The organism is Streptomyces sp. NPDC101132 (genome assembly GCF_044759225.1).
Lineage (GTDB): Bacteria > Actinomycetota > Actinomycetes > Streptomycetales > Streptomycetaceae > Streptomyces.
Genome location: NZ_JBIVYX010000014.1, coordinates 112,834 through 169,618, shown reverse-complemented (window position 1 = coordinate 169,618; position 56,785 = coordinate 112,834). Strand labels below are relative to the sequence as shown.

Below are 56,785 nucleotides of genomic sequence, written 5' to 3'. Positions count from 1 at the left end.
CTCGCCCTCGGTGACGGACGCGAGGACGACGCGCAGGCTCTCGCCGAGGTCGTAGGAGGCCGGGCAGACGAGGTTTCCGACGTTCTCCACGAACAGCAGCCGGGTGCCCTCGGGCAGCCAGCCGTCGAGGTGGCGGCCGAGCATCGCGGCCTCCAGGTGGCACAGCCCGTCGGTGAGGACCTGCTTGACCGGTACGCCCGAGCGCGCCAGCCGGACCGCGTCGTTCTCGGTGGCGAGGTCGGCGGTGAGGGCGGCGGCCGGTACGCCCCGGGTGCGGGCCAGGCCGAGTTCGCGTTCGAGCAGTTCCGTCTTGCCGCTGCCGGGGCTGGACAGCAGGTTCACGACCGTGGTGCCGGCTTCGGCCAGCCGGGCGCGCAGGGCCTCCGCGACCCCGTCGTTCTTGGCGAGCACCGCCTGCTTCAGGTCGACCGTGCGGCACATGGTTCAGCGCTCCTCGGGGATGGGTTCGCGGTGGTGCGCGGCGGCCGGTGAGTCGTCCCAGGTCACGTGCGCGATCTGGAGTTCGCGGCCGGAGCGCAGCTCGGTGCCGGCCGCCGAGCCGCAGCCGGGGCAGCACAGGTCGGGCGGCATGCCGACGGCCCAGTCGGCCGAGCAGGAACGGCAGCCGGCGCGGGCCGGCACGGTGTCGGTGACCAGCGTCGCGCCGGCCAGCACCGTGTCGGCACAGGCGAGTTCGAAGCAGAAGGCCAGGGCGTCGGGTACGACGCCGGCCAGCTCCCCCACCTGGAGGCGGACCTCGCTGACGGCGCGTGCGCCGCCGGCTTCCGCCGCCTCCGCCACCTGGGCCACCACGGCCATGGCGATCGACATCTCGTGCATGGGACTCCGTCCTGCCGCGGCTCATTACACCGGCCGGACGGGGGCGGGGCGTTCGGGCGCGCCGTCGGGCGGCGCCGCCCGTACGCCGTCCGGCTCAGAGCCGGCGCATGTGCAGGTAGCGCCTGATGTCCGGGAGGCACAGGGCCAGGAGGGCCGCGCCCACGAGCAGCGCGGCGCCGGCGGCGGTCTTCGTCACGGTGGTTCTCCTTCAGCGGTCGGGGAGTTCGGCGGAGCGGGTGGTGGCGGCCGCGGCCGCCGCCGGGCGGTGCGCCGGGCCGGGGTCGTCGGCGGGGTCCGGGGCGGTGTCCTCGTGGAGCAGCTCCAGGACCAGCCGGGCGGCTTCCGGGACCGCGGCGGCGACCGGGGCGCTGAGCCCGATGCCCTCGTCGAGGCAGGCGGGTTCGCAGCCCACGACGAGGATGCGGCGGGGCGGGCTGGTGCCGGTGCCGGCGCAGAGGGTGCCCAGCAGGGCGAGGACGGTGTCCGGGGACATCTGGTGGCCGTCGAGCACGCCGGCGGGCCGGTCCGGCTCCACGGGGGCGCCCTCGCCCGGGGCGTCGGGCTCGATGACGTACAGGGTTCCGGGGGGTCCGCCGCGTGCGGTGGCGTCGACCAGGACCAGGGTGTCGTAGCCGTCGAGGAGCTGGTACGCGAGGTGGACGCCGCGGACGCCGAAGTCGGTCGCCTCGGTGCCCTCGGGCAGGGCCGTGCCGGCGAGCCGGCGCACGGCCTCCACGCCGAAGCCGTCGTCCCCGAGGAAGACGTTGCCGATGCCGGCGACGAGGGTACGGCCGGTCACCGGTCGGCCTCCCCGGGCGGGCGGGGCTCGTCGGCGGTGCCGGGCTCCTCGGGCAGGGGGCTGACCTCGTCGGGCTGGAAGTACAGGAACCGGCCCTGCTCCCGGCGGATGTCGGCGCCGGGGTCGCCCTCGACGGTGACCGCGAGGTGCACTCCCCCGTCCACGTCGTGCAGCACCTCCTCGACCAGGGCGGTCCGGCCCTGGAGGAACAGGTCCTGGGCGTCGGTGCGCCGCAGTCCCGGCCGCAGGCGCACGCGGCTGCCGCGGCCGACGGGTACGCCGTCCACCGCGACCCGCTCGGGCGGCGGGCCGGCGGGGTCGGCTCCGGCCGGGTCCCACCAGGGGGTGTCCGGCCGGAACAGGCCGGCTCCGGCGTCCCCGCCGGGGTCCGGGGCGGCTCGGGATCCGGCGAACTCCTCGGGCCTGCCGGGGTGTTCCTCGCCGGTGATCTCCCGGAGGGAGCGGACCGCGCCGTGCAGCCGGTCCAGCACCTCCGGGGGCAGCGATTCGGCGAGGTCGACGACGGCAGCGGCCCGCGCGTCGGTCCCGCGGGCCTCCCGCTTCTCCTGGTCGGTGAGGGCCGCGGTGCGCAGCGCGAGGATCTCGTCGATCTCCAGCGCGTCGTACATCGCGCCGGCGCTCTCGGGCGCGATGGCCGGGTGGTCCTCCAGGATGATCGGGGAGGACAGCACCACGTCCGTGCGTCCGGGCTCCCCGGCGAGCACCGGCCAGGTGTGCCGGTTCTCGCAGGCGGCGGTCTCCGCGCGGGCCCACTCCGGTGGCTCGGTCAGGGAGAGGAAGGAGCCCGCGCCCAGGCCGAGCAGCAGGTGCGCGGCGACCAGGGACCGGGGCAGTGCGGCGTCGCGGCCGGCCGCCCCGGAGGCCCCGTCCGGGGTCCAGGGGCTGGTGTTCTCGACGACCGCGGTGAGCCGGTACGCCCGGTAGGGGACGTCGAGTTCGGCCGCGCGCAGCCGTACGGTGCCCTCGACGGGCGCGGCGCGGCGGACCAGCCGTCCGACGGTGCGGCCGTCGCCGTCGAGGACGGCCTCGGTCTCCTCGCGGGCCGGCCGGCCGAAGTGCCGTACCTGCCCGTCGCCGAGGAGGTCGCGGACCGGCACCGTGAACTCCACGCGTTCCTCGGCGCCCTCGTCCCAGGGGACGAGCACCCGGTCCGGCAGGTGCAGTTCCCCGGTGTCCGCGAACCCGCCGCCGGGCAGGGCCCGTTGGACGGTGCGGCGCAGCGGGTGCAGGAAGCGCAGCTCGACGGCGAGCACGGTGTCGCCGCGCGGTTCCATGAGGAGCTCGGTCCGGAAGGCGGAGTGCTCGCCGTGGGCCGGGCCCCAGGCCGGCGGCACGAGCACGCCGAACTGCCAGCGCAGCCGGTTCTTGGCCGCCGAGGCGCGGTACGGGTAGAGCACGTAGCCCTCGAAGAGGACGGCGTCGGCGACCTGCCGGGCGTGTGCGAAGCCCGCCGTGCCGGGGGCGCCGGTGGGGGCCGCGGGGGCCGGGGTGAGGGTCACGTGGTCCGCCCCTCGCCGGAGCGGGTCAGCAGGGCGGCCGGGCCGCCGGGACGGGTCGCGGCTCCGGGCACCTGGGGGGTGCGTCCGGACCCGGCGGCGTCCAGCAGGGCCCGTACGGTCGACTCCCAGGAGGCCAGCGCGTGCCGGGACCGGTAGGCGAGCAGGGCGTCCATGGTGTCCCGGGAGAGCCGCAGCCAGCCGCAGCCGGGGAAGTGCTGCTCGACCATCTCCCGCCAGACCGCGACCGGCAGCCGGAAGGGGGCCTCGCGGTCCCAGGGCACCGGCGCCACCTGGAACCCGCCCGCGCCGGTGAAGGCGGTGCCGGAGAACAGCAGGAGCAGCGGGGCCTCGCCGTCGCGGAGCGCCCCGAAGTAGCGGGTGGCCGCGATGTCCATGTCGTACGTGCAGGGCACCGGCAGGTCGACCTCGGTCTCGCCGGTGAACCCGGGCACCATCACGGCGACCTGGGCGAACTGGATGGGCTGGAGGCTGGTGCCCCAGCGGGAGCGCTCGCCGAACAGGTCGGTGAGCCCCTCCGCCTCGGCGGGACCGTAGCTGCGCCGGGCCGGTTCGATGCGCAGCTGGCAGCGGAGGGCGAGGGCGTGCACCCGGGTCTCCGGGGCCGCGGTGACGCGCAGCCGGAAGACCAGGGTGGGGCCCGCGGCGTAGGGGTCGGCGCGGACCCCGGTGCAGGCGAAGGAGAGGTCGGTCACGGGGCTCCCGTCCCGGTGGGCGAGGTGGTGGCCGCCGCCACGGGCCGGGCCCGGCGCTCCACCTCGGCGGAGAACTCGCGCAGCGCGGCGCGCGCTTCGGCGCCGCCGTCGAAGCCCTGCCACAACAGGCGCATGCGGCCCACGAGTTCGTAGCAGATGTCGACGGGCACCAGGTGGCAGCTGGTGCGGCCGCCGTCGCGGCGCAGCAGCAGGGCCTCCACGTCGGGCCGCAGCAGGGCGGCCAGCGGGGTGGCGTCGTGCAGCGCCTGCCAGGCGTCGGGGTCGAGTTCGCTCTCGGTGGCGCCGGCCGGGCTCGGGTAGAGGGCGACCGGCCGGTCGAGGGCGGCGTTGTGGAAGAAGAAGGCGGTGCCGACCGGGATGCGGAGCCGCTCCCAGGCGCCGTCGTCGAGCCGGTGTCCGGGGTCGGACAGGTAGCGGTCGGGTACGGTCCGGTACCGGCCGGTGGCGGCGCCGGGCCGGTCGAAGAGCACCGCGCAGGGCCGGCACGCGCACACCAGGGCGCGCCGTTCGGTCTCCACGAGGTGGCGGTGGCCGTCCCCGGACACCGGGGTGCCGCAGAGTTCGCACACCTCGGGGCGCGGGGGGCGGGGGCCGGTGAACCGGCCCAGCCCGCGCGCCGGGCGCGGGCCGGCCGGGCGCGGGCCGGCCGGGTGCGAGCCGGCCGGGTGCGGGGCCGCGGCTCGGGCCGGCGGCGCGGCGGTCACCGCACCCTCGCCGGGGCCGTGGGCCGGGTGCCGATCTGGAGGAGCACCGGCTGGGGCGCGCGGCGGTCCGCGGGCTCCAGTTCCACCGCCGTGACCTCGGGTACGAGGGCCCCGACCGCGTCCTCCAGGGCCCGCCGCAGGGCCTCCGTGCCGGAGCTGCCGCAGCCGCAGCCGCCGCTGCCGGTCTGGCGTACCCAGAGCACTCCCCCGGCCTCGTCGTGCGCGACCAGTTCGACGGGTTCGGGTGCCGCGGCCAGCACCCGGTCGATCCGGGTCCTGGCGTCCTCGGGGTGCAGGCCGTGCAGCGCGAGCAGACCGCCCACCAGTTCGTCCCCGGCGAGCCCGGCGAGCCGGGCGGGGTCGAGACCGGCCACGACGCGGGCGAGTCCGGCGCCGTAGAACTCCATGAGGACCCGGACGAGGTCCTCGGCCGCGGCGAGGGACGCCGGGTCACCCGCGGCGGCGAACCCGTCGAGGATCTCCTCGATCCGCCGCCCGGCCTCACGCGCGCCGGCCGGCGCGCCCGCGGCGGTCATCCGCCCAGTCCGCTCAGGCCGGTGGGCACGTGCATCTGCTTGACCGTCTTCCCGCCGCCGACGTACATGTGCACGCCGCACGGCAGGCAGGGGTCGAAGCTGCGCACGGCGCGCATGATGTCGATGCCCTTGAAGTTCTCCGGCGGATTCTCCTCGAAGATCGGGGTGTTCTGCACGGCGTCCTCGTACGGGCCCGGTGTGCCGTACGTGTCACGGGTGCTGGCGTTCCACGGAGTGGGCGGGTACGGGTGGTAGTTGGCGATCTTCCCGTCCCGGATGACCATGTGGTGCGAGAGGACGCCGCGGACCGCCTCGGTGAAGCCGCAGCCGATGGACTCGTCCGGCACCTCGAACTTCTCCCAGGTCTGGCTGCGTCCGGCGCGCACCTCGGCGAGGCCCTTCTCGGCGCAGTGCAGGGCGATGGCGGCGGCGTACGCCTGGAAGTAGGTGCGGGCGCGGTTGCGCTCCAGCGCGTTGCTCCACTTCGGGATGCGCCACTCGAAGGTGGTCTCGGGCTTGGTCATCGTGCGGGGCAGGTTGATGACGACGCTGTGCCCGGTGGCCTTGACGTACCCGACGTCGACGAGGCCGGAGAGGGCGGTGGACCATAGCCGGGCGATGGGGCCGCCGCCGGTGTCCAGGGGCAGGTGGTCCTTGCCGTCGAACCAGCGGGGCGACATCACCCAGCTGTACTTGTCGTCGAAGTTCCGCTTCTGCGGGGCGGGGAGGGTGTGCTGGTTCCACGGGTGGCGCGGGTCGACGGGGTTGCCCAGCGGGTCGTGGGTGACGAACTGCTCCCGGCCGGCCCAGTCGTCGTAGTACGAGCTGCCGAGCAGGATGCGGATGCCGAGGTTGATCTCGGTGAGGTCGTTGGTGACCAGCTTGCCGTCCACGACGACGCCCGGGGTGACGAACATCTTCCGTCCCCAGTCGGTCATGTTGGCGTACGTGAAGTCGCAGTGCTCCGGGTCGTTGAGGGCGCCCCAGCAGCCCAGCAGGACGCGCCGCCGGCCGACCTCCTCGTACCCGGGCAGGGCCTCGTAGAAGAAGTCGAACAGGTCGTCGTGGAGCGGCACGACCCGCTTCATGAACTCGACGTACCGCATCAGGCGGCTCATGTAGTCCGTGAAGAGCTGCACGGACGCGATGGTGCCGACGCCGCCCGGGTAGAGCGTGGAGGGGTGCACGTGGCGGCCCTCCATCAGGCAGAACATCTCGCGGGTGTAGCGGCTGACCTGCAGCGCCTCGCGGTAGAACTCGCCCTCGATGGGGTTGAGGGAGCGCATGATGTCGGCGATGGTGCGGTAGCCGTGCTCGCCGGCGTGCGGGGCCTCCGTGCGCTCGGCCAGCTCCAGGACGCCGGGGTTGGTCTCGCGGACCATCTTCTCGCAGTAGTCGACCCCGACCAGGTTCTCCTGGAAGATGTTGTGGTCGAACATGTACTCCGCGGACTCGCCGAGGTTGATGATCCACTCGCCGAGGTGGGGCGGCTTGACGCCGTACGCCATGTTCTGCGCGTACACCGAGCAGGTCGCGTGGTTGTCACCGCAGATCCCGCAGATGCGACTGGTGATGAAGTGCGCGTCGCGGGGGTCCTTGCCGCGCATGAAGACGCTGTAGCCGCGGAAGACCGACGAGGTGCTGTAGCACTCGGCGACGCGCTTCTGCTTGAAGTCGATCTTCGTGTGGATGCCGAGGCTGCCCACGATCCGGGTGATCGGGTCCCAGGCCATCTCGACGAGGCCGCTGCCGTCACCGGCCGCCTTGGTGTTCGGTGTCATCGTGTGTGCCGTGAGCCTTCCGGGGTGCGGGAGCGGGGTGGTGGGGGCGTGGTTGCGGGTGCGTGTGACACGGCCGTGGTGGCACGGGCGTGGTCACACTGGCGTGGTCACACGGCCGTGGTCGCGGCGTGCGGGGGTCAGCGCGGCGGGCGGTAGCCCGTGGTGAGCTTCTTGCCGGTGTGGCGCCACTTGGGCTCCTTGTCGGCGGTGTGCAGGGTGATCGAGCGGAGCCTGCGGACGACCGCCCCGTACGCGCTGCTCGCCGTGACGGAGACCCTGGCGCCGGGCGGCTCGTCCATGAACGGCATGAACTTGTCGGGGAATCCGGGCATCGTGCAGGCGATGCAGATGCCGCCGACGTTCGGGCAGCCGCCGACGCCGTTGATCCAGCCGCGCTTGGGGACGTTGCACTTGACGACCGGTCCCCAGCAGCCCAGCTTGACCAGGCACTTGGGCGAGTCGTAGGTGTGCGCGAACTGGCCCTGCTCGTAGTAGCCGGCGCGGTCGCAGCCCTCGTGCACCGTGGCGCCGAACAGCCAGGTGGGGCGCAGCTTGTCGTCGAGCGGGATCATCGGCGCCGACCCGGCGGCCTGGTAGAGCAGGTACGTGAGCGTCTCGGAGAAGTTGTCCGGCTGGATGGGGCAGCCGGGGACGCACACGATGGGGATGCCGGCGTGGGACTTCCAGTCCCAGCCGAGGTAGTCGGGCACGCCCATGGCGCCCGTCGGGTTCCCCTCCATGGCGTGGATGCCGCCGTACGTGGCGCAGGTGCCGATGGCGACGACGGCGAGGGCCTTGGGCGCGAGCCGGTCGATCCACTCGCTGGTGGTGATGGGCTGGCCGGTCGCGGGGTCGTCACCGAAGCCGCACCAGTAGCCCTCCCGCTTGACCTTCTCGTTGGGGATCGAGCCCTCCACGACCAGCACGAAGGGGTCGATCTCGCCGCGCTCGCCCTTGAAGAACCACTCGATGAAGGTGTCGGCGCCGCCGACGGGGCCGCACTCGAAGTCGATCAGCGGCCAGTGCACCTGGACCTTCGGCAGCCCGGGGAGGGCGCCGGTGACGATCTCCTCGATGGTGGGCTGCATGGCCGCCGTGAGGGCGACGGAGTCGCCGTCGCAGCTCAGGCCGGCGTTGATCCAGAGGATGTGGACCGTGGGGTCCTCCACCTGGGTGGTCGTCGGGCTCGCGTCCATGCGGGTTTCCTCCTCGGGGAGGGGTGGGGGGACGGGCCGCCCGGGGCGGCCTCACCTTTCTTGGTAACAGCCGGTGGGGGCGGCTGCCGTGTCATGTGCGGCCAGTCCGGTGACGGCCCCGGGTCCCGGCCGCGGTGTCCGCCTCCGGTTGCGCGGCGGGGTGCGCGGCCGGTCCGGTGCCGGGCGGGAGGGTGAGGTGCGGCGGGGTGCCGGCCGGGTGTTCCTTGCGTACGAAGGCCCGGCGCAGGGCGTGGTAGGGCGCGGCCGGGTCGTCGAAGACGGCCCGCATCCGGGCCAGCTCGTCGGCGCGGTGGGCGGCGAGCGGCCGGAGGGCCTCGTCGCGCTCGCGCCGGCCCTTCTTGGCGGCGATCCGGGCCTGGGTGCCGGGCACGGCGGACAGCCGGACGGCGAGGCGCCGGGTGCGTGCGGCGAACTCCTGCGGGGAGCAGGGGATCGTACGGTCGACCAGGCCGAGGCGGCGTGCCGCGTCGGCGCCCACGGGCAGGGCCTCGGCCATCAGGCGGGCGGCGGTGGCGGCGCCGACGCGGCGGGGCAGGGTGTACGTCCAGAACTCGGAGCCGTACAGGCCCATCAGCCGGTAGTGGGGGTTGAGCACGGCGCCCGAGCGGCACCAGACCTCGTCGGCGGCCAGGGCCAGCATGGCGCCGCCGGCGGCCGCGTTGCCGCCGAGGGCGGCGACGACGATGCGGTCAGTGGTGGTCAGGACGGCCTCGACGAGGTCGTCGATGGCGTTGATGTTGGCCCAGGACTCGGCGGCCGGGTCGGCGGCGGCCTCGATCACGCCGAGGTGGATGCCGTTGGAGAAGAAGTCGCGGCCGCCGCCGAGGACGAGGACGGAGGTGGGGCGGGCGCAGGCGGCCCGGTAGGCGTCGAGGAGCCGGCGGCACTGGCCGGTGCTCATGGCGCCGCCCGGGAAGGCGAAGTCCAGGAAGCCGGTGGCGCCCTCTTCGCGGTAGGTGATGTCGCTCCAGGTGCGCGGGCCTTCGGCGGCGTCGAAGGGGGCGGGGAGTTCGGGGAGCGGGGGCAGCAGGGGGCCGAGCGCGAGGGTGGCGGGCAGCTTGACCGGGGCGGGCGCGCCGGGGGTGCGGGGGGCGCGGAGTTCCGGGATCCAGACGGCGCCGTCGGAGGTGGCCCGGCAGACGGCGCCGTTGCGGGTGGCGAGGAGGGCGCCGGGGCGGCCGCGCAGGGCGTCCTCGGGGTGGCCGCCGTGCAGGTACCAGGGGGCGCCGAGGAGTTCGTCGAGGACACCGGGCCGGGAGTCGGCGGCCCGCAGGCGGCGCAGGACCAGCTCGGTGGGGTCCGCGTGCCAGTCGATGCGGCGGTCTGCCTGGCGTACGGGCGGACGGACCGGGCCGGGGGTCTGGGGCTCCGGTACGTGCGTGCCGGCGGCGAACCGTGCCACGGCCAGCAGCACCGCCTCCAGGGCGGCGTCCGCGACCTCGCCGCGGTAGAGGTCGCTCTTGCCGAGGGGCGGGAGGGGGCAGGAGGCGGTGGCCCAGATGTCACCGGCGTCCATCTCGGCGTTCGCCTGGAGCACGGTGACGCCCCAGGTGGCGGCACCGTCGTGGAGGGCGTGGTCGAGGGAGGAGGCGCCCCGGTCGCCGGGCGGCCCGGGGTGCACGATCAGGCAGGTGCGGGCGGACCAGACCTCTTCCGGAAGCGCGGTGCGCAGCATCGGGGCGAGCACCAGGTCGGGGTCGTGGCGGTCGACGGCCGCGGTGAGGTCCGTACCGGGGAGGGCCAGCTCGACGGCCACCCGGTGGCCGCGGTCGCGGAGTTCGGCGTGGACCCGCTGGGTGAGGCTGTTGAAGGCACTGGCGACGAGCAGGATGTGCACGTGGTCTCCCGGCTGCGGCCGCGGGCTCCGGCCGGAGGGGCGGAACGTGGGGCGGCCCGGTCCGGGCGCCCTGCGTGACCGGGTCATGACCGGCCGCCAGCGATGATCCGGCCCCCCGCCCACCGCCCCGGCGGCGCCGGGCGGCCGCGTCACCCGAAAGCGGTCCCCGGTGGGGCCGGTCGGCGGCGGCGCGGGGTGCGCGGGGGCGCGCCGGCGCCACCGGTCCGCGCACCCGGCACCGCTGCGCGGGGCGGGTGCCGCGGGGCACGGCCGGTGCCACGGGGTACGGCCGGTGCCGCGGGGTACGGCGGGTGCCACGGGGTACGGCGGGTGCCGCAGGGTACGGCGGGTGCGGCTCCGCGAGGCGGGAGGACCGGTCGGCCGGGAACGTGGGGTGGGGCGGGGCCGCCGCACCCGCTGGTCAGTGACGGGGACGGGCCGGGGCCGCGATCGGGGGCAGGGGCCCGGCATGGTTCTTCAGCATCCTGCCGAGCAGTCCGGCGACGGGGTCGGCGGGCGTTTCGCGCGCCTCGCCGAGCACGCCTCGAACTTCACCAGCTCGGCGCTGTTCTCCGGGCTGTGCCTGGTCCTCGTGGCGTCGTTCGTGGTCGTGCACCTGCTGGGGCTGGCCGTCGGGTGGCAGCACCTGGTCGGGGACGCGATCGGCGCGGTGTCGCTGTTGCTGCCGGCACTGCTCAAGAACAGCGAACGCCGCGCCGAACGCGCCATCCAGCGCAAGCTCGACGCCATCGCGGCCGCCCTGCTGGAGCAGCAGGAGGGCCGCCCAGGCCAAGCTCATGGGGATCTGGACGACGCGATCCGGATGGAGGAGCGCCTGTAGCGCCTCTCCCGTCCCCGGGGGGCGAGTTTCCCGAGGGCCGGGGCCGGCGCCCCCGGGGCCCTGGGGCGGTGGGCCCGGAGCGGCGCGGTCAGGCGAGGCGGTAGGTCGTGACGACCGCCGCGTGGTCCGAGGGCCAGTCGTTGGCCGCCACGTCCGGCCAGGGCGTGTTGCGGCCGGTGACCAGGGTGGCCGAGTCCAGGACGGTCAGGCGGGCGCCCGCGTGCAGCACGTAGTCGATGCGGTCCTGCGGTTCGGGGCGGCCGCTGCCGTCCTCGTGCTGCGGGTGGACGGGCGACCAGGTGGTGCCGGGGGCCGTCACCGGGTCGGGGTGCGCCTCCCGGTAGGAATCGCGGAGGCCGGCGCGCTCGACGGCGCGGGAGACGGGCCAGTCCACCGGCCCCCGGCCCTCGTGCGGCGCGGCCGTCCCCGCGGTCCAGTCCAGGTGCGAGGGGGCGTTGAAGTCGCCGGTGAGGAGCACCGGGGTGTGGTCGGCCGCGGCCAGGTCGGGGGCCATGGCGGCGAGGACCTCCTCGATCTGCCCGACCCGGCCCGACTCCTCCTCGCGCCGGACCAGTGCCGCCTCGGGGAGGCCGTCGAAGCAGGCGTCGTAGGGGCCGTAGGGCGCGTGGTTGAGGTGGGCCGTCCACAACACCAGCTCGTGGGGGGGTGCCGTCGGGGTGCTCGTCGAGCCGGATGCGGGCGCCGGCCGCTCCGTAGAAGCCGACGCCGGGGTCGCCGAGGGCGGCGGTGACCGGGTGGCGGCTGAGGACCGCGAGGTTCTCGCCGGCCGCGTGGTGGAACCAGCCGAGCGCCTCGGCGAGTTCGGGCGCGGCGTGCACGGCGGTCTCCTGGAGGCCCACGGCGTCGACGTCGGCCTCCAGGAGTACGGTCAGCTGCTTGTCGCGGTGGCCGTCGACGGGGGCGCCGCCGAGCCACAGGTTCCAGCTCATGACCCGGACCCGGTCGAGCGGCGGTGCGTCCGCCGGCACGACGGGGATCCGGACGGTGAGGTCGGCGGTGGCGCCGTCGGCGTCGACGGCCGTGACGGTGGCGACGGCCGTCTCCGGGCCCGCCGTTCCGGGAGCGGGCGTGCCGGTGAGGGTGCCGTCGGCGTGCACCGTGAGCCACTCGGGGCGCGCGGCGGCGGCGAAGGTCACGGGGCGGGCGGCGGCCCGGACCAGACCCGTGACCGTGGCCCGGAACGCCCGGCCGGCCCGGGCCCGGCGCGTGGTCAGGGCCGGTACGAGGAACCGCGGGCCGGGGGCGTCGGCGACCAGGGCGCGCAGCCGTGCGGGGGTGGCCTCTTCCAGGGAGGCCAGCACGGTGCGCCCGGGGGCCGGGGCGATCGGCGCCACGGAGGGCACGGCGAGCACCTGGCAGCCGGCCGCCTCCGCGGAGGCGACTCCGGTGGGGGTGTCCTCGACGGCCACGCAGGCGGCGGGCGCCACGCGCAGGGCGCGGCAGGCCGCGAGGTAGGGGTCGGGGTTCGGCTTGGTGAGGGCGGTGTCGTCGGCGGTGACGGTGACCGTGAACCCGCCGTGACCGGCCTGCTCGAGGGCGGCCACGACGGTCTCCGCGACCTCGCGCGGCGAGGCTGTGACGAGGGCGGTGGGGACGCCCTCGTCCCGCAGCGCGCCGAGCAGGGCCAGCGCGCCGGGCCGGGGGACGACCCGGGTGCGGACGCGTTCGGCGAACGCCCGGTGCAGCTCGGCGGCGATCGGGGCGGCCGGGACGTCGCCGCAGCGCCGGGCGAGGAAGCGGGCCGTGTGCTCGACCGGGCGACCGAGGACGTCCGGCTGGTCGGCGGCGGCCAGGGTGTGGCCGAGCGCCGCTGCCGCGTCCGCCACGGTGTCCCACCAGAGCTGCTCGGTGTCGACGAGCGTGCCGTCCATGTCGAAGAGGACGGCTTGCAGGCGGGTCGGTGCGGGGGCCTGGGGCGGCGGCGTCACGGGGTTCTCTTTCGGCGGGTGCGGGCGGGCCGGGCGGACGGTTCGGTCCGGTCAGGACGCGCGGGGCGCGACGAGGACCGGGCGGTCGGGCAGGGAGAGGCGGACGGGGGCGCCGTCCGGGAGGGCGGCCGCCTCGTGGGGGGGGCAGGTCGGCCTTGACCAGGGTGCCGTCGGCGAGGGCGACCGTGACCCGCACCGTGGCGCCGAGGAACGAGGTGCCCACGACCCGGGCGTCGCCCGCCGTGCCGGGGGCCACCCGGACGGCCTCGGGCCGGACGAGTACGTCGACCTCGGCTCCGTCCGCTCCGCCGACCGCGGGCGGCGTGCCGTCGACCGGCAGGCGGCCGCCGAGCACCTCGACGGTGCCTTCGGCGGCGCGCAGCCGGCCCGGGAGCCGGCTCATGGTGCCGACGAACTCGGCGACGAAGGCGGTGGCGGGGCGGGCGTACAGCTCGGCCGGGGTGGCGATCTGCTCCAGCCGGCCGGCGCGCATGACAGCCACCCGGTCGGCCATGGACAGCGCTTCCTCCTGGTCGTGGGTGATGAACAGGGTGGTGATGCCCAGCTCCTGCTGGAGGCGGCGGATCTCCTCGCGGAGCGTCAGGCGCACCTTGGCGTCGAGCGCGGAGAGCGGCTCGTCGAGGAGGAGCACGCGGGGGCGCAGGGCGAGGGCGCGGGCCAGGGCGACGCGCTGCTGCTGGCCGCCGGAGAGCTGGTGGGGGTAGCGGTCCCCCTGGTCGGCGAGGCCGACCAGGTCGAGGAGTTCGGCGGCCCGGGCGCGCCGCTCGGCGGTGCGGACCTTGCGCATCCGGAGTCCGAAGGCCACGTTGTCGAGGGCGTTCAGGTGGGGGAAGAGGCTGTACGACTGGAAGACCATGCCGGCGTCGCGGCGGTGGGCCGGTACGGCGGTGACGTCCCGGCCGTCCACGAGGATCTCGCCGGAGTCGGGGTGCTCGAAGCCGGCCAGCATGCGCAGGGCGGTGGTCTTGCCGCAGCCGGAGGGGCCGAGCAGGGCGAGGAGCTCGCCGGGGCGGACGGTCAGGTCGAGCCCGTCGAGGGCGGTGGTGGTGCCGAAGGTGCGGCGCAGGGCGCGCAGTTCGACCGTGGCGGCGGTGGCCTTGGTCGTCTCGGGTGCGGTGAGGGTCATGGCGGGTGTCATTTCCGGTCGGTGGTCGAGGAGGGGGTGCGGCCGCCGAGGCCGGCCAGGCCCAGCAGCAGGAGCCAGGTGACCAGCAGGCTCATGACGGAGACGGCCACCGACATCTGGGCGTCCGAGCCGCTGGTGTTGACGATCCAGACGGCGAACGGCCGGAATCCGAGGAGCTGGGCGGTGGTGAACTCGCCGAGGACCAGGGCCAGGGTGAGGAATGCGGCGTTGAGCAGGGCGCCGCGCAGGTTCGGCAGGACGGCGCGGAGCAGGGCGTGCGGCAGGCTCGCGCCGCAGCTGCGGGCCGCTTCCACCAGGGTGCGCACGTCGACGGCGCGCAGGCCCGCGTCCAGGGCCCGGTACACGAAGGGCAGGGCCATCACGGCGTAGGCGAGGACCAGGACGAGGGGGAAGTCCGGGTTCTGGACGGCGACGAAGGTCTGGAACAGGGGCGTGCGGGAGAGGTGCTCGGGGCCCCACTTGAGCACCGTGCCGATGCCGGCCACGAAGGCGATGGGCGGTACGACGAGCGGCAGTGAGCAGATCACCTCGACGACGGGCCGCAGCCTCGACCCGGTCAGCCGGAGGGCCACCGTGGCCGGGACCATCAGCAGCAGGACCACCGCGATGGTGGCCGCGGCCAGTCCGAGGGAGAGCAGCAGGCTGGGCAGGAAGCCCTCGGTGCCGAGGATCCGGGCGTAGGCGTCGAGGTCGAGCCCCCGGCCCGGGACGTCGACGGTGAAGACCACCGAGGCGGCGAGCGGGATCAGGAAGTACAGGGCGGCGGCGGTCAGGACGAGGGCCCGCCAGGGCGTGGGGCGGGGGGTCAGGCGAGTCATCGGGCGCTCCGTCGTTGCAGGGGGAGGTGGACCGCCATGACCAGGCCGGCGACGAGGACCATGTCGAGGCTGAGGGCCAGGGCGACGTTCTCCTGGCCGATGAGCACGTTGCCGGAGATCGCGTCGGCGATCTGGAGCGTGACGAGGGGGACGGAGCTGCCGACCATCGCGGCGGCCGTGGCGTACGCGGCGAAGGCGCTGCCGAAGAGCAGGACGAGGCCGCCGAGGAGCGAGGGGGCGAGGACGGGCAGGGCGACGTGCTGCCAGTACTGGCGCCGGGTGGCGCCGTTGTTCTGGGCCGCCTCCCGCCACTGGGTGCGCAGGCCGTCCAGTGCGGGGGTGATGGTCAGCACCATCAGGGGGACCAGGAAGTACAGGTAGACGAGGACGAGGCCCCAGAAGCTGTACAGGCTCCAGCCGGTGTCGGCCAGGCCCAGTTGCCTGGTCAGGACGCCGGAGTTGCCGAGGGTGGCGACGAAGGCGAAGGCCAGGGGTACGCCGCCGAAGTTGGCGAGGACGCCGGAGGCGGTCAGGACCGCCTCGCGCAGGGCCCGTATCCGGGAGGTGACGACCGCCTGGGCGAGCAGGAGGCCGAGCACCGCGGCGAGGACGGCGGAGGTGGCGGAGAGCTTCACGCTGCCGAGGAGGGCGGTGAGGTAGGCGCCCTGCCAGGAGGCGGTGAGGTTGCCGAGGCCGTACGCGGCGGTGCCGGTGGCCGGGTCGTTCACGGTGAAGGCGCCGTCGAGCATCGCGAGGGCCGGCAGGCCGAAGGCGACGGCGGTGAAGAGGAGCAGGGGGACGACGGCGAGGGCGCCGCCGCGGCGGGCCCGCCGCCCGGTCCGGGCGGCGGGGGCGGCCGCGGCCGCGTCCACGGGGGACCCGGCGGCGGTGCGCGCGGTGGTGGTGTCGGTGGTCATGTCCGTGGCCATGGGGCGTGGTCGGGGATCGTCCGGTTCCGTTGCGGTGGGGTCGGCGGGCCGGGTCAGCCGGCGACGGCCTTGCCCCAGTTCTGGGCGAGGGTGCCCTTGGCCTTGGTCTGCTGGGCCTCGGTGGGGAAGGTCGGGGTGCCGGTGACCTTCGGGAGCTTGGCGGCGGCGGCCTGGTCGAGGGTGCCGGCCTGCTCCATGAGGGGCATCAGGACGGGGCGGGCGTAGCCCTTGAGCCACAGGTTCTGGCCCTCGGCGCTGTAGAGGTACTCCTGCCACAGGCGGGCGGCCGCCGGGTGGGGGGCGTCCTTGTTGATGGCCTGGGCGTAGTACTGCGCGTACTTGCCGTCCTCGGGGACGGCGACCTGCCAGTCGACGCCCTTGCCCTTGAACTGCTCGGCGTAGCCGGCGTTGAGGTAGTCCCAGTCGATGCTGATGGGCGTCTCGCCCTTCTCGACGGTGGCGGGGGTGGACTCGACGGGCGTGTAGTTGCCGTTCTGCTTCAGCTTCCCGAAGAAGTCGATGCCGGGCTGGATGTCGTCCAGGGAGCCGCCGTTGGCGAGGGCGGCCGCGTAGACGCCTCCGAAGGCGGAGCCGGACTTGGTCGGGTTGCCGTTCAGGGCCACCTGGCCCTTGTACTCGGGCTTGAGCAGGTCCTTGAAGGTGGTGGGGCAGTTCTTGACGCGCTTGGCGTCGCAGCCGATGGAGACGTAGCCGCCGTAGTCGTTGACCCAGCCGGCGTTGTCGTCCTTCTGGCCCGACGGGATGTCGTGGTACGCGGCGACCTCGTAGCGGGCGAACAGGCCCTGCCGGGCGCCGCTGACCGCGAAGGAGGTGCCGAGGTCGAGGACGTCGGGGGCGCGGTCCTGGCCCTTGCGGCTGGTCACGGCGTTGATCTCGTCCTGGCTGCTGCCGTCGGGGTTCTCGACCTCGACCTTGATGCCGTACTTCTGCGTGAAGCCGTCGATGAGGGCGCCGTAGTTGGCCCAGTCGCGGGGCAGGGCCATCGCGTGCAGCACGCCCTCCTTCTTCGCGGCCTTGACGAGGGCGTCCATCCCGCCGAAGTCGGCGGCGGAGGTCGCGGTGGCCGCGTCCTTGCCGTTCGAGGTGGCGGCGGCCTTCTCGGGGGCGGCACCGCAGGCGGTGAGGGTGAGGGCGGCGACGGCGGCGAGGCAACCGGCGAGGGCGGCACTTCTCGGCAGGGACACGGTCTCTCCTGGGAGGCGGCGCGAGGGGGCGCACGAGGGTGAGGGGTGGCACGGCGAACCCGGGATGCCGGGCCCGTCGAGGCCAACTTGTCTGAACAAGTTGGCCTCAGTAGGCCCGGCAGTCATGACGTTCCGGTGAACGCGAGGCGTCGAGATCAGGCCAATGTGCTGGACACTCGTCCTTCGTTCCGGTTCCGATGGCGCAGCGCATAGGCTGTAGGTGACACGCACTTGGCGCACAGTCAGCGTTCACTCTCGAACCTCGTTCGCGAGTCCGCCGACGAGATTCACTCACGAGGACGGGGGCACAGCCGATGACGGCCCGGCACGAGGAGATCGCCGAGGAACTGCGCCGGGCGATCGACCGCGAGGAGTACGCGGTGGGGGCGCTGCTGCCCGCCGAGACGGACCTCGCGGCGCGCTTCGGCGTCTCCCGGGGCACGGTCCGCCAGGCCGTCCTCGCCCTGACCGCGGAGGGCCTGATCGGCTCCCGGCAGGGCGCCCGCCGCGTGGTGCTGGCCAGCCGCCGCAGCCAGAGCTTCGCCGAGCTGCGCAGCTTCGCCGAGTGGGCCGCCGCCATGGGCCGTACGGCGACCGGACTGGTGGTGGAGTCGGCGTACCGGCCGGCCACCGAGCGGGACGCCATGCGGCTGCAGGTGCCGGCCGGGGAGCCCGTGCTGCACGTGCTGCGCGTGCGCGGGCTGGACGGCGAACCGGTGCTGCTGGAGCGCACCGTGTACGCCGGCTGGATCGCCCCCGCCGTGGAGCGCATCGAGCCGGACTGCCCGTCGGTGACGCGGCGTCTGCTGGACGACACCGGCCTGGTGTTCGCGTACGGGGAGCACCTCATCGACGCGGTGGCGGCCGGCGCCCGGGACGCCGAACTCCTGGACGTACGGCGCACCGGCCCGCTGCTGCGGGTGCGCCGGATGACCACGACGCGGGACGGGCGTCCGGTCGAGTGGTCCGACGACCGGTACCGCTCGGACGCGGTGAGCTTCAGCGTGCGCAACTCCGTCGGCAGCAACGCCCTGGCCCGGCGCACCGGACCGGCGCTGACCGCGGGGTGAGCCCGCGGCCCCGCGCGGGGCGGGCGGGGCAGGGCGGGGCGGGTGGCGGTCGTACCGGGCGTCGGCGGCGGTGCGGGCGCGCCCGGGGGGCGGCTGTCAGCGGCCGGTGTCACGCTGGGGCGGTACCGGACACGTGGAAGGGAAGACCCCGTGATCACTACCGATTTCGTCCCCGGTTCCCCCTGCTGGATCGACCTCGGCGCGCCCGACGTGCCCGCCGCGGCCGCGTTCTACGGCGCCGTGCTGGGCTGGGACTACGAGCCCATGGAGACCGGCGGGGAGGGCGCCGGGGACGAGGACATGGAGGGCGGGATGTTCCGGAAGGACGGGAAGATCGTCGCCGGCCTCGGAAAGCTCACCGAGGAGGGTGCGCGCTCAGCCTGGATGATCTACTACTCGGTCGCCGACGCGGACGCCACGACCCGCGCGGTCGAGCAGGGCGGCGGCACCGTGCGGGTGGCGCCGCGCGACCTCGGCGAGTGGGGCCGGATGGCCCAGTACAGCGACCCGCTGGGCGGCCAGTTCGCCGCCTGGCAGCCGGGGTCGGACACCGGCATCGAGCTGGTCGACGAGCCGGGCTCGCTCTCCTGGACCGAGCTGTACACCACCGACGCCGCGGGTGCCAAGGAGTTCTACGGCAGCGTCTTCGGCTGGACGTACAGCGACATGGCCCTGCCGGGCGGCGGGGGTGCGTACTCCCTGATCACCCCGGCCGGGCTGCCCGAGGAGCGGATGCAGGGCGGCCTGATGGAGATGCCCGGGGAGCACCTGACGCTGGCGGACGGGAAGCCGTACTGGCACCCGGTCTTCGCGGTCGAGGACTGCGACGCCGCGGTCGCCGTCGTCAAGGAGCGGGGCGGCACCCTCCAGATGGGCCCGGAGGACGCGGAGGGAGTGGGCCGGCTGGCCGTCTGCGTCGACCCGGCGGGCGCGGACTTCGTGCTGCTGACGCCGACGGAGCCGCCGACCCAGGGCTGAACCACGAGCGCCCCGCGCCGAGCGCGGGGGCTGCGGGTCGCGTGCCGGGTGCCCCAGGGGCCGCGGGGCGGGCGGCTCGGGGCCCCGCGGCTCTGTCCGGGTGCCCGGTGGCTCAGGGCTGCGGGCCGGGCGGTGGGCGGTGTCCGTGTCTCAGGGGGTGCCGGCGGTCGGTCGGATGCTGCGTCTGGCGAGTTCGTACGCCGGGAGCATCCGCCGGTGGTCGGCGGTGTCCAGTCCGCCGACGTGCAGGACCACCGCGCCGCGCGGGGTGATCAGGGCGAGCGCGCTCTCCCGCTTGGACCCGCCCAGGAATTCGCTCGTGACGGTGTACGTCACCTCGGCGACGGGTCGGCCACCCGCGGTGCTCTCGGTGTACGCGGCCCCGTGGGCGTTCCGGTCCCCCGCCACGAACGCCTCCAGCGCCCGGCGAGGGGACGCCGCGCCGGCGTCCCCCGTGTAGACGCGCAGGAACCCGACGGCTCCGGCGGGCTTGGCGTCGATTTCGCAGACGGCGGTGTACGGGCCCTGGGTCAGGTCCCCGAGCAGCGAGTCGGCAGGGGCCGGGGCGATGGCCTCGGGCTCCCAGGAGGCCGCGAAGTCGAAGGTCACCGGCAGCACGCACGCCGAGCCGGCGCCACCGACGGTGCCGCCCCTCGCGGCCACGTCGCCGGCGGCCCCACCCGCGGCGCCGCCGGTGGCCTTCCGGCCGGGCGTGGCGCCCGGCTGCCCGCCCGCGGAGGGTGCGGAGGCCGCCGGAGACGCGGCCCCGGTCCTTCCGGCGGCGCCCCCGCCGCCGTCCGGCGCACAGCCCGCCAGCGCCACGCACGCCACCAGCGCCGGCACCACGCCCGGCATCGCCCTGCCTGCCATCAGACCCCCCTGATTCCGCACAACCGTGCGAGCCTACCCGGCGGTCGCCGTCTTCCGGCGCGGGGACATCGGGCGGGGGGGGGTGGGGGGCGGGGATCAGGCTCCGATGCCCAGCAGGGCGATCCTCAGCATCCGGGCCTGCTCGACGTCGGGCAGCGGGGCGGGCTCTTCCCCGCGGCCCTCGTGCGTCGCGGGCACGGGGCGCAGCCCGCCGACCCCCTCCGCGGCCCACCCGGCGTCCGTCGCGGGCAAGGACAGGACCAGCCGCCGCCCGTCCGGCAGCGCGGTCTCCAGCGTCGAAACGTCCCTCGGTTCCACGGCTCCCTCTCCCCGGTCGTGCCAAGGCAACGGCAGCGCTGCTCACCCAAGAGGACGGATACGCGGCCCTGAACGTTCCCGCCGCCGGCGGCCGGCCCGGAGCCGCGCCTTCCGCACGTTGACCGGATTTCGCGCTGACCCCGGCGGCGGGGCCGCCCACCATGGCCGACACCGCAGCGGGGCGATCTTCGGCCCCTCCCCCCACGGTTGGAGAGCCATGTCCGGATCCGTCCTCCAGTACGCCGCCTGCCCCGAGGGCACCTGGGACGTCGCCGCCGCCCTGCCGCACCCCGCGCTCCGGCCCGGAGTACGGCTCTACCGCGGGGTGCGGTTCGGGACCGGGCAGCCGCGCCGCCGGCTGGAGATACCCGTCCCGTGGGTCAGTCTGGTCCTCGGCTTCGGCTCGCCGCTGCGGCTCGTCGGGGACGCGCGGCGGCCCGGGGCGGACCCGTCCGGCGTGCGGCTCGTCTCTGCGGTCGCCGGGCTCCAGACCGGTCCCGTCGTCGGGGAGCACGACGGCCGGGTCGCCGCGGTGGAGGTGCTGCTCGCGCCCTGGACGGCGTACCGGCTGTTCGGCGTACCCCTGCACGCCCTCGCCGACCGGCACCTGCCCGCCGCGGAGTTGCTCGGGGCGCGCGCCGACCGGCTGGCCGAGGCCCTGGCCGAACAGTACGACTGGACCAGCCGGTTCATGCTGGTGGACCGCGCGCTGACGCGGTGGCTGACGACGGGCCCGGTCCCCGAGCCCCGGGTGGCCTGGGCGTGGCGGCAGCTGGCCCGCAGCGGGGGGCGGCTCCCGGTGGCCGAGCTCGCGGCCCGCACGGGGTGGAGCGTGCGGCAGTTGGAGAACCGGCTCAAGGAACAGGCGGGCCTGACGCCGAAGTCGATCGGCCGGATGTTCCGGCTGGGGCGTGCCCTCCGGCTGCTCGCGGACGGTTCGTCCACGGCCGTCGCCGCCGCGGAGAGCGGCTACTGCGACCAGTCCCACCTCCACCTGGACTTCCGGCGGATGACGGGAGCCACGCCCCGGGAGTTCTTCGCGGCCCGGGCGGCCGGCGGCTCCCTGCCGCCCGCCGGTCCCCCGGTGTCCGACCGCGGCACCGGCACGGTCACGAGCGCGCCGGCACCGGACCTCGCGGCGGGCCGGCCACGGGGCCGGCGGCGGCCGGCGTGAGCGGGGGTTCCGCCGGCGTGAGCGGGGGCGGGCCCGCGTGAGCGGGGGCGGCCGGCGTAAGCGGGGGCGGCCCGCGTGAGCGGCAGCGGCCCGCGGGGTGGGCGCTCGGCCGGCGGGCGGTCCGCGTGGGCCGTCGGCCACCGGGCGGTGCCGGGTTGGCGCTCGGCCGCCGGGCGGTCCTTGGGGTGGCTAGGCCACCCGCCCGACCTCGGGGGCGCGCTCGGCCACCCGCCCGACCTCGGGGTGGCTCGGCCGCCGGGCGGGCCGTGGGCCGCCGGGCCGCCGGCGGGTCCGCGGACTCCCGTCCGGCCGTCGTCGCCGCCGGGCTGCGCATTCTTCCAATACCGCGGCCGGGGCGCCCCGGAATGATCGCGTCACACGAGGCGCCACCAGGGCGCCGGGTCCGCGAAGGAGTCACAGGCACATGTTCCGTACTTCCCGCAGCGCCGGTACGTCGTCCACCGCCCGCCGGCTGCGCAACGCCCTGGCCGTGACCGGCACGGCCGCCGCCGCCGTGGTGCTGATGGCCCCCTCGGCCGGGGCCGCCGGGAGCGTGGGCGGCGCCGGCAGCGCCACCTGGTACGCCAACGGCGACAAGCTCGTGGTCTGCGACCACGCCTCGGACGGCAAGTCGGTCGTCGCCGAGGCCTACGTGAACGGCCGCTGGCAGTACAAGTGGCACACGGCCGGGGCGGGCAAGTGCACCGACCGCTCCTACGGCGACCTGCCCGAGGGCTACGGCTTCGACTTCCGGGTCTGCCTCGGCGACGGCAGCTCCAACGCCATCTACTGGGAGACCTGCGGCGGCTGGGCGCACGCCGTCGCATGACGGTCGTGCGGCCGGTGCCCCGCGGGGAAGGGCACCGGCCGCACGGCACCCCCGGACACGCCTCAGGGGCGGGAGCGCAGCGCGAGGGCGAGGGCCAGCACGGCCGCCCCGCAGGCGGCCGCGGCGGCGAAGCCGGCGGACATCGCCTCGGGCAGGCTCCCGTACCCGGAGGAGGCACTGACCAGCAGCGCCACGCACAGCGAACCGCCCAGCACCTGGCAGGCGTTGAGCACGCTGCCGGTGGACCCGGTCTCCTCCGCCTTCAGCCCCGAGGTGGCCAGGACCGTGGCGGGCACGGCGCAGAAGGCCAGGCCGGCACCCAGCAGGACGAGGGCGGGCAGCACGGTGGTCGCGTACGGGTCTTCGGGGCCCAACCGGGTCAGCCAGAGGTTCTCCAGGAGCAGGGCCGCGGCACCGATGGCCATCACCCGCTTGGCACCCAGGGCCCGCTCCTCCCGCACCGCGAAGCCGACCAGCGCGACCGTGGTCAGCGGCACCGGGAGCAGCGCGAACGCGGCGGCCAGCGGCGACCAGCCGCGGTCCTGCTGGAAGAACTGGCTCAGGAAGAAGTAGGCGCCGACGACCGCGCCGGGCACGGCCAGCATGCTCGCGTACGCCAGCGCCCGGTTCCGGTCGCGGAACAGGCCCAGCCGTACGATCGGCTGCGCCGTGTGCCGCTGCACCCCCACGAACACCGCCAGCAGCGCGACGCCGGAGGCCAGCGGGCCGGCCACCTGCAGGCTGGTCCAGGGGCGTACGACGGCCTGCGACAGCCCGTACACCAGCGAGGCGGCGCCCAGCGCGGACAGCACGGCGCCGCCGGCGTCGAAGCGGCCCGGGATCCGGACCGACTCGGCCAGCACCCGGGGGGCGAGCAGCGCCAGGGCCAGCCCGAGCGGCACGTTCAGCAGCACGACCCAGCGCCAGGAGCCGACCGAGGTGAGGGCACCGGCCAGCAGCAGGCCGCCGGCGGTCGAGGCCGCGCCCGCGGCGGTGCAGACGGCGATCGCGTTCGTGCGGGCCCGGCCCAGGGCGAAGGTGTCGAGCATCAGTACGAAGCCGTTCGCCGCGACCAGCGCGGCGCCGGCCCCCTCGGCGGCCCGGGCGGCGATCAGCAGCTCGCCGGTGGGCGCGAGCGCCCGCAGCGCGCCGGCGACGGTGAAGACGGCCAGGCCGCAGACGAAGACGCGGCGCCGGCCGAGGACCTCGCCGGCCCGGCCGCCGAGCAGCAGCAGCCCGCCGAAGGCCAGCAGGTAGGCGCCGACGACCCAGGAGGCCGAGAGGGCGGTCAGGTGGAGTTCGGCCCGGATGCCCGGCAGGGCCGCGTTCACCAGCGGGTCGTCGAGGTGGATCGTGGCGTTGGCGCCGGCGATGACCGCGAGCGCGGGGCCGGGACGCGACCGGCGGGGGCGGGGCGCCGTCCCGGGGCGCCGGACGAGGGCCCCGTGCCGGGCCGGTGCGGTGGCCGCGGGCGGCGCGGCTTCGGATAACGGCGCGGACATGTGCTGCTTTCCGGGAGACACGGCAGGACGTACTGCGTGCCAGCCTGCCGGAACGCGCTTGAGGGCCGCTCGACCCCGGCGGTCGGCGGCGGCGGCCGGCGGTCGGCGGCGGCGGCCGGCGGCCGGCCGGTCCTGTGGTGCCGCGGCGTCGTCGGGTGGTGCGGCGTCGTGGGTGGTGCGGCGTCGTGGGGTGGGGCGGCCCGGTGCGGCCCGGACGGTGCAGTGGGGTGGTGCGGGCGGTGGGGCCGCGTCGCGCTCCGGGCCGTAGGGCCGCGTACGCGGGGGGGGGGGGGGGGGGGGGGGGGGGCGCCCCCCCCCCCCGCCACCTGCTGCGTCCCGGTGGCGTCGGCGGCGAGGGTCGGTGGTCCGGTTCGCCGCCGGAGTGGTGGTGCGGATGCGGTGCTCCGGAGGGCGGCCGCTCAGCGGAGGAGCTTCTCCTTGGCCGCCTGGAACTCGGCTTCGGACAGGTCTCCGCGCGCCTTGATCTCGGAAAGCTTGGCGAGCTGCTCCGCGGTGCTGCTGCCCTTGGTGCCCGCGGTCTCGCGTATGTAGGAGTCCATCTGCTCCTGCTGGGCCTTCATCTGGGCGACCGAGCGCTCACCCATGCTCTTGCCGCGGGCGAGGATGTACACGAAGACCCCGAGGAAGGGCAGGATGATCACGAAGATGATCCAGCCGGCCTTGCCCCAGCCACCGAGCTCGTGGTCGCTGAAGATGTCGCCGATGATGCGGAACAACAGGAAGAACCACAGGACCCATAGGAAGATCCACATCGTGGTCCAGAAGGCACCCAGCAAGGGGTAGTCGTAGGCCAGCGGCACGTAGCGGTCCATCGCTGTCTCCTGTCCTAGCGGATGGTGCGGCTCCGACTGTCGCCCGCGCGGCTGCTTCCCGCATCACCCGGCGCGGGTGATCTCAGGACCGCGCGGCGGCCGGGTCCGGGGCGGCCGTGACGCGCCCGTCGGCGACCGCGGCGGCGAGGTCCTCGTAGTCGCGCTGGTTCTGCTCGGCGTACGCCTCGGCGTAGTCGGCGAGGGCGCGGTCGAAGGTGTCGGCGGAGCCGAGGTACGCGGCGATGGCGACCGGGTCGCCGGCCCGGGCGTGGGCACGGGCGAGGGCGGCCCCGCAGACGCGGGCGAACAGCCGCATGCCGGCCGGGACCATGACGTCGGTGTTGGGCCCGCCCTTCCAGTCGTGGAGCTGGCGCACGTAGAAGTCGCGGCGGCGGCCGTCGATGCCGGTGACCCGGTCCCAGCCGAGGAAGATGTCGCCGGCGGCCTGCATGAGCCGCTGGCCCTCGACGACGCGCTGCCCCTGGTTGTCCTGGGGGACCGGGCCGGCGTACGGGGCGAGGACGGACTCGCCGGCCTCCTTCGCCTGGAGGATCAGCGGGTCCTCGTCGTCCCGGCCGAGCATGAGCAGGATCCAGCAGCGGGTGCCGACGCTGCCGACGCCGACGACCTTGCGGGCGATGTCGACGAGGCGGAACCGGCCCAGCAGCTCGCGGCGTTCGGCGGTCAGCGTGCTGCCGTACGCGCCGAGGAGGGCGCGCAGGGCCGGCGCGGGGCCGCTGTCGCCGCCGGCGCGGCCGCTCCCGGCGCCCCCGCCGTCGGCCAGGAGGTCGCGGAGCGGGGTGACGAGCGGCGGGTCGGCGACGAACCGGCGCTCGCCGTCGACGACCCGGGTGAGCTTGGCGAACGCCCGCAGGTGGTCCTTGCCGCGGGCCTTGGTCAGCGCCTCGTCGGTACGGCGGCGCATGGTCCGGCCGCCCTCCGCGGCGACCAGCGCGCGCAGGTCCTCGGCGTCGTCGTGGGCGTACCAGACGTCGAGGACCCGCATGCCGCTGAAGGCGCGCATCCGCAGGCGGTACGAGCGGACGGCCTCGCGGACGACGGCACGGCGGTCCACCTCGTCGTAGCCGTTGTCGCGGCCGGCCACGGCGAAGCCGGCCGCCAGACGCTTCACGTCCCACTCGAAGGGGCCCGGGCAGGTCTCGTCGAAGTCGTTGATGTCGAAGACGAGGTTCCGCTCCGGGGAGGCGAAGAGGCCGAAGTTCAGGGCGTGGGCGTCGCCGCACAGCTGGGTGGTGAGGCCGGTGTGGGGCGCGCGGCCGAGGTCGGCGGCCATGATCGCCGCCGCGCCGCGGTAGAAGCGGAACGGGGACTCCAGCATGCGGCCGTACCGGATGGGGACCAGGTCGGGAACGCGGGAGGCGGCCTGGGCCTCCAGGACGGCCACGGGGTCGGGACGGTCGGGGGCGGGCTCGTGACCGCCCTGGTCCGCCCGCCGGACGCGGGCGCGGGCGGCCTTGCCCGTGGCGGCGCGTTCGTCGGGCGTCGGCCAGTGGGGCGTGCGGTGCGGCTTCGTGACCACGGTGGCGCCTCCTCCCCGCGGGGCGACCGGTACGCCCCGCCGGTCCGCCCGGCCGGTCGTGTCCCCGGCGGGCGGAACGGTCCGGGGAACCAGTGTGGGCGCGGGTGCCGCGGTGCTGCCTCACCCGCCAGGAGTGATGCGGGGTGGTGCGCGGCGCGTTGGTGCCTGCGGCCTCAGAGGATGCGGAGCTCCCTGGCCCGCTCGACGGCGTCGCGGCGGCGGGAGACGCCGAGCTTGTGGAAGATGCTGCGGAGGTGCGTCTTCACGGTGTTGACGGACAGGCCGAGTTCGGCGGCGATCTCGTCCGTGGACATGAGCCGGGCGACGTGGGCGAGCACCTGCCGCTCGCGCGCGCTCAGCTCCTCGACGAGCACGGGCCACACCGGTGCCCTGCCGCTTCCGGCCACCGAAGCGGACGGATCGGGGCGCCGGGGCGCGGGGCGGGGAGGTCCGGGGTGCCGGGGTGCGGGCTGCGGGGGTGCGGGCTGCGGGGGTGCGGGCTGCGGGGGTGCGGGCTGCGGGGCCGCCGCGCGTCGGCCGGGCGCGGGCCGCCCGGACGCCGCCGCGTCCGCCCCTCCCCCGGCCGCCGGGCCGGGGTTGGGCCGTGCACCGTTCTCCGCCGCCGCGGCGGCGGACGGGGGCGACGGGTACGTCGGGGGCGACGGGAGCGACGGGGGCGTGGGAGGTGGTTGCGGGGAGGGCGGCCGGTCGGCGGACGTCCGGACACCGGCCGCAGACCCGCCGGGCCGGGGGCCCTCGGCCGGTCCCGGTTCCTCGGCGGTGGCGGGGCCGCTCCCGGCGACGGGCTCCGAAGGGAGGGTGGCACGCTCCGCGGCCGGGTCGCCCTGGGCCAGGGCGAGGGCAGTGCGGGCTGCGGACCGGCGAGCCGCCAGCCAGGTGGGGGCGTCCGGGCAGGGGGCTTCGAGGGCAGCGGCTGCGGAGCGCCAGCGCGACCCGGCCACGTCCACCGCCGCGGCCACCAGCGCGCGTTCCGCGGCGAGCAGCGGGTCCGTGTGGGTGTCGGGAAGGGCGTCGGCCCGGGCGAGGTGTTCTTCGGCCGACCGGAGCTGCGAGCGCTCGACGGCCACGGCGGCCAGGGCCAGGTGCCCGGCGCCGGAGCGGAGGTCCCGCGGCACGTCGACGGACAGGCCGGCGTGCTCGTGGGCCGCGGTCAGCGCGCCCGCGGCGGCCTCGACGAGGGCGAGGAGACCCAGGGCCCGGTGCCGGACGCCGTGGGCGGCCCCACCGGAGCATGCGCGTACCGCCTCCTCCAGTGCGGGGCGGGCGGCCTGCGGCCCGTCGGCCCAGAACCGGGCGCGGGCGGCCCCGTAGGCGAGGAGGGCCCGGACCTCGGGGTGTTCCGCGAGGACGTCGCGCGGGATCCCGTCAGGGTCTGCGGCCGGGTGCTCGGTGCGGTGGTCCGGGGAGTTCCCGTACGGGTCTGCGGCGTGGTGCTCGATGTGGGGATCCGGGGAGTTCCCGTCCCCGGCCCCGGCCCCGGCCAGGTACTCGGTCAGCGGATCCAGCGGGATTCCATACCGCTCCCCGAGCGGATACCCGGTCTCGGGATGCAGGGACTTCCCGTACGCAGACCCGGCCGGGCGCTCGGTGAGGGAGTCCGGCGGGATCCCGAAGGCGGCCCCGGCCCGGTGCTCGGTCAGGGGATCCGCCGAAATTCCGTACAGGGCCCCGACCGAGCGCTCCGTGTGGGGGTCCGGGGAGTTCTCGTACGAGGCCCCGGCCCGGTGCTCGATGAGGGAGTCCGGCGGGAGCCCGTATGGGGCCCCGCCCCGGTGCCCGGCCAGAGGATCCGGCGGGATTCCGTACCGGGCCCCGACCGGGTCCGCGGTGCGGGGATCCGAGGAGGTCCCGTACCCGGCCGCGGCGGGGTAATCGGTCCGGAGATCGGGGAAGTTCTCGTCCGCGGACCCGGCCGGGTACTCGGTGAGGGGATCCAAGGCGCTCCCGTGCGCGGACCCGGCGGGGTGCTCGGTGAGGGGATCCGGGGAGGTCCCGTGCGCTGACCCGGCGGGGTGCTCGGCGAGCGGGTACGGGGAGGTCCCGTGCGCTGACCCGGCCCGATGGTTGGTGACGGGATCCGGCGGGGCGTCGTACCGGTCCCCGGCCGGGTGGGCGGTCTGGGGATGCGGGGACGTCGCGTCCGCGGCACCGGCCGGGCGCTCGGTGAGGGGGCGCGGCGGGATCCCGTACGGGGCAGCGGGGTTCTGGTCGGCGGTCTCGGGTGGATCGGAGAGCAGGCGCAGCAGCGCCAGCGTGAGCCGTGTGGCGGGCTCCGCGTCCGCCGGGTCGCCCGGCCGGGCCTCGGCACGGGCCAGCCAGGCACGGCAGCCCGCCCGGTCCCCCGCTCCGAGGCTGCGGGCCGCCGCCACGAGCGCGGCCGCCGTGCCCTCGGTGTCGGCCGGCATGGCGGCGAAGAGGTCCGCGGGGCTGTCCGTGGCGTCGGGCTCCAGCAGCCGGCCCACCAGCAGGCCGCGGACGGCCAGGGAAGCCGCGGCCGGCCAGTCCCCGGCCGCCACCGCGTGCTCCAGCGCCTCGGTCACCCGCCCGCGTCCGGCGAGCCATCCGGCGGCCCGCCGGTACAGGTCGGGCAGGGCGTCGGGGCGGCTGTCGCGCAGCCGGGTCCGCAGCACACCCGCGAAGAGGGGGTGGAACCGGTACCAGCCGGTGTCGCCGATCGGCTCGACGAACGCATGGGCGCGCGCCAGCGCGTCCAGGACGCGGGCGGAGTCCCTGCGGCGGGTCAGCAGGTCGGCCAGGTCGGGGTGGACCTGCCCGAAGATGCCCGTGCACAGGAGCAGTTCACGCGTCGCTTCCGGCTGGGCGTCGAGCACCTCCGCCAGGAGGTAGTCGGCGACGGCGTGCTCGGCGGCGCGGTGCGAGGCGGTGAACGCGGCCGCGTCGTCGTATCCGGCCATGGCCAGGGCGCACAACCGCAGCCCGGCCGCCCAGCCTTCCGTACGGCGTACGAGGGCGACCGCGACCTCCCGGGCCGCCTCCCGGACCTGCTCCGGGCCCATCCCCCGGCCCGCCTGCAAGCCTGGCCTCAGGCCTGCCTCGCGGCCCGGCTCCGGCTCCAACTGAGGGTTCGCCTCCCGGCCCCGCTCCAAGTCAATCCCCCGGCCCGGCTTCGCTCCCGCCCCCGGGTCCGGGTTCAGGTCCGCCTCGCGGCCCGGTGTCAGGGACGCCTCCCGGCCCGGCTTCCGGCCCGGCTCCCAGTCCGCCCCCGGGCCCGCCCTGCGGTCCGCCCCCGGGCGCGACCCGCGGTCTGGCTCCGGGTGCGGGTTCGGGTTCTGGCCTGGGGCCGGGGTCGCTTCGCGGGACGGCGTCAGGGGCGGCTGGCGGTGGGGTTCAGCCGGTTCGGCCTGCTGTCCGGGGGTGCGGGTGGCGAGGAGTTCCATCGCCTCCGCGGGGGTGAAGGCCAGGTCGCGGCCCGGTATTTCGTGGACGCGGCGTTCGGCGCGGTAGCGGGCCAGTGGCAGGGGCGGCGGCGCCCGGCCGATCAGGACCAGCCGCAGGTCCGGGCCGCTGTGTTCGACCAGGAAGCGGAGCCCCTCCGCCAGGTCGGGGGCGGCCGGCCGGTCGATGCCGTCGAGGACCAGGACCGCGGGCGCGGGCTGCCCGTCGAAGGAGGCCGCGAGGCGTACCAGCAACGAGTGGTCGACGCCCTCGGCGCTGAGGGGCCCGCCGATGTCGGGCCGGAGCGCGACCCCGGCGCGGCGCAGGGCACCGAGGACGTACGCCCAGAGCGTGCCCGGGCGGTCGCACGCGTCGAGGGAGACCCAGGCGACCGGTCCCGGCGGCTCACCGGAGAGCGCCCACGACGCGGCCAGCGCCGTCTTTCCCGCGCCCGCGGGGCCGGTGACCACGGTCAGCGGCCCGCGGGTGCCCTCGGTCAGGGCGTCGTGGAGGCGGCGCCGCGACACCAGCCCGCCGGGGTGGGCCGGCACCGTCAGCTTCGCCGTCAGCAGCGGGTCGTCCACCGGTTCCCGCCCGGCGGCCGGGCGGTGCCCCGCCGCCCTGGGCCCCCGGCCCGCGCGCCCGGGCTGCCCGGTGCCGGGCCGGTCGCGGACGGGCGCCGGGTGCGCGGCGGCGTGTGCGCCCGTACCGGGGGCGGTGTGCGGCGCATCGGCGGGGACGGGCGGCAGGAGCACGGGCGGTACCCGCACCGGCCGGGCGTACCCGGGCGTCGTGTAGCCGGAAACCGGGCCCACGTACACCGGCACCGGCTCGATCGGCAGGCGGTCGTGGCCGTCGGGGCGGGAAGGAGTCACGGACAGCACCCCTCCTGGTGGGCGACGTCGGCGTCGTGCCCGGCGCCCCCGGGCCGCCGTGGCGGGCGGTCGGTGAGGGGACACCCGTACGGGGTGACCCGTCCGGGTGAGCCGGATCCCTCTCATGATCGTGCGCACCCCCGGTACCCGCCACACGGGGCGGTCGAAGCGGGCCGGCCTCCCTCGCCCGCTCCGGGTGGTGCGCGCGCCGCTCCGGCGTCGTCCCATGGAGTGGAGGGCTCCGTCCGCCACGCCCGGAGGGGCGGACCGCGGCCCACCCGAGGGAGGTCGATCGCGTGGACGACCGTCGGACGGACGGCACCGGCGGGCCCGACGCCGCCGCGGACGCGCCGGCCCGCCGGCACCACCACCCCCGTCATCAGCACTGGTGGTGGCGGCCCCCCGACACGCACGCCGACTACACGGGAGCGGTCTACGGCTCCGTCCTCGCCGCGTCGGTGGTGGTCGGCGGCGGTACGTACGGGAACTTCCCCCGCGTGAACCTGGCGCTGCTGGTGCTGCTGACCGCCTTCGTCTTCTGGGCCGCACACGTCTTCGCCCACGTCTTCGGGGCCAGCCTGGCGGCCCGGCAGCGGCTGAGCCGGCGGGAGGTGCTCCGGGTCGGTGCCGGGGAGCGGCCGGTCATCGACGCGGCCCTCCCGCCGGCGCTGGCACTGCTGGTCAGTCCCCTGCTGGGGATGGACGAGCAGGGCTCGGTGTGGCTGGCGCTCGGCGTCGCGATCGCCGGGCAGGTGGGCTGGGCCACCGCGGGCGCCGTGCGGGCCGGGGCCCCGCGGAAGCTGGTCGCCCTGTGCGCGCTGGTGAACCTGCTGCTGGGCCTGGTCATCGTGGCGGCCAAGGCCGCCCTCACGCACTGACGGGCGCGCCGGGGTGCAGGCCGGGCCCGGAAGGGCTCGGCCCGGAGGGGGTCGGCCGGGCCCGGAAGGGCTCGGCCGGCACCCCCGTACGCCCCGTACGGGCTAGTCCTTCGGCAGGTCCCTGACGAACACCAGGCCGTCGGTCACGGCCAGGTGGGACGGGTCCATCGGGAAGTACCCGAACCAGGGGGAGGTCCGGGGAGCCGGCGGGTGCTGCGCGAGGGCGTCGGAGAGCGCGCCGGGGTCGACGAGGCAGCGTTCCTCGCCGAGCGCGTACAGGAGGCCCTCCAGGGAGTCCGGGGGCGGGGTGTCGACGCCGTGGTGCCGGATCGTGCCCACCGCGGTGGCCAGGAAGGCGTACTCCTCCCCCAGCCGCGCCCCCACCAGGGCGCCGGCGCTCCACCAGGCCAGCGGGGTCCCGCCCAGCCGCATCGTGCTCTGCGGGCGCTGGAGGTGGGCGTTGTGGGCGTGGACGAGTACCGGGCCGCGTTCGGCGAGGGCGAGGAGGTTGCGGGCCATCATCTGGTCCCGCACGCCCACCAGGCGGGTCAGGCGGCCGGTCGAGGTGTCGGCCAGCCAGTGGTGGTAGCGCAGCAGGCCCGTCGCGGTGCGCGCGTACAGCCGGGCCCGGTCCCAGTCCTCCCGCGAGGTGACCGGGAGCAGCTCCGGGGTCCGTTCTTCGAGCAGGGCGGCCAGGTCGTCGGCGATCAGCCGCAGTTCACCGGCCTCGGCGGTCCGGCCCACGGACCGGGCGGGGTCCATCATCGCGGCGGGTTCGGTCCACCGGTCGTCGGCCCCGAGCAGGCGGTCGAGGTCCTGCGCGGTACAGGGCAGCAGGCCGGCGTCCACGTGGGCGGCGAGGTGGCCGTGCAGAGCGGTGAGCGCCTGCCGCGGGCTCGCGGCGGCGGTCATCTCCAGCGGGCCGTCGAAGCCGGCGAAGCGCACCTGGTCGGCGGCCGGCCGGCCCTCGTTGTGGGCGCGCATCCAGCGCACGAGTTCACGGTTGGCCGGTGAGGTGCCCCAGCCGTGGCTGATGCCCCGCGCCACGACCTCGTCGAGGGTGCCCGCGCCCGAGGTCACGTGGTCGTCCACGGCGAGGCCCGCGAGGCAGTCGCTCTCGATCGCGATGGTGCGGTAGCCCTCCTCCTCGACGAGCTGCCGGAAGAGGTCGTTGCGCACGTGGAGGAGGAGTTCCTCGCCGTGGGTGGGCTCGCCCAGGGCGAGCACGCGGGGCCGCCTGCCGCCCAGCAGGCGCAGGACGGCGGAGGCCTCGACGGGACGGGCGGTGTACTGGCTTCTGGTCGTCATTCCCTCAACGCTATCGTTGAAGATCCAGTTGAAACTTCGCTCCTCGTGCTTCCCCAAGTCCCCTGAAAAGCAGGGGGTTATCCTCGGCGGCATGGGAGCCAACCTTCAAACCGGGGGACACCTGAGGCCGGTCGACCTGGCGCGCGGGCACGGGCTGTCCGCCCAGGCCGTGAGGAACTACGAGGAGGACGGGATCCTCCCGGCCGCCCGGCGTACGGAGAGCGGTCACCGCCGCTACACGCCCCTGCACGCGCGGGCTCTGGACGCGTTCCTCGCCCTGGTTCCCGGGCACGGCCACCGGACGGCGGCGGACGTGATGCGGGCCGTGAACCGGGGTGCCGCGGACGAGGCGTTCCGGCTCATCGACGAGAGCCACGCCCAGTTGCTGGCCGACCGGCGCACGCTGCGCGCCGTGCAGGACGCGCTCCGCGGCCTGTCGCCGGGCGCGGCGGATCGGGCCGGGGCTGCGGATCGGGCCGCGCAGGCCCCGGCGTCGCCGGGCGCGGCCGCGGTGGAGCCCCCCGCGGCCGAGCCCGGCACGGCCGCCGGCACCTTCATCGGGCCGCTGGCGGCGGAACTCGGACTCCGGCCGGCGACGCTGCGCACGTGGGAACGGGCCGGCCTGGTGCGCCCGCGCCGCGACCGGCAGACCGGGTACCGCGTCTACGGCGCCGCGGACGTGCGGGACGCCCGGCTCACCCACCAGCTCCGGCGGGGCGGGTACCTGCTGGAGCAGATCGCCCCGCTGATCGAGCAGGTGCGGGCGGCCGGCGGACTGGAACCACTGGAGGCCACCCTGACCGGCTGGCACGACAGGCTGTCCGCCCGGGCGCGGGCGATGCTGGCCGGGGCCGCCGCGCTGGAGGCGTACCTCCGCGAGCGCGGCTGAGGCCGCGGCCCGCGGGTGCGGTTCCCCCGTACGCCGTCGGGGGCCCGCCCGTACCTCCGCGGCGGCCGCTACGGGCATCCGGACCCGGCTCCCCCGGTGACAGCCTCCCCCCTGTGACAGCCTCCCCGTCCCACCGCGGTGGCGCGCGGTCCGGCGGAACCGGGGCGCGCCCCCTGGTCCCCTTCCCCGCGGCCGCGGCCGGGGCCGCTCGCCGGGCCGGTTGTCAGTGGCGTGCGTCACAGTGGAGGGGTGTGCGCCCTCCTCCACGAACGGGGTGATCTCGTGAGCTACGCGATCCGGGCCGAGGCGCTGGCCAAGCAGTTCAAGGAGACCCGCGCCCTCGCCGGTGTGGACCTCGAGGTCCCGACGGGCACGGTGCTGGGCCTGCTGGGGCCCAACGGCGCGGGGAAGACGACGGCGGTCCGCATCTTCGCGACCCTGCTGCGTCCGGACGGCGGGTACGCCGAGGTCGGCGGGTACGACGTGGTGCGCGAGGCCGGCATGGTGCGCTCGCTCATCGGGCTGACCGGGCAGTACGCGGCGGTGGACGAGAACATGACGGGCACCGAGAACCTCCTCATGATCGGCCGGCTGCTCGGGATGTCCCGGGCCGACGCCCGGGCCCGGGCCGCCGACCTGCTCGACCGGTTCCACCTGGGCGAAGCGGCGGGGCGGGCCGCCAAGACCTACTCGGGCGGCATGCGGCGGCGTCTCGACCTGGCCGCCAGCCTGGTCGGCCGGCCGCGGGTGCTGTTCCTGGACGAACCGACGACCGGACTGGACCCGCACAGCCGCAGCGAGGTCTGGGACATGCTGCGGGTCCTGGTCGCCGAGGGCATGACGACGCTGCTCACCACGCAGTACCTGGACGAGGCCGACCGGCTGGCCGACAGCATCGTCGTGATCGACAAGGGCACGGTGATCGCCGGCGGCACGCCGGACGAGCTGAAGTCCCAGGTCGGCGGCCAGGTGCTGTACGTACGCCCGGCCGACCCCGCCGACCTGGGCGCGGCGCACCTCCTGGTGACCGCCGAGGCGGGTCCGCAGACCGCGGTCGAGGGCGACGGCATCCTCGCGCCGGTCAACGACCCGGCGCTGATGCCGAGCGTCGTGCGCCGCCTGGACCAGGCGGGCATCGCCGTGGGCGAACTCAGCCTGCGGCGCTCCTCGCTCGACGAGGTGTTCATGGCGCTCACGGGCCACCGGGCGGAGCCGGAGGCCGCAGAGGAGAGCGCGGAGGAAGACCGGTACCCGGAGGCGGTGACCCCCTCATGACGTCGGCGGCACTCACGGACCAGCGGTGGCGCGGAGGGCGGGTACACCCCCTCGCGGCCCTGCGGCAGACCGCCACGATGGCGTGGCGCAGTCTGGTCTCGGTCAAGCACAACCCGCTGGAGCTGGTGGACTACAGCATCACGCCGATCATGTTCGTGTTCCTGTTCACGTACGTGTTCGGCGGGCAGATGGCGGGCTCCCCGCAGGAGTACCTCCAGTACGCGCTCGCGGGCATCATCGTGCAGAACACCCTGTTCATGAGCATGTACACGGCGATGGCGCTCAACACCGACCTGACGAAGGGCGTGTTCGACCGGCTCCGCAGCCTGCCGATCGCGCGGACGGCCCCGTTGCTCGGGCGCATCACCGCGGACCTGGCCAAGCAGCTGTGGGCGATGCTGCTGATGATCGCCCTGGGCACCCTGCTGGGTTTCGAGATCACCGGCGGTGTGGCGGGGTTCCTCGGTGCGACGCTGCTGCTCCTGACGTTCGCCGCGGCGGTGTCGTGGACGGCGGTCCTGATCGGGATGCTGGCCGGGGACGCGGAGAAGGTGCAGGTGTTCGCGTTCACGTTCATCTTCCCGATCACCTTCACCAGCAGCGCGTTCGTCCAGGTGGACACGATGCCCGGGTGGCTGCAGGCGTGGGTGAACGTCAACCCGGTGACGCACCTGTCGGACGCGTTCCGCGGCCTGCTGCTCGGCACGCCCGCCGGCAGCGCGATCCTGTGGTCGCTGGTCTGGGCGGCCGGCATCACGCTCGTCTTCATGCCGCTGGCGATGCGGGCGTACCGCTCGCACACCCGCTGACGCGCCGTCCGGGCAGTCGCCCGGCCGCCCCGGGCGACTGTCCGGCGCGGCGTGCCGGTGCGCGCGGTTTTCGACACCGCGGCAGGGTCCCGCCCCTCTCCCTCGCGCATGATCGGTTCGCGCGGCCGTTCGGGGAACCGCGCGTACGGACAGGAAGGGCACCATCCAGATGACCGGCATCCAGGTCCGCGCGGTGCGCGCGGACGACTTCCCGCAGTGGCGCGCGCTCTACCGGGGTTACGCGGAGTTCTACCGCGTGGAGCAGACCGAGGAGGCGGCCGCGCTGGTCTGGTCCTGGGTCAACGACCCGGGCCACGAGGTGAACGCGCTGGTGGCCGAGGACGCGGACGGACGGCTGGTCGGACTGGCGCACTACCGGCCGTTCGCGCGGCCGCTGTCCGCCACCACGGGCTGCTTCCTCGACGACCTGTTCGTCGCACCCGGGAGCCGCGGCTCGGGGGCGGCCGACCTCCTGCTGGAGCGGCTGCGCGGGATCGCGGCCGAGCGCGGCTGGAGCGTCGTCCGGTGGATCACCGCGGACGACAACCACCGGGCGCGGGCCAAGTACGACCAGGTGGCCACGCGCACGATGTGGGTCACCTACGACATGGCGCCCACCGGCTGACCCGTACGGGACCCGATGGGCGGCGTGGCCGTGCGCCTCGCGGGCCGGGGCGGGTGCGTGGCCTAGCCTCGGCGGGGAAAGGTCACGCCACCACCCAGGGAGCCGGCAGGATGGCCGCGACGCCTCAGAAGATCACCACGTTCCTGATGTTCGAGGGACGGGCCGAAGAGGCCATGGCGTTCTACGTCTCCCTGTTCGAGGACTCCGAGGTCATCGGCGTGACCCGCTACGACGCCGGCGGGCAGGGCCCGGAGGGCACCGTGCAGTTCGCCACCTTCGCGCTGGCCGGGCAGCGGTACATGTGCATCGACAGCCCGGCCCCGCACGACTTCGGTTTCACCCCGGCGGTCTCCCTCTTCGTCGAGTGCGACACGGAGGCCGAACTGGACCGCCTGTACGCGGCCCTGTCCGACCGGGGCGCCGTGCTGATGCCGCTCGGCTCGTACGGCTTCAGCGAGAAGTTCGGCTGGGTGAACGACCGCTTCGGCGTCTCCTGGCAGCTGAACCTGAACCTCTCCCTCTGACCGTCACGGCGGCCGGCCGTGGCCGCCTGCGGCGGTGTCTGCTTGCGTGCGTCTGACGCAAGAACTTGCGCGTTTCGCGGTGTGTTTGCGGAATCCCGACAACCCGCGCGCAAAGTGCTCTGATCCGTGATGTTGCCGGGTCGGGCGGGGTCCCGCGGAAGCCGTATCCCGGCACCGGGAGTGGTGTCACGGGTGTAGACGACATGGCATGGCTCTGCAATTCTCTGACGGCACAACGCAAGAACGCTATGCCATGTACGTCGGAACCCATGTCAAGGGACGAGACCATGAGAAGGCACAGCTGGAGCCGGCACGCCCTGGCCGCCGTGCTCTGCACGGCGCTGTTGTTGCTCGGATGGCCCGCGCTCCACGCCGCGGCCGCCGGCGGCCCCAACCTGGCGGCGGGCGCACCCGCCGGCGCGAGCAGCACCAACAGCCCCTACACCGCAGCCCGGATCACCGACGGGGACCGGTCCACCTACTGGGAGAGCGCCGCCGGCGCCTCGTTCCCCCAGTGGGTGCAGACCGACCTCGGCCGCACCGCCCGCGTCGACCAGGTGGTGCTGAAACTGCCGCCGGGCTGGGAGAGCCGCACCCAGACCCTGGCCGTGCAGGGCAGTCCCGACGGGACGAGCTTCAGCACCCTGGCGGCCTCGGCCGCCCACACCTTCGGCCCGGCCAACGCGAACACCGTCACCATCGGATTCCCCGCCGCCCAGGCCCGGTTCGTCCGCGTCACGGTGACCGCGAACACCGGCTGGCCCGCGGCGCAGCTCGCCGAACTGGAGGTGTACGCCGCCGAGGACTCCTCCACCAACCTGGTGCTCGGCCGCACCCTCACCGCCAGCAGCCACACCCAGACGTACACCCCGGCCAACGCCAACGACGGCAACCGCACCAGCTACTGGGAGAGCGCCAACAACGCCTTCCCGCAGTGGCTCCAGGCCGACCTCGGCGCCGCGGTCCGCATCGACCGGGTGGTCCTCAGGCTCCCGGAGAACTGGGGCGCCCGGTCCCAGACCCTGAAGCTCCAGGGCAGCGCCAACGGCACCGACTTCACCGACCTCTCGGCGTCCCGGGCGTACGAGTTCGCGCCCGGCTCCGGCAACAGCGCGACGCTGTCCTTCGATGCCGCGACCACCCGGTACGTCCGCGTCACCTTCACCGCCAACAGCGGCTGGCCCGGCGCCCAGCTGTCCGAGCTGGAGGTCTACGGACCCGTGACCGGCGACACCGTGCCGCCGACCGCGCCGGCCGGGCTGGCGTACACCGAGCCGGCCACCGGCCAGATCCGGCTGACCTGGACCGCCGCCACCGACAACACCGGCGTCACCGCCTACGACGTGTACGCCGACGGCCGGCTGCGCACCAGCGTGCCGGGCGACGTCACCACGTACACCGACACCCAGCCCACGAGCGCCACCGTCACCTACGTCGTACGGGCCAGGGACGCGGCCGGCAACCAGTCGCCGGACAGCAACGCCGTGACCCGGGCGGGCGACACGGGAGACACCCAGGCGCCCACCGCGCCCGCCGCCCTGACGCTCACCGAGCCGGCCGCCGGCCAGATCCGGCTCAGCTGGACGGCCTCGACCGACAACACCGGTGTCACCGGGTACGAGGTCTTCGCCAACAACCAGCTCCGCACCACCGTGCCGGGCACCGCCACCACGTACACCGACACCCAGCCCACGAGCGCCACCGTCACCTACGTCGTACGGGCCAGGGACGCGGCCGGCAACCGGTCGCCCGACAGCAACGCCGTCACCCGCAACGGCAGCGGCGGCACCGGCTCCAACCTCGCGGTGGGCAAGGAGATCACCGCGTCCTCGGTGATCCACACCTACGTCGCGCGGAACGCGAACGACAACGACACCGCCACCTACTGGGAGGGCGCCGCCGGGGCCTACCCGAGCACGCTCACCGTCCGGCTCGGCGCCAACGCAGACACCGACCGCGTCGTGCTCCGCCTCGACCCGGGCAGCGGCTGGTCCGCGCGCACGCAGAGCATCCAGGTCCTCGGCCGGGAACAGAGCGCCACCGGCTTCACCTCCCTGGTCGCCGCCAAGGACTACGTCTTCTCCCCGGCGAGCGGCAACCTGGTGACCATCCCGCTGACCGCCCGCGTCGCGGACGTGCAGCTCAGGTTCACCTCCAACACCGGCTCGTCCAACGGGCAGATCGCCGAGTTCGAGGTCATCGGCGTGCCCGCCCCCAACCCCGACCTGGAGATCACCGCGCTCACCGCGAGCCCCTCGGCCCCCGTCGAGACCGACGCCGTCACGCTGTCCGCGACGGTGCGGAACTCCGGCACCGCGCCGGCCCCCGCCACCGCCGTGACCTTCGAGCTCGGCGGCAGCAAGGCCGCCACGGCGGCCGTCGGCGCGCTGGCCGCCGGGGCGTCGGCGACCGTCACCGCCGCCATCGGCCCCCGCGAGGCCGGCAGCTACCCGCTGGGAGCCGAGGTCGACCAGGCCGGCACGGTGGTCGAACAGAACGACACCAACAACACGTTCACCGCGGCCCCGCTGGTGGTCCGCCCGGTGGACAGCTCCGACCTGGTGGCCGCGTCCGTCACCTGGAACCCGGGCGCCCCGTCCGCCGGCCAGGCCGTCACCTTCTCGGTGACGGTGCGGAACCAGGGCACGGTCGCGACGGCGGGCGGCTCGCACGGCGTCACGCTGGCCCTGCTCGACGGCTCCGGCGCCACCGTGAAGACCCTCACCGGCTCCTGGAACGGCTCCCTCGCACCGGGTGCCTCCTCCGCGCCCGTCCCGCTCGGCGGGTGGACCGCGGCGAACGGCCGGTACACCGTGCGGACGGTGCTGGCCGACGACGCGGAGGAGCTGCCGGTCAAGCGGGCCAACAACACCTCGACCCGGCCGCTGTTCGTGGGCCGCGGCGCCAACCTGCCGTTCGACACGTACGAGGCGGAGGACGGCGCCCTCGGCGGCGGCGCCGCGGTCGTCGGGCCGAACCGCACCATCGGCGACCTGGCGGGCGAGGCGTCCGGCCGCAGGGCCGTCACCCTCGACGCGACCGGCGAGTACGTCGAGTTCACCACCCGGGCCAGTACGAACACCCTGGTCACGCGGTTCTCCATCCCCGACGCCCCGGGCGGCGGCGGCATCGACGCCACCCTGAGCGTCTACGTCGACGGCACCTTCCGGAAGACCCTGCCGCTCACCTCCCGGTACGCGTGGCTGTACGGCGCCGAGGCCTCCCCCGGCAACTCCCCCGGCTCCGGCGCCCCGCGGCACGTCTACGACGAGGCGAACCTGATGCTGGGCGGGACCGTCCCGGCCGGCAGCCGCATCCGGCTCCAGAAGGACGCCGGCAACACCTCCACGTACGCCATCGACTTCGTCAGCCTGGAGCAGGTGACCGCGCGGCCGAACCCGGACCCGACGGCGTACGCGGTGCCCGCCGGCTTCGGCCACCAGGACGTGCAGAACGCCCTGGACAGGGTGCGGATGGACACCACCGGCACGCTCAAGGGCGTCTACCTGCCGCCCGGCGAGTACGAGACCGGCAGCAAGTTCCAGGTGTACGGAAAGGCCGTGCAGGTGGCCGGCGCGGGCCCGTGGTTCACCCGCTTCCACGCCCCCGCCGGGCAGGACAACACCGACATCGGCTTCCGGGCCGAGGCCTCGGCCAAGGGGTCGTCGTTCTCGGGCTTCGCCTACTTCGGCAACTACACCTCGCGGATCGACGGCCCCGGCAAGGTCTTCGACTTCGCCAACGTGTCCGACATCGTCATCGACGACATCTGGAACGAACACATGGTGTGCCTGTACTGGGGCGCCAACACCGACCGGATCACGATCAAGAACTCGCGGATCCGGAACATGTTCGCCGACGGGGTGAACATGACCAACGGCAGCACGGACAACCTCGTGACCAACAACGAGGCCCGGGCCACCGGCGACGACAGCTTCGCGCTGTTCTCCGCCATCGACGCGGGCGGCGCGGACGAGAAGAACAACGTGTACGAGAACCTGACCTCGATCCTCACCTGGCGCGCGGCCGGCATCGCGGTCTACGGCGGCTACGACAACACCTTCCGCAACATCCACATCGCCGACACGCTCACCTACGCGGGCATCACGGTCAGCTCCCTGGACTTCGGCTACCCGATGAACGGCTTCGGCACCGGGCCCACGACCTTCGAGAACATCTCGATCGTCCGCTCCGGCGGCCACTTCTGGGGCCAGCAGACCTTCCCCGGCATCTGGCTGTTCTCCGCCTCGAAGGTCTTCCAGGGCATCCGGATCAACAACGTGGACATCGTCGACCCGACGTACAGCGGGATCATGTTCCAGACCCAGTACATCGGCGGGCAGCCGGTGAACCCCATCAAGGACACCGTCCTGCGGGACATCACCATCACCGGCGCCCGCAAGAGCGGTGACGCCTTCGACGCCAAGTCCGGCTTCGGGCTCTGGGCCAACGAACTCCCCGAAGCGGGGCAGGGCCCGGCCGTCGGCGAGGTCACGATCCACAACCTCCGGCAGAGCGGCAACGCCGTGGACATCAGGAACCTGACGTCCACCTTCACCATCAACGTGCTGCCCTAGGGGCCGGCCCGGGACGAGGAGGAAGGAGGCCGAGGGCCGACGACTAGCGCAAGCGACTTGCGTCGCTTGCGCTAGTCTTGCGTACATGACGCGACGACTTGCTCAAGTGGCGAAGAAGGTTGGAGTCAGCGAGGCCACGGTCAGCCGGGTGCTCAACGGCAAACCCGGCGTCTCCGAGGCCACCCGGCAGGCCGTCCTCACCGCCCTGGACGTCCTCGGGTACGAGCGCCCCACCCAGCTGCGCGGCGAACGCGCCCGGCTGGTCGGCCTGGTCCTGCCCGAGCTGCAGAACCCCATCTTCCCGGCGTTCGCCGAGGTCATCGGCGGCGCCCTGGCCCAGCAGGGGCTCACCCCGGTGCTCTGCACCCAGACCACGGGCGGGGTCTCCGAGGCCGACTACGTGGACCTGCTGCTCCAGCAGCAGGTCTCCGGCGTGGTCTTCGCCGGCGGCCTGTACGCGCAGGCCGAGGCCCCGCACGAGCACTACCGGCAGCTGTCCGACCGCAAGGTCCCCGTGGTGCTGGTCAACGCTTCCATCGAGGACCTCGGCTTCCCCTGCGTGGCCTGCGACGACGCCGTCGCCGTGGAGCAGGCGTGGCGGCACCTGGTCTCGCTCGGCCACGAGCGCATCGGTCTGGTGCTCGGGCCGCCCGACCACGTCCCCTCGCGGCGCAAGCTGGCCGCCGCCGAGGCGGCCGCCGCGGCCCTGGGCACGCCGCTGCCGGAGGACCGGGTGGAGCGGTCGCTGTTCAGTCTGGAGGGCGGCCACGCGGCCGCCTCGCGCCTCCTGGACCGCGGCATCACCGGCATCGTCTGCGCCAGCGACCCGCTGGCCCTGGGGGCGGTGCGGGCGGCCCGGCGGCGGGGGCTCGACGTGCCGCGGGACGTCTCGGTCGTCGGGTACGACGACTCCGCCTTCATGAACTGCACCGAGCCGCCCCTGACCACCGTGCGGCAGCCCATCGAGGCCATGGGCCGGGCCGCCGTGGAGCTGCTCACGGCGCAGATCCAGGGCGCCGCCGTGCAGCCCGGCGAGCTGCTCTTCGAGCCCGAGCTGGTCGTGCGCGGCTCCACGGGCCAGGCCCGCCGCGACTGACTCTCCCGCCCCGGCACCCCGTTCAGGGCCCCCGCCGCGCTCCCGCGCGCCGGGGGCCCTTCGCGTGCCCGGGAGGACCCTGCCGGGCGTCGCGGCGTCACGCAGGAGCCCGACCATCGACTGTCAATCATTTACGAAATCTGCGCGAGATATTGCGTTCACTTGTTGGCGGTGGTTGAGTGTGCGGCGCCCCGCCCCACGCACTCCCGGCACGAAGGGGACCACCCACCCATGACACCGAGAAGCACCGGCCGCCGCACCACCGTGGCCGTCCTGGCCTGCGCCCTCGCCCTGACCGCCCTCGCGGCCTGCGGCACCAGCACCGCGGGCGACGGCGACGGGAAGCAGCCGTCCGCCGGCTCCGCCGACCCCACGGCCCCGCTCGACCCCAAGACGAAGCTCACGCTCTCCATCGACTGCATGCCGCCGGCCGCCAAGGCCGCCGAACTCCGGCAGTGGAAGGAGGACGTGGCGGCGTTCGGGAAGCTGTACCCGAACATCACGATCGAGGGCCGCTCCACGCCCGGCCAGTGCCTCGAACCGCCGCGGTTCACCGCGATGCTCAAGGCCAAGTCCCAGCCGGACGTGTTCTACACGTACTTCACCGACCTCCAGCAGGTCCTGGACAACGACGGCGCCGAGGACATCTCCGCGTACGTCACTCCGAAGACGGTCCCCGCACTGGCCGACATCGACCCCGACGTGCTGGGCGTCCTCAAGCGGGACGGCCGGCTGTACGGGCTGCCGACCAGCAACTACCGGATGGGGCTGCTGGTCAACCGGACGCTCTTCCGGCGCGCGGGCCTCGACCCGGACAACCCGCCGCGCACCTGGGCGGAGGTCCGGGCCGCCGCCAGGAAGATCGCCGCGCTCGGCAACGGCACCGCCGGCTACGGCGAGTACAGCGTGGAGAACACCGGCGGCTGGCACTACACCGCCACCCTGTACGGGATGGGCGGCGACGTCGTCGGCCCCGACGGCAAGGCCGCCTTCAACAACGCGACCGGCCGCGAGATCGTCGAGAACCTGCACGCCATGCGCTGGCAGGACGGCAGCATGGGCAAGACCCAGCTGCTGAAGTGGGGCGACCTCCAGAAGCAGATGGCCTCGGACAAGCTCGGCATGTTCCTCGCCGCGCCCGACGACATCACGTACATGGTCCAGCAGCTGGGCGCGAAGTACGAGAACTTCGGCATGGGACCGATCCCCGGCGGGGCCGCCACCCTGTTCGGCGGCAACGACTACATGATCAAGAAGGGCAGTTCCCCCGACAAGATCAAGGCGGCCGTCGCCTGGCTGAACTTCAAGACCCTCTCGGTCGGCAAGGGCCAGTTCGACTACGCCCGTTCCAAGGCCGACGGCCTGCCCGTGGGACTCCCGCAGCCCGCGTTCTTCACCGGCGCCAGCAAGACCGCCGACGACGGGCTGAAGGCCGCGAGCGCGACCATGCCGGTCGCCAACTTCAAGGCCTTCATGGACAACCCGGTACCCGGCAAGGCCGAGCCGCCCAAGGCCCAGGAGATCTACAAGATCCTCGACAGCGTGATGTCGGGCGTCCTGACCAACGAGAAGGCGGACCCCGCGGCGCTCCTGGCGACCGCGGAGAAGAACGTCAACCAGGTGCTCGCCAACCGCTAGGCGCGCCGGGGGCCGGACCCGCCACCGGGGCCCGGCCCCCGCACCCACCACCCGATCCCCTGTGAGGAGCTCCCATGCGGGCCCGCGTCACCCTGCCCTCCTCCCGCCAGGAGTTCACCCGGGCGCTCCGGCGGAACCTCTCGGCGCACGCCTTCCTCATCGGCGCCGTCCTCTGCTTCGCCTTCTTCTCGTGGTACCCGATGGTCCGGGAGTTCCTGCTCGCCTTCCAGAAGACCTCCGGCGGCGGCACCCACTGGGTGGGCTGGGACAACTTCCGCTACGTCTGCGGCGACCCGACCTTCTGGCAGGCCTGGCGCAACACCTTCCTCTTCACCGGCCTGGCGCTGGTCCTCGGGTTCGCCGTGCCGTTCGTCACCGCCGTCGTCCTCAACGAGTTCCGGCACGCCCGCGGCTACCTGCGGCTGCTGGTCTACCTGCCGGTGATGCTGCCGCCCGTCGCCTCGGTGCTGCTCTTCAAGTACCTCTACGACCCCGGCCACGGCCTGTTCAACCGCATCCTCACCGCCCTGCACCTGCCCGCCCAGGAATGGCTGCAGTCCACCGACACCGCGATGCTCTCCGTCGTGGTCGCCGCCACCTGAATGAACATGGGCGGCGCCACCCTGATCTACCTGGCCGCCCTCCAGGGCATACCCGGCGAGCTGTACGAGGCCGCCGAACTCGACGGGGCCGGCGTGCTGCGCAAGCTGTGGCACGTCACCGTCCCGCAGACCCGGCTGGTGCTCTCACTGATGCTGCTCATGCAGGTCATCGCCACCATGCAGGTCTTCGTGGAGCCCTTCCTGCTGACCGGCGGCAGCGGTCCCGAAGGCTCCACGACCACCGTGGTCGTCCTCATCTACCAGTACGCCTTCAGCTTCAACAACTACGGCGGCGCCGCGGCCCTGGGCCTGTGCCTGCTGGTCCTGCTGGCGGGCTTCTCCGCCGCGTACGTCCGCCTCAGCCGCGACAACGAGAACTAGCCGGGGGTACCGACCGACATGGCAGAGCGCACCCTGGTCCCGCCGGCCCGGCTGGCCACCCCCCGCGGCCGCGCCCTCTACTGGACGGCCCTGGTCCTGGTCGTCGTCCTCTTCACCCTGGTCTTCCTCGGCCCCCTGTACTGGATGGCCTCGAACGGCCTGAAGGGCACGGAGGAGTTCGCCCGGATCCCGCCCACCCTGGTCCCCGGCGAACTGCACCCCGAGAACTACGCCGACGCCTGGCGGGTGATGGACCTGGCCCGGCTGCTCTTCAACACCCTCTACTACGCGGCGGGCGCCCTGGTCTGCCAGCTCGTCCTCGACGTCGCCGCCGCGTACTCGCTGTCCAGGCTGCGGCCGCTGTTCGGGCGCGCCGTCCTCGGGATGATGCTGGCCACCCTCATGATCCCGGCCGCCGTGCTCGTCGTACCGCAGTACCTCACCGTGCTCGACGTGCCGCTGGTCCAGCGGAACCTGCTCAACACCCCGTGGGCCATCTGGCTGCCCTCGGTGACCAACGCCTTCAACATCTTCCTGCTGAAGCGGTTCTTCGACGCCATCCCCCAGGAGATCCTCGACGCGGCCTCGATGGACGGCGCGGGCCCGCTGCGCGTGCTGCGTTCGGTCGTCCTGCCCATGTCGCGCCCGGTCCTCGCCGTGGTGTCCATCTTCGCGGTGGTCGGCGTGTGGAAGGACTTCCTCTGGCCCATGCTCACGCTGCCCGACCCGGCCCTGCAGACCCTGAACGTCGGCATCTACTCCCTGGCCCAGGGCGTCCCCGAGAACCACCTGATCGCCGCCCTCGCCATCGCCTCCGCCCCCACGCTCGTCCTCTTCCTCTTCCTCCAGCGCCACATCATGGGCGGGCTCACGGCGGGCTCCCTCAAGGGCTGAGCCCTCCGCCGCACACCCCCGCCGCCGCACCCGGCCCCCTCCCGCCCGCGAAAGGAACGCCCGTGGCTGCCTCCGCCCTGCCCGAAAACGACCCCGACTGGTGGCGCACCGCGGTGATCTACCAGGTGTACGTCCGCAGCTTCGCCGACGGGGACGGGGACGGCACCGGCGACCTGGCCGGCGTCCGCGCCCGCCTCCCCTACCTCGCCGCGCTCGGCGTCGACGCCCTCTGGTTCACCCCCTGGTACCTCTCCCCGCTGGCCGACGGCGGGTACGACGTGGCCGACTACCGCACCATCGACCCCGCCTTCGGCACCCTCGCCGAGGCCGAGAAGCTCATCGCCGAGGCCCGGGCCCTGGGCATCCGCACCATCGTCGACATCGTCCCCAACCACGTCTCCGACCGGCACCCGTGGTTCCGGGCGGCACTGGCCGCCGGTCCCGGGTCCCCGGAGCGGGAGCTCTTCCACTTCCGGCCCGGCCGCGGGCCCGACGGCGGGCTGCCGCCCGGCGACTGGCCGTCCCAGTTCGCCGGCGCCGGCACCTGGACCCGGGTCCCCGACGGCGAGTGGTACCTGCACCTCTTCACCCCGCAGCAGCCCGACCTCAACTGGGCCCATCCCGCCGTCCGCCGCGAGCACGAGGACGTGCTGCGGTTCTGGTTCGAGCGGGGCGTGGCCGGCGTGCGCATCGACTCCGCGGCCCTGCTGGCCAAGGACCCGGCGCTGCCCGACCTGGCCGGCCGTCCGGCCGGCCCCTGGAGCGGGCCCGAGCAGCACCCGTACATCGACCGCGACGAGCTGCACGAGGTCTACCGGTCGTGGCGGGCCGTCGCGGACGAGTACGGGGGCGTCTTCGTCGGCGAGGTCTGGCTGCCCGACACCGAGCGGTTCACCCGCTACCTGCGCCCCGACGAACTGCACACCGCCTTCAACTTCGCCTTCCTGGCCTGCCCCTGGGACGCCGGGCGGCTGCGCGCGGCCGTCGACGACACCCTGGCCGAGCACGCGCCCGTGGGCGCGCCCGCGACGTGGGTGCTCTGCAACCACGACGTGACGCGGACCGTCACCCGGTACGGCCGCGCCGACACGGGCTTCGACTTCGCCGCCAAGGCCTTCGGCACCCCGACCGACCCGGTGCTGGGCACCCGGCGCGCCCGGGCCGCCGCCCTGCTCACGCTGGCCCTGCCGGGGTCGGTGTACGTGTACCAGGGCGAGGAGCTGGGCCTGCCCGAGGCGGACGTGCCGCTGGACCGGATCCAGGACCCGATGCACTTCCGGTCGGGGGGCCGTGACCCGGGCCGGGACGGCTGCCGGGTGCCGCTGCCGTGGACGGCGGAGCCGTGGCGGACGCCCTGGCTCCCGCAGCCGGCGGACTGGGGTGCGTACGCGGCCGACCGCCAGGAGGCCGATCCCGGCTCGATGCTGAGCCTGTACCGGGCCGCCCTCGCGCTGCGGCGCGGGGCCGGGGCGTTCGGGGCCGGGGAGCTCCGGTGGCTGCCCTCGCCGGCCGGGGTGCTGGTCTTCGCACGGCCCGACGGCCTGGTGTGCGCGGTGAACCTCTCACCCGAGCCGTACGCACTGCCCGCCCACGCGGAACTCCTGCTGAGCAGCGACCCCCTCGACGGGCGGAGCCGGCTCCCGCAGGACACGGCGGCCTGGCTGCGGCCCTGACACCGCGGCCGGGCCGCCCGGCACCCCGGTCACTTCCGGTAGGCCCTGCCGGGCACGGTGACCGGGTGCGGGTGCGGCTCCGCATGCGGGTCCGGATGCCCTTGCGGGCGCGGGTCCGTCTGGCGGAGCTCGGCGAGCAGTTCGGTGCGGCCCGCCAGCATCTCGGTGAGGATGCGGCGGGCTGCGCGCAGCAGGTCGGCGACGTCGCCGCCGGCGAGGGCGTAACTGACCGTGGCGCCCTCCCGGGTGGAGACGACGATGCCCGACCGGCGCAGGACCGCGAGCTGCTGGGACAGGTTGGAGGGCTCGACGTCGATCTCCGCGAGGAGATCGCGCACCGGCATGGGTCCCGCCTGCAGGAGTTCCAGGACGCGGATGCGGACCGGGTGCCCGAGCATCCGGAAGAACTCCGCCTTCGCCTGGTACAGCGGTACCTGCATGCCCACGAGTGCTCCTGCTGTCGCCCGACCACGGCCGGGCCCGGCCCATGCCCTGCCGCCTGCGGTCTTTCGTCCCATCGTCGCGTCCCGACGGCCCTCGCATGCCCACACTTGGCCAGATTTGGATCTGCCGAATTGAAGAATTCTTCAACCAGTGGGCATGCGTGGGCCGTTGCGAGCCGTTGTCAGACCTCCAGGGCGGCCTCGATGCGGCGCAGCTGGTGCCGGGCCATGGCCAGGTTGGACCTGCCCTTGTCGAGGACCAGGTACAGGAACAGGCCGCTCCCGGACTTGCCCTTGAGCAGCCTGATCAGGTGGTACTGACCGCCGAGGGTGATCAGCAGGTCCTCGATCTCGTCCCGGAGGCCGAGCATCTCCATCGTGCGGACCTTCGCCCTGATCACGTCGGTGTTGCCCGCCGCGGCGACCGACAGGTCGAGGTCCTTGCCCCCGCCGAGGGTGCCCAGGGCCATGCCGCTGGTGTAGTCCACCAGGGCCGCGCCCAGTGCGCCCTCGATCGAGGTCATCGCCTCCTTCAAGGAGACTTCCACGTTCGCCAATTCGTCCACTCCCTCTGGTGCTCTGTTCGCGTCCGCGGTGGGAGAGGTGCGCTCCCCCACCGGAACCTGCCCGGCTCAAGCTACTGAGCCGCCGCCCCCGTGGGGCCGGAATGGCAGATTCGGCGGAAATCGATCGGAGGGAGACCCGACGGTGGTCAGCTGTTCGGGACGGTGTCCCGGAAGGCGGTGCCCGCCGCGCGCAGGGCCGCGACCTCGGCGGCGACCTGGGCCGGGGTGCGGACCCGGTCCTTGACGAAGTACACGTAGTCGACCTGCTCGTCGTACGAGCGCGGGGTGGCCGAGGTCTGGCCGGCCAGGTCGATCAGCCAGTGGTTGAAGTCGATGAACTGCGGGGTCTCCGGCAGGTAGGGCTCGCCGTGGGTGGCGACCACGCGGCCGTCGACCCAGTACGTGACCGCGGTGCCGTCGACGGTGAACTGGATGTCGTGCCAGCCGTCGTGCGAGGCGCGCTGCTCCCCGTGGGTGTTGACGGCGTTCCAGGGGTCCGGGTTGTAGGTCTCCCAGGTGGTCTCGTACATGATGTTGGCCGGCTCGCCCCAGCCGCCGTTGGGCAGGTACTCGAAGTCCTGCTCGCTGTAGGCGGGGTCCATGGGGGCGTTCAGCGGGGTGAACGCGAAGAAGGTCTGGACGACGTGGTCGCCGTCGGGGCCGCCGGACGGGGTGTCGTCGAAGCGGACCCGGGCGGCATAGGTGCCGTTCTTGAACTTGCGCGCCGTGGTCTGGAGTTCGGTCTCGCGGGTGCCGGCGGCGGTGCCGTCGGTGGTGAGGCGGAGGTTCATCACGGTGCTGCCCCCGGCGGTGGGGAAGGTGATGTCCTGCGGGGACCAGGTGGCGCCCGGGACGCCGGGGCCGCCCTGCCCCGACTTGACGGTCCAGCCGTTGCGGGCGAGGGCCGGGTCGGCGCTGGAAGCGTAGGTGAAGTCGTCGAAGAGGACGGGTGCGTCGGGGTCCGCCGGCGGGGTGGTGGGAGGTGTGGTCGGCGGGGTGGTCGGGGGCGTCGTGGGGGGCGTGGTCGGGTCGTTGCCGGCCGGGGCCGTGCCCCAGACGGGGGTGCCGCCCGACTGGAGCGTGACCTTGTCCCAGTCCGCGTACGAGGTGCGGCCGGGGCCGAAGGAGTAGTCGTCGGACTGGGTCAGCGGCTGCCAGTCGGTGCGGTGGAAGCGGAGCTGCATGTCGCCGGTGGACTGGCCGGGGGCGAGGGAGCCGGCGCCCGCGGTGAAGCCGATCTCCAGGTACCGGTCGGCGGTGGCGGTCGGGTGGTCGGGGGTGCCGAAGGTTCCGGTGATGTGGGCACAGCCCTTCACCGCCCAGGAGCAGGCGAAGCGGTAGGTGACGGCGGGGCCGTCCGCCTTGAACCAGTACCGGAGGCGCACCTGGCTGAGGGGGACGGTCGTCGAGCCGGTGTTGGTGATCTGGAGCCAGGGCTCGGACTGGTCGGCGGTGGCTCCGCCTGCGCTGGTGCGGTACTGGACGCTGAGCGCGTCGGCGGCGGCCGAGGCGGGTGCGGCCAGGAGGCCGGCGGCTGCGGTGCCGGAGAGGAGGGCGAGGGCGGCGGCCAGGGCGAGCCTGCCGCTGCGGCGGGGGCGGTCGGACACGGGATTCCCTTTCGGTGGGGGCGCGGAACGGAACCTGTGGGTGCGGGTGGTGCGGTGGGATGGGGTGGTCGTGCGGGTGGTGTGGCTGTGTGGGTGGGGCGGGTGGTGCCGGTGGTGAGGCTGTGCGGGTGGGGCGGGTGGAGGGCGTGCCGAGGGGGCGGTCGTGCGGGGTGGGGCAGTCGCGCGCGGTGCGGGCCCGCGGGTCAGGTGGCCCGGCCGTCGATGCCGAGCGCGGCCAGGCGGGGGCGGTGGGCGGCCAGGGCGGGGAGGAAGTCCCGCCGGTAGTCGCCGTCCGGGTTCCAGGCCCGGGCCGCGAGGGCGCAGAGCCGGGGCCAGAGGAGCCGGTCGTACCGGTCGGCGGTGGTGACGTACTCCGTCCAGAGCTGGGCCTGGGTGCCCAGGACGCGTGCCGCGTGCTCGGCCGGCCAGGCGGCGGGCGCGGGGTCGTTGGCGTACACCGCGGCCAGGTCCACCACCGCGCCGGGCTGGCCGGGCGCCTCGCCGGGGCGGTCCGACTGCGGGTAGTCCAGGTACGTGGAGCGGTGCGGGGCCATCACCACCTCGTGGCCGCGCCGGGCGGCGGCCAGGCCGTGCCGGGCGTCCCGCCAGGCCATCAGGGCGAACTCGGGCGGCAGGGCGGCCCCCGGCGGCAGGGCGTGGGTGTCGTCCTCGGCCCAGCACACGGGGCGCCGGCCGGCGGCCAGCACGTGGGCCCCGGCCCGGCCGAGGAACCAGCCGCGCAGGGCGCGGGGGCCGGGCAGGCCGAGCGCCGCCGCGCGGGCGCGGGCGGCGGGGCTGGACTCCCATTCCCCGGTGGGGCATTCGTCGCCGCCGAGGTGGACGTACGGGGCAGGGAAGAGGTCCATCGTCTCGTCGAGCACCGTCCGGCAGAAGTCGAGGGCGGCGTCGTGGACGCCGAGCACGGTGTCGCAGATCCCCCACTCGGTCCACACGTCGAGCCTGCGGCCGGGGTGGTTGCCGAGGTGGGGATAGGCGGCGAGGGCGGCCCGGGAGTGGCCGGGCATCTCCACCTCGGGGACGACCGTGACCCCGCGCTCGGCCGCGTACCCGACCAGCCGCCGCAGCTCGGCCTTGGTGTACGCGCCGCCGTGCGGCCGGCCGTCCCGGCGCCCGGAGCCCGGCGGACCGAGCGCGGTGCCGGCGCGGACCGAGCCCACCTCGGTCAGCAGGGGGTACGCGTCCACGGGCAGCCGCCAGCCCTGGTCGTCGGTGAGGTGCAGGTGCAGGACGTTCAGCTTGTGCAGGGCGATCCGGTCGACGGTGCGCAGCAGCCGGTCCAGTGGCTGGAAGTGGCGCGCGGTGTCGACCATCAGGCCGCGCCAGGCGTGCCGGGGCCGGTCCGTGATCTCCACGCAGGGCAGGGTCCACGCGGTGCCGGGGGCGGCGGGGCGGTCGGCCAGCGCCGCCGGGGGCAGCAGCTGGCGGAGGGTCTGGACGGCGTTGCGGAGCCCGGCGGGCCGGGCGGCGAGCAGGTGTACGCCGTCGGGCCGGACGCCGAGGCGGTAGCCCTCCGCTCCCAGCGACGGGTGTGCCGCGGGGTCGAGGGCGAGGGCCAGAGCACCGTCGGCCGCGGGCGGGAGGGGGAGGCCGGTGGCCGGGCCGAGCAGGGTGCGCAGCAGGGCGGCGGCCTGCTGTGCGGCGGGCTCGGCGCGTACGGCGGTGCCCCGGGTGAGGGTGAAGTGCCCGGGCGTGCGGGCGAGGTGGCGGGGCGCGGGCAGGAGGGCGGGGAGGGCTCCGCCGTGGGCCGGGAGCGGACGGGACGGGCTCACCAGGCTCACGGGGTCCTCCTCTGCGGGGGCTGCGTCATTGACCAGTTCCCCGACCAGTACGCCAACTGGCCAGCAACTGGTAAGGAAAGTGACACAGGCCCGGTGGTCCGTCAAGGTGTCGGAGCGCCGCCCCTCTTCCCTCAACTGCCCTTTTGAACAAGGTATTTGCGGGCTACGGAAGCTTGCGGGGACCGGTCGGCCAACTGGTAACATCGCCGAGCTGGTCTGGTCATCCGCACGGGGTAGACGAGGGGACGGGAACATGGCCGAGGCACCCGGAGGTCCGGTTCCGAAGCGGATCTGGGTACGCGACCACCTGCGCGGCCTGGCGGAGTCCGGCGGACCGGGGGCCGCCCTGCCGTCGGAGCGCGCGCTCTGCGCGGAACTGGGCGTGTCGCGGCCCACGGTGCGCGCGGCGGTGGACGACCTGGTGGCCGCGGGCCTGGTGGTCCGCGAGCACGGCCGGGGCATGTTCGTCGCCCGGCCCAAGATCACTCAGGAGCTGGCGCCGGCCGGCACGGAACCGGGCTTCAGCCTGCCCCGGGCCCGCGGCAGCTGGGCCAGCACGGTGCTGGAGTTCGGCACGGTGCCGGCGGGGACGGCCCTGGGGCGCAGGCTGCGGCTGCCGCCGGCCGAGGAGGTGGCGTACATCGCGCGGCTGCGGCTGGTGGACGGCGAGCCGATGGCGATCGAGCACCTGCACGTGCCGGCCGCGCTCGTGCCGGGGCTGGCACCGGGCGACATGGAGAGCGGGGACTTCTACGAACTGCTGGGCGCGCGGCACGGCGTACGCGTCCACGAGGCCGTCCAGGCCATCGAGCCGACCGTGCTGGGCGACCGGGAGGCCCGGCTGCTCGGCGTACCGGCGCACTCCCCCGCCCTGCGGTTCGAGCGGCTGACCACGGACCGGGAGGGGCGGCCCGTCGAGTACGTCCAGTCGGTGTACCGCGGCGACCGCTACCGGATCGTGTCGCGGATCGCGCTCGGCGGGCCGGACGGCGAGGGCGACGGCCTGCGGCACCACCCCGGCATCCCGCCCGGCGACCTGGCGGCGGGCGCCCACGGCCGGTCGGTCACGACGGGGGACGTGCAGCCGGTGCTCTGAGCCCGGCCGGCGCACGCGGCCCGCCTCCCGGGTTCGTCATGCGGGGGCCCGGCTCCGCCCGTACGGTGACGCCATGAGCGATCCGGTGCGCAACAAGGCCACGGCGATGGCGTTCTACGAGCTGATGTTCAACCAGTGCCGGCCCGCCGAGGCCGTCGAACGGTACGTCGGCGGCACGTACACGCAGCACAACCCGCACGTCGGCGACGGCAAGGAGGCGTTCGTCGCGTACTTCGAGCGGATGGCCGCCGAGTACCCGGGCAAGCGGGTGGTGTTCAAGCGGGCCTTCGCGGAGGGCGACCACGTCGTGCTCCACTGCCACCAGGCGTGGCCCGAGGAGGAGTACGCCGGGATCGACATCTTCCGCTTCGACGAGGACGGCCGGATCGTGGAGCACTGGGACGTGCTCCAGGTGGTCCCGCCGACGTCCCTGAACGGCAACACCATGTTCTGAGGGTTGCGGGCGTGCGGGCGGGGGCGAGCGGCGGCTGGGGGGTGGTGCGAGGCCGTGGGGTGGTGCGAGGCGGCGGGGACGGCCGGGGCGGCCGCGGGCCGGTCCGTGGTGGATTCGGGAAGGCGCCGTCACAGAGCCGTGAAGCTTCTCCGGGACGCTGGTGCCACGCCCAGCGCACTCCCGCGCTCCTCACCCCGGGGGACAGCATCATGAGCACCGTACGCAGAGCCGCCGTCGTCCTCACCGCCGTGTCCGCCCTCGCCCTGACGGCCTGCGGCCCTTCGCAGGACGACGCCTCGGGCGGCGGGAAGACGCCGGGCACCGGCCCGGGCGCGTCCGCCTCCGCCTCCCCCTCCACCGCACCGACGGCCTCCGCGAAGCCCACGCCGCCGTCCACCACGGCGCCGGCGCCGACCGGCGGCGGGAGTGCCGACCCCGACGACGTCTTCCCGTGCAGCACCTTCGACGTGAAGTTCACCGCGAGCCTGGCGGAGCCCACGACCGGCAGCCACCTGCTGAAGGTCACCAACAAGAGCGCCCAGCCCTGCCGGGTCCTGGGCCACCCCGTCGTCACCTTCGGCGACCTGGACGGGCAGGCCACGCAGCGCGGCACGGCTCCGGACATCGAGGACGCCTTCGAGCTGGCCCCGGGCGCGTCCGCGTACGCCGGCCTGATGGGCGGCGCGCCCGACGGGAAGGGCAGGACGGTCGACTGGATCGCCATGACCATGGACACCTCGTCCGACCTCGTACAGACCCCCCTCAAGGCGTCCACCCCGGGCCTGTACGTGTCCCCCGACAAGAACTCGGTCACCCCCTGGGTGACGAACGCGGAGGACGCGCTCAGCCTCTAGGGCACCCGCCCGGCTCCGCCGCTTCCCGCCCCTTCGCGACCCGTCCCGCCCCGTCCTGGCCCCGCCGTCCGTCCGCGTGCTCAGTCGTGGGAGGGACGGCGGTGGCGCATGCGGTGGCGCACGTACCAGATGGCGCCGACGGCGAGGGACAGCACGGTCACCGTCACGGCGGCGAGCGGCCAGCGCGAGTCGTCGACGGCGGCCACGAAGACCAGGATCACGGCGCCGACCGGCACCAGCAGCGAGGAGAGGGTCCGCAGGGCGGCCGCGACCATGCCCGGGTCGGCGGCCGTCGGATGGACCTCGGCGACCGCCTCGGCCGCCTCGGCCGGCGTCGCCGCGCCGTAGAAGGCCACCGTGCGCGCCGCCAGCTCCCCCGTCGACCGGTGGTAGGACCACCCGAGGTACGGGATCCAGACCAGCGGGGCCACCATCCCCACCAGGAAGACCAGGCCCACCAGCACCCAGCGGCCGATCTTGACGATCAGCCGGGAGGTGTCCTCCTCCGGGCCGAGGAGCCCCAGCAGGTACGCCATGCGCTTGACGAGCGACCACAGGGCGGCCACCCGGGACGGCCGCGGCCCGGGCGGCGGCGACAGGTCGCCGTCGCGGTCCGTGCGCGCCGCCAGCTTCTCCAGGGCCGCACGGGCCGCGGGGATGTCGGGGTAGACCCCCTGGATCACGAGCAGTTCGGCGGTCCGGTCCGGGGAGGTGGCGGGGCGGCCGGCCAACGCGCCCAGCTCCAGGCACATGCGCAGCTGGGCCAGCAGGGCGGCGCAGAAGGCGAAGGGGATCACCACGATGAACGGGCCGCCGACGAAGGAGCCCTCGGTGACCACGATCCGCCGGCCCCGGCTCGCCACCATGCCGCGCAGTTCCTCCGCGCCCGCGTCCGGGTGGTCGGCGCGGACCTTGGCGACCGTGCGGGCCGCGGCGCTCCCGAGCCGGCGGGACGCGAAGGAGGCCAGGATCTCGGGGAGGTGGCCGGGGTCGGCCAGCACGGCGCGCAGCAGCCAGCGCGCGAGGCCCTCCTCGGTGCGGCCCGAGGTGTCGGGCGGATCGTCGTCCGGGGAGGCGTCGTGGGCGCCGTGGTTGCCGTACGCGGCGGCGCTCCGGGCGTCGTCCGGGATCGCCTTCCGGGCTGCGTCCGGGGCCTCGTCCCGGGCTCCGTCCGAGGCGGCGGCGTACCGGTCGTCGGCCGCGCGCAGGCCGTCGGACCGGTCGGGCCCTCCCCCGGCGGGTGGCGAGGTGTCCGTGGGAGCGGGGTCCGGGCCGGGGATGCCGGGGGGTACCTCGGAGGCCATGCCTCCATTGTGGCCGCAGGCCCCGCGGGGCACCCCCGCAGCGGGCCCGTCGGGTGATCAGGCCTCCGGCCGCCACAGCATCAGGTTGCTCATCAGCTCCGCCTGCTCGATCGCGTCGTCGAGGGCGTGGTGGGTGTGCCGCCGCCGGGACAGCAGCTCGCGCGGCATCGTCCCCTTGGCCACCGACCGCAGCGGCAGCCCGGCCTTGGCGGCGTAGAGGGTCTTCATGTCCAGGCAGCCCGAGTGTCCGAAGGGGCTCTCCCCGGTGAACCGGATGAGGTACCAGTACAGGAAGGTCCAGTCGTACGAGGCCGGGTAGCCGCACATCACCGGCTGCGCGCCCTCGGAGACCCGCCGCACCCACGAGCTGAACGCGCGCAGGGCCGCCTCGGGCGGCGTGCCCGCGGTGCGCAGCCGCTCCCGGTCGAGACCGCTGACGGCCAGCGCCTCCGGTACGAACTCGTCGCTCACCGGCCGCAGCTCACGGTAGAAGGTATGCCGCTCGGGGTCGGCCGGGACGTACCCGTCCACGTCCTGCCGGCCGGCGACGGCGGCGCCGAGGCTGAGCATGGAGTAGGGGCCGGGGATGGGGCCGTCGGCCTCGATGTCGACGGAGATGTAGAGGCTGGGGCGGATCTTGCGGGGTGACATGTCCGTGAGCATGTCAGCCGGCGGGCGGCGGGGCATCCTGATTTCCGGGTGGTGCCGGTGTCCCCTCGGGACACCGCGAGGCAGCCCGCGAAGGGGCGGGCGAAGGAGCGGTCGACGGGGCGCGGGCGGCATCGGCGGAAGGCACTGCGCGGGGGCAGCGGGACGCGGGTACCGCGCGGTAACCTCCCGGCATGATTGTCATGGACATGTTACGAGCGCGTTCGCGCGGGCGGCATCGCGGCCGCCGCGGCCTGCGCGCCCTCGTGTGCCTCCTGCTGCTGGCCCTGCTCGGTACGGCGGCCTCCGCGACCGCCGCCCCGGCCCCGGCCGGCTCCCGCGCCGCGGCCGGCCCGGCGACCACCGCGGCCACCGCGGCCACCGCCGCGGCCGACTCCGCCACCCGGGCGGCCGCCGGCCCCGCCTCCGCCCGCTGGGGCGACCGCCGGCTCGACGAGGTGGCCTTCCTGACCACGCACAACGCCTTCACCAACTACGAGGACTCCCGCTGGAGCTCGGTCAACCAGTCCGAGTCGGTGCGCGCCCAGCTCGACAACGGGG

The 56,785-nt window shown here is 74.8% G+C and carries 48 protein-coding genes and 4 pseudogenes (2 of these 52 running past the window's edge); 21 read left to right on the top strand and 31 right to left on the bottom strand.

Going from position 1 to position 56,785, the window contains the following annotated elements; all coding sequences use genetic code 11:
• The 11 genes from hypB to ACIQUR_RS28495 form a co-directional block, all read right to left on the bottom strand.
• Positions 1 to 441 carry the 5' portion of a hydrogenase nickel incorporation protein HypB gene (gene hypB, locus ACIQUR_RS28545; RefSeq protein WP_403670092.1) on the bottom strand. It extends 267 nt beyond the left edge of the window, so only the first 441 of its 708 coding nucleotides appear in the window; it begins with the start codon at positions 439 to 441; the stop codon falls past the left edge of the window.
• A gap of 3 nt (positions 442 to 444) precedes the next feature.
• Positions 445 to 840: a hydrogenase maturation nickel metallochaperone HypA gene (locus ACIQUR_RS28540; RefSeq protein ID WP_403670089.1), complete on the bottom strand. Its 396-nt coding sequence runs from the start codon at positions 838 to 840 to the stop codon at positions 445 to 447.
• A 94-nt stretch (positions 841 to 934) separates the two neighbouring features.
• Positions 935 to 1,036 carry a DUF6893 family small protein gene (locus ACIQUR_RS28535; RefSeq protein WP_403670086.1) on the bottom strand — a complete coding sequence of 34 codons (102 nt, stop codon included), beginning with the start codon at positions 1,034 to 1,036 and terminating at the stop codon, positions 935 to 937.
• 12 nt (positions 1,037 to 1,048) lie between these two features.
• Positions 1,049 to 1,639 (bottom strand): hydrogenase maturation protease, encoded by a 591-nt coding sequence (locus tag ACIQUR_RS28530; RefSeq protein ID WP_403670083.1) that lies wholly within the window; start codon positions 1,637 to 1,639, stop codon positions 1,049 to 1,051.
• Complete coding sequence (locus tag ACIQUR_RS28525) at positions 1,636 to 3,159, bottom strand: hypothetical protein (RefSeq protein ID WP_403670080.1); 1,524 nt, start codon at positions 3,157 to 3,159, stop codon at positions 1,636 to 1,638. Before ACIQUR_RS28525 ends, ACIQUR_RS28530 begins: the two co-directional genes overlap by 4 nt.
• A complete protein-coding gene (locus tag ACIQUR_RS28520; protein ID WP_403670078.1) occupies positions 3,156 to 3,872 on the bottom strand; it encodes a DUF6084 family protein in 717 nt (238 codons plus the stop codon). The genes ACIQUR_RS28525 and ACIQUR_RS28520 overlap by 4 nt, the downstream gene beginning before the upstream one ends.
• A complete protein-coding gene (locus ACIQUR_RS28515) occupies positions 3,869 to 4,501 on the bottom strand; it encodes a DUF5947 family protein (protein WP_403670184.1) in 633 nt (210 codons plus the stop codon). The genes ACIQUR_RS28520 and ACIQUR_RS28515 overlap by 4 nt, the downstream gene beginning before the upstream one ends.
• Before the next feature lie 92 nt (positions 4,502 to 4,593).
• On the bottom strand, positions 4,594 to 5,133 hold the full coding sequence (locus ACIQUR_RS28510; protein ID WP_403670075.1) for a hypothetical protein: 540 nt from the start codon (positions 5,131 to 5,133) through the stop codon (positions 4,594 to 4,596).
• Positions 5,130 to 6,914, bottom strand: coding sequence for a nickel-dependent hydrogenase large subunit (locus tag ACIQUR_RS28505; protein WP_403670073.1), 1,785 nt, complete (start codon positions 6,912 to 6,914; stop codon positions 5,130 to 5,132). The genes ACIQUR_RS28510 and ACIQUR_RS28505 overlap by 4 nt, the downstream gene beginning before the upstream one ends.
• A 137-nt stretch (positions 6,915 to 7,051) precedes the next feature.
• The gene (locus ACIQUR_RS28500; RefSeq protein ID WP_403670070.1) at positions 7,052 to 8,110 is read right to left on the bottom strand and encodes a hydrogenase expression protein HypE; all 1,059 of its coding nucleotides are present in this window, start codon (positions 8,108 to 8,110) and stop codon (positions 7,052 to 7,054) included.
• A 91-nt stretch (positions 8,111 to 8,201) separates the two neighbouring features.
• Positions 8,202 to 9,968: an enoyl-CoA hydratase-related protein gene (locus tag ACIQUR_RS28495; RefSeq protein ID WP_403670067.1), complete on the bottom strand. Its 1,767-nt coding sequence runs from the start codon at positions 9,966 to 9,968 to the stop codon at positions 8,202 to 8,204.
• Between the two features lie 469 nt (positions 9,969 to 10,437).
• Between ACIQUR_RS28495 and ACIQUR_RS28490 the strand changes: the two genes are divergently transcribed.
• Entirely contained in the window at positions 10,438 to 10,809 is a 372-nt protein-coding gene (locus ACIQUR_RS28490; protein WP_403670065.1) for a hypothetical protein, read from the top strand.
• Positions 10,810 to 10,897: 88 nt separating this feature from the next.
• On the opposite strand, the gene ACIQUR_RS28485 is transcribed toward ACIQUR_RS28490, so the two are convergent.
• The 7 genes and pseudogenes from ACIQUR_RS28485 to ACIQUR_RS28455 form a co-directional block, all read right to left on the bottom strand.
• Positions 10,898 to 11,458 carry an endonuclease/exonuclease/phosphatase family protein gene (locus ACIQUR_RS28485; RefSeq protein ID WP_403670193.1) on the bottom strand — a complete coding sequence of 187 codons (561 nt, stop codon included), beginning with the start codon at positions 11,456 to 11,458 and terminating at the stop codon, positions 10,898 to 10,900.
• 406 nt (positions 11,459 to 11,864) lie between these two features.
• A pseudogene (locus tag ACIQUR_RS28480) lies at positions 11,865 to 11,990 on the bottom strand (hypothetical protein); the annotation flags it as partial.
• Between the two features lie 87 nt (positions 11,991 to 12,077).
• A pseudogene (locus ACIQUR_RS28475) lies at positions 12,078 to 12,701 on the bottom strand (HAD family hydrolase); the annotation flags it as partial.
• 108 nt (positions 12,702 to 12,809) lie between these two features.
• A pseudogene (locus ACIQUR_RS28470) lies at positions 12,810 to 13,905 on the bottom strand (ABC transporter ATP-binding protein).
• An 8-nt stretch (positions 13,906 to 13,913) separates the two neighbouring features.
• A complete protein-coding gene (locus ACIQUR_RS28465) occupies positions 13,914 to 14,744 on the bottom strand; it encodes an ABC transporter permease (RefSeq protein ID WP_403670062.1) in 831 nt (276 codons plus the stop codon).
• A complete protein-coding gene (locus ACIQUR_RS28460; RefSeq protein WP_403670059.1) occupies positions 14,741 to 15,661 on the bottom strand; it encodes an ABC transporter permease in 921 nt (306 codons plus the stop codon). Before ACIQUR_RS28460 ends, ACIQUR_RS28465 begins: the two co-directional genes overlap by 4 nt.
• 65 nt (positions 15,662 to 15,726) lie before the next feature.
• Positions 15,727 to 16,872, bottom strand: a complete 1,146-nt coding sequence (locus ACIQUR_RS28455) for an ABC transporter substrate-binding protein (protein WP_403670181.1) — start codon at positions 16,870 to 16,872, stop codon at positions 15,727 to 15,729.
• A gap of 320 nt (positions 16,873 to 17,192) precedes the next feature.
• Between ACIQUR_RS28455 and ACIQUR_RS28450 the strand changes: the two genes are divergently transcribed.
• A complete protein-coding gene (locus ACIQUR_RS28450) occupies positions 17,193 to 17,948 on the top strand; it encodes a GntR family transcriptional regulator (RefSeq protein ID WP_403670055.1) in 756 nt (251 codons plus the stop codon).
• 150 nt (positions 17,949 to 18,098) lie between these two features.
• Positions 18,099 to 18,926: a VOC family protein gene (locus ACIQUR_RS28445; protein WP_403670052.1), complete on the top strand. Its 828-nt coding sequence runs from the start codon at positions 18,099 to 18,101 to the stop codon at positions 18,924 to 18,926.
• Between the two features lie 150 nt (positions 18,927 to 19,076).
• Here the strand turns inward: ACIQUR_RS28445 and ACIQUR_RS28440 are convergent, their stop codons facing one another.
• Positions 19,077 to 19,796, bottom strand: coding sequence for a lipoprotein (locus tag ACIQUR_RS28440; protein WP_403670049.1), 720 nt, complete (start codon positions 19,794 to 19,796; stop codon positions 19,077 to 19,079).
• Between the two features lie 96 nt (positions 19,797 to 19,892).
• A complete protein-coding gene (locus ACIQUR_RS28435; protein ID WP_403670046.1) occupies positions 19,893 to 20,114 on the bottom strand; it encodes a hypothetical protein in 222 nt (73 codons plus the stop codon).
• Between the two features lie 217 nt (positions 20,115 to 20,331).
• On the opposite strand from ACIQUR_RS28435, the gene ACIQUR_RS28430 reads away from it, so the two are divergent.
• Positions 20,332 to 21,288: a helix-turn-helix domain-containing protein gene (locus ACIQUR_RS28430; protein ID WP_403670043.1), complete on the top strand. Its 957-nt coding sequence runs from the start codon at positions 20,332 to 20,334 to the stop codon at positions 21,286 to 21,288.
• 424 nt (positions 21,289 to 21,712) lie between these two features.
• Positions 21,713 to 22,117, top strand: a complete 405-nt coding sequence (locus ACIQUR_RS28425; protein ID WP_403670040.1) for a hypothetical protein — start codon at positions 21,713 to 21,715, stop codon at positions 22,115 to 22,117.
• A 62-nt stretch (positions 22,118 to 22,179) separates the two neighbouring features.
• On the opposite strand, the gene ACIQUR_RS28420 is transcribed toward ACIQUR_RS28425, so the two are convergent.
• From ACIQUR_RS28420 to ACIQUR_RS28405, 4 genes are all read right to left on the bottom strand, one after another.
• Positions 22,180 to 23,619 (bottom strand): MFS transporter, encoded by a 1,440-nt coding sequence (locus ACIQUR_RS28420; RefSeq protein ID WP_403670037.1) that lies wholly within the window; start codon positions 23,617 to 23,619, stop codon positions 22,180 to 22,182.
• A gap of 419 nt (positions 23,620 to 24,038) precedes the next feature.
• Positions 24,039 to 24,452 (bottom strand): SHOCT domain-containing protein, encoded by a 414-nt coding sequence (locus ACIQUR_RS28415; RefSeq protein ID WP_403670034.1) that lies wholly within the window; start codon positions 24,450 to 24,452, stop codon positions 24,039 to 24,041.
• Between the two features lie 82 nt (positions 24,453 to 24,534).
• Positions 24,535 to 25,992, bottom strand: coding sequence for a DUF2252 domain-containing protein (locus ACIQUR_RS28410; RefSeq protein WP_403670031.1), 1,458 nt, complete (start codon positions 25,990 to 25,992; stop codon positions 24,535 to 24,537).
• 173 nt (positions 25,993 to 26,165) lie between these two features.
• Positions 26,166 to 30,284 (bottom strand): LuxR C-terminal-related transcriptional regulator, encoded by a 4,119-nt coding sequence (locus ACIQUR_RS28405; RefSeq protein ID WP_403670028.1) that lies wholly within the window; start codon positions 30,282 to 30,284, stop codon positions 26,166 to 26,168.
• Positions 30,285 to 30,580: 296 nt separating this feature from the next.
• Between ACIQUR_RS28405 and ACIQUR_RS28400 the strand changes: the two genes are divergently transcribed.
• Complete coding sequence (locus ACIQUR_RS28400; RefSeq protein WP_403670026.1) at positions 30,581 to 31,162, top strand: hypothetical protein; 582 nt, start codon at positions 30,581 to 30,583, stop codon at positions 31,160 to 31,162.
• A 102-nt stretch (positions 31,163 to 31,264) separates the two neighbouring features.
• Here the strand turns inward: ACIQUR_RS28400 and ACIQUR_RS28395 are convergent, their stop codons facing one another.
• The gene (locus ACIQUR_RS28395; protein WP_403670023.1) at positions 31,265 to 32,470 is read right to left on the bottom strand and encodes an erythromycin esterase family protein; all 1,206 of its coding nucleotides are present in this window, start codon (positions 32,468 to 32,470) and stop codon (positions 31,265 to 31,267) included.
• A 91-nt stretch (positions 32,471 to 32,561) separates the two neighbouring features.
• On the opposite strand from ACIQUR_RS28395, the gene ACIQUR_RS28390 reads away from it, so the two are divergent.
• The 11 genes and pseudogenes from ACIQUR_RS28390 to ACIQUR_RS28340 all read left to right on the top strand — a co-directional run bounded on the left by ACIQUR_RS28390 (position 32,562) and on the right by ACIQUR_RS28340 (position 47,453).
• Positions 32,562 to 33,359: a MerR family transcriptional regulator gene (locus tag ACIQUR_RS28390; protein WP_403670020.1), complete on the top strand. Its 798-nt coding sequence runs from the start codon at positions 32,562 to 32,564 to the stop codon at positions 33,357 to 33,359.
• A gap of 282 nt (positions 33,360 to 33,641) precedes the next feature.
• Positions 33,642 to 34,634: an ATP-binding cassette domain-containing protein gene (locus ACIQUR_RS28385; RefSeq protein ID WP_403670017.1), complete on the top strand. Its 993-nt coding sequence runs from the start codon at positions 33,642 to 33,644 to the stop codon at positions 34,632 to 34,634.
• Positions 34,631 to 35,443, top strand: a complete 813-nt coding sequence (locus tag ACIQUR_RS28380; protein WP_403670014.1) for an ABC transporter permease — start codon at positions 34,631 to 34,633, stop codon at positions 35,441 to 35,443. The genes ACIQUR_RS28385 and ACIQUR_RS28380 overlap by 4 nt, the downstream gene beginning before the upstream one ends.
• A gap of 169 nt (positions 35,444 to 35,612) precedes the next feature.
• Entirely contained in the window at positions 35,613 to 36,068 is a 456-nt protein-coding gene (locus tag ACIQUR_RS28375) for a GNAT family N-acetyltransferase (RefSeq protein WP_403670011.1), read from the top strand.
• 110 nt (positions 36,069 to 36,178) lie between these two features.
• On the top strand, positions 36,179 to 36,592 hold the full coding sequence (locus tag ACIQUR_RS28370) for a VOC family protein (RefSeq protein WP_403670008.1): 414 nt from the start codon (positions 36,179 to 36,181) through the stop codon (positions 36,590 to 36,592).
• Positions 36,593 to 36,879: 287 nt separating this feature from the next.
• Entirely contained in the window at positions 36,880 to 41,169 is a 4,290-nt protein-coding gene (locus ACIQUR_RS28365) for a discoidin domain-containing protein (RefSeq protein WP_403670006.1), read from the top strand.
• An 85-nt stretch (positions 41,170 to 41,254) separates the two neighbouring features.
• On the top strand, positions 41,255 to 42,265 hold the full coding sequence (locus tag ACIQUR_RS28360; RefSeq protein WP_403670003.1) for a LacI family DNA-binding transcriptional regulator: 1,011 nt from the start codon (positions 41,255 to 41,257) through the stop codon (positions 42,263 to 42,265).
• A 231-nt stretch (positions 42,266 to 42,496) separates the two neighbouring features.
• Positions 42,497 to 43,903 (top strand): ABC transporter substrate-binding protein, encoded by a 1,407-nt coding sequence (locus tag ACIQUR_RS28355; RefSeq protein ID WP_403670000.1) that lies wholly within the window; start codon positions 42,497 to 42,499, stop codon positions 43,901 to 43,903.
• Between the two features lie 74 nt (positions 43,904 to 43,977).
• Positions 43,978 to 44,886, top strand: a pseudogene (locus tag ACIQUR_RS28350) (carbohydrate ABC transporter permease).
• Positions 44,887 to 44,904: 18 nt separating this feature from the next.
• Positions 44,905 to 45,780, top strand: coding sequence for a carbohydrate ABC transporter permease (locus tag ACIQUR_RS28345; RefSeq protein ID WP_403669998.1), 876 nt, complete (start codon positions 44,905 to 44,907; stop codon positions 45,778 to 45,780).
• A gap of 62 nt (positions 45,781 to 45,842) precedes the next feature.
• Positions 45,843 to 47,453 carry a glycoside hydrolase family 13 protein gene (locus ACIQUR_RS28340; RefSeq protein ID WP_403669995.1) on the top strand — a complete coding sequence of 537 codons (1,611 nt, stop codon included), beginning with the start codon at positions 45,843 to 45,845 and terminating at the stop codon, positions 47,451 to 47,453.
• A 29-nt stretch (positions 47,454 to 47,482) separates the two neighbouring features.
• Here the strand turns inward: ACIQUR_RS28340 and ACIQUR_RS28335 are convergent, their stop codons facing one another.
• From ACIQUR_RS28335 to ACIQUR_RS28320, 4 genes are all read right to left on the bottom strand, one after another.
• On the bottom strand, positions 47,483 to 47,893 hold the full coding sequence (locus tag ACIQUR_RS28335; RefSeq protein ID WP_403669992.1) for an ArsR/SmtB family transcription factor: 411 nt from the start codon (positions 47,891 to 47,893) through the stop codon (positions 47,483 to 47,485).
• Between the two features lie 185 nt (positions 47,894 to 48,078).
• Positions 48,079 to 48,453: a hypothetical protein gene (locus ACIQUR_RS28330; protein WP_403669989.1), complete on the bottom strand. Its 375-nt coding sequence runs from the start codon at positions 48,451 to 48,453 to the stop codon at positions 48,079 to 48,081.
• Between the two features lie 155 nt (positions 48,454 to 48,608).
• Entirely contained in the window at positions 48,609 to 50,069 is a 1,461-nt protein-coding gene (locus ACIQUR_RS28325; protein ID WP_403669986.1) for a cellulose binding domain-containing protein, read from the bottom strand.
• Positions 50,070 to 50,272: 203 nt separating this feature from the next.
• Positions 50,273 to 51,859: a beta-N-acetylhexosaminidase gene (locus ACIQUR_RS28320; RefSeq protein WP_403670179.1), complete on the bottom strand. Its 1,587-nt coding sequence runs from the start codon at positions 51,857 to 51,859 to the stop codon at positions 50,273 to 50,275.
• Between the two features lie 262 nt (positions 51,860 to 52,121).
• Between ACIQUR_RS28320 and ACIQUR_RS28315 the strand changes: the two genes are divergently transcribed.
• The 3 genes from ACIQUR_RS28315 (at position 52,122) to ACIQUR_RS28305 (ending at position 54,272) form a co-directional block, all read left to right on the top strand.
• Positions 52,122 to 52,964, top strand: a complete 843-nt coding sequence (locus ACIQUR_RS28315) for a GntR family transcriptional regulator (RefSeq protein WP_403669984.1) — start codon at positions 52,122 to 52,124, stop codon at positions 52,962 to 52,964.
• Between the two features lie 73 nt (positions 52,965 to 53,037).
• On the top strand, positions 53,038 to 53,418 hold the full coding sequence (locus ACIQUR_RS28310; protein WP_403669981.1) for a nuclear transport factor 2 family protein: 381 nt from the start codon (positions 53,038 to 53,040) through the stop codon (positions 53,416 to 53,418).
• Between the two features lie 209 nt (positions 53,419 to 53,627).
• Positions 53,628 to 54,272 carry a DUF4232 domain-containing protein gene (locus ACIQUR_RS28305; RefSeq protein ID WP_403669978.1) on the top strand — a complete coding sequence of 215 codons (645 nt, stop codon included), beginning with the start codon at positions 53,628 to 53,630 and terminating at the stop codon, positions 54,270 to 54,272.
• A gap of 80 nt (positions 54,273 to 54,352) precedes the next feature.
• Here the strand turns inward: ACIQUR_RS28305 and ACIQUR_RS28300 are convergent, their stop codons facing one another.
• Both ACIQUR_RS28300 and ACIQUR_RS28295 read right to left on the bottom strand, forming a co-directional pair.
• Entirely contained in the window at positions 54,353 to 55,576 is a 1,224-nt protein-coding gene (locus tag ACIQUR_RS28300) for a hypothetical protein (RefSeq protein ID WP_403669977.1), read from the bottom strand.
• A gap of 57 nt (positions 55,577 to 55,633) precedes the next feature.
• Complete coding sequence (locus ACIQUR_RS28295) at positions 55,634 to 56,227, bottom strand: 3'-5' exoribonuclease domain-containing protein (protein WP_403669974.1); 594 nt, start codon at positions 56,225 to 56,227, stop codon at positions 55,634 to 55,636.
• A 200-nt stretch (positions 56,228 to 56,427) separates the two neighbouring features.
• Here ACIQUR_RS28295 and ACIQUR_RS28290 point away from each other — a divergent pair, with 200 nt between their 5' ends.
• Positions 56,428 to 56,785, top strand: partial view of a PI-PLC domain-containing protein gene (locus ACIQUR_RS28290; protein WP_403669971.1) — the start only. 752 nt of this gene lie beyond the right edge of the window; 358 of the gene's 1,110 nt are visible here — the first part of the coding sequence; its start codon is at positions 56,428 to 56,430; its stop codon lies beyond the right edge, outside the window.

Coding starts and splice junctions, on each gene's coding strand:
- ACIQUR_RS28375 (WP_403670011.1), top strand. CDS start 35,613: ATGACCGGCATCCAGGTCCGCGCGGTGCGCGCGGACGACTTCCCGCAG.
- ACIQUR_RS28440 (WP_403670049.1), bottom strand. CDS start 19,796: ATGGCAGGCAGGGCGATGCCGGGCGTGGTGCCGGCGCTGGTGGCGTGC.
- ACIQUR_RS28425 (WP_403670040.1), top strand. CDS start 21,713: ATGTTCCGTACTTCCCGCAGCGCCGGTACGTCGTCCACCGCCCGCCGG.
- ACIQUR_RS28465 (WP_403670062.1), bottom strand. CDS start 14,744: ATGACTCGCCTGACCCCCCGCCCCACGCCCTGGCGGGCCCTCGTCCTG.
- ACIQUR_RS28310 (WP_403669981.1), top strand. CDS start 53,038: ATGAGCGATCCGGTGCGCAACAAGGCCACGGCGATGGCGTTCTACGAG.
- ACIQUR_RS28430 (WP_403670043.1), top strand. CDS start 20,332: ATGTCCGGATCCGTCCTCCAGTACGCCGCCTGCCCCGAGGGCACCTGG.
- ACIQUR_RS28380 (WP_403670014.1), top strand. CDS start 34,631: ATGACGTCGGCGGCACTCACGGACCAGCGGTGGCGCGGAGGGCGGGTA.
- ACIQUR_RS28420 (WP_403670037.1), bottom strand. CDS start 23,619: ATGTCCGCGCCGTTATCCGAAGCCGCGCCGCCCGCGGCCACCGCACCG.
- ACIQUR_RS28370 (WP_403670008.1), top strand. CDS start 36,179: ATGGCCGCGACGCCTCAGAAGATCACCACGTTCCTGATGTTCGAGGGA.
- ACIQUR_RS28355 (WP_403670000.1), top strand. CDS start 42,497: ATGACACCGAGAAGCACCGGCCGCCGCACCACCGTGGCCGTCCTGGCC.
- ACIQUR_RS28390 (WP_403670020.1), top strand. CDS start 32,562: ATGGGAGCCAACCTTCAAACCGGGGGACACCTGAGGCCGGTCGACCTG.
- ACIQUR_RS28510 (WP_403670075.1), bottom strand. CDS start 5,133: ATGACCGCCGCGGGCGCGCCGGCCGGCGCGCGTGAGGCCGGGCGGCGG.
- ACIQUR_RS28315 (WP_403669984.1), top strand. CDS start 52,122: ATGGCCGAGGCACCCGGAGGTCCGGTTCCGAAGCGGATCTGGGTACGC.
- ACIQUR_RS28490 (WP_403670065.1), top strand. CDS start 10,438: ATGGTTCTTCAGCATCCTGCCGAGCAGTCCGGCGACGGGGTCGGCGGG.
- ACIQUR_RS28345 (WP_403669998.1), top strand. CDS start 44,905: ATGGCAGAGCGCACCCTGGTCCCGCCGGCCCGGCTGGCCACCCCCCGC.
- ACIQUR_RS28450 (WP_403670055.1), top strand. CDS start 17,193: ATGACGGCCCGGCACGAGGAGATCGCCGAGGAACTGCGCCGGGCGATC.
- ACIQUR_RS28365 (WP_403670006.1), top strand. CDS start 36,880: ATGAGAAGGCACAGCTGGAGCCGGCACGCCCTGGCCGCCGTGCTCTGC.
- ACIQUR_RS28460 (WP_403670059.1), bottom strand. CDS start 15,661: ATGACCACCGACACCACCACCGCGCGCACCGCCGCCGGGTCCCCCGTG.
- ACIQUR_RS28395 (WP_403670023.1), bottom strand. CDS start 32,470: ATGACGACCAGAAGCCAGTACACCGCCCGTCCCGTCGAGGCCTCCGCC.
- ACIQUR_RS28335 (WP_403669992.1), bottom strand. CDS start 47,893: ATGCAGGTACCGCTGTACCAGGCGAAGGCGGAGTTCTTCCGGATGCTC.
- ACIQUR_RS28305 (WP_403669978.1), top strand. CDS start 53,628: ATGAGCACCGTACGCAGAGCCGCCGTCGTCCTCACCGCCGTGTCCGCC.
- ACIQUR_RS28500 (WP_403670070.1), bottom strand. CDS start 8,110: ATGGACGCGAGCCCGACGACCACCCAGGTGGAGGACCCCACGGTCCAC.
- ACIQUR_RS28295 (WP_403669974.1), bottom strand. CDS start 56,227: ATGTCACCCCGCAAGATCCGCCCCAGCCTCTACATCTCCGTCGACATC.
- ACIQUR_RS28360 (WP_403670003.1), top strand. CDS start 41,255: ATGACGCGACGACTTGCTCAAGTGGCGAAGAAGGTTGGAGTCAGCGAG.
- ACIQUR_RS28300 (WP_403669977.1), bottom strand. CDS start 55,576: ATGGCCTCCGAGGTACCCCCCGGCATCCCCGGCCCGGACCCCGCTCCC.
- ACIQUR_RS28540 (WP_403670089.1), bottom strand. CDS start 840: ATGCACGAGATGTCGATCGCCATGGCCGTGGTGGCCCAGGTGGCGGAG.
- ACIQUR_RS28505 (WP_403670073.1), bottom strand. CDS start 6,914: ATGACACCGAACACCAAGGCGGCCGGTGACGGCAGCGGCCTCGTCGAG.
- ACIQUR_RS28415 (WP_403670034.1), bottom strand. CDS start 24,452: ATGGACCGCTACGTGCCGCTGGCCTACGACTACCCCTTGCTGGGTGCC.